Raw genomic sequence first — 57,671 nt, 5'->3', positions numbered from 1 at the left:
AATGTCCTGCCAGTGAGTAAGCCCTACGCTGATGTATCTTGTTAGGTGTTCACCAAGTTTATGTTTGATGGATGCTTTGACCTGAGCACTACCTGACATGTCGACCACAACAGTGCTTTTCAGTTGCAACATGTCCAGCTGTTCATAACCAATAACGGCGCTGTATACACCCAGTGCTTCTAGTGATGCAACACGCTTTTCAGAGGTTACACCTATTGCGTTAATACCGGCTTCTTTAAACGCAAAAGCAAGCCCTAAACTGGTTTTGCTTGAAGCACTTAATACTAATAACTGCTCTCTTAGTGCCCCAGGTGTAGCATCGACCACTTCTGATAAACAAAAGGACGTTGCGTAAAGCGGCCACAGCAACATCTGAAAGTTTTCTTGCTCGTGCTGCTTAGTGCTTATTTCAGCGTTAGCGTGGGCCGTTAGTGAAGGAAGTGGTCGGTAGACATTATACCCTTGGGGCAACTTCAAACGATGAGGGCTACAGTCTATTAAATTGTTGTTTGTCACCGTAGTGTTAGCCATAACCAAATATTCAGCGGGCGGGAAATAACCAAGGAAACGACTTCCTACTTCTACCGCATCGTTGTTTGAGCTAATTACTTGACCCACGCCCCATACCGGAATAACACCCCAGTTTTCGTTACTACTTGTATTAATGGGTGGAAAAAACTGCCAATAACCAAGCTTGTCACCCACCATATAATAGGTCAAGTTATTGGCAGTAAACGCGAACCTTTCAATTTTGATTACTACGTTTTTTGCCTTTCCAGCACCCTCTGTCTGCGCGTTATCAGGGCTATCAACTGTTTGCATTATCCGAAAGCGATTTGGGTTCGTTTTGTCTATTTGAAACTGTTTCATCGATATTTTTAACCTTTTAAAGTTGTCCGCTCGCTTTTAAGCCCTGTATGTAAGTCATCAGCTTTTGCATGGCCGGAGCCGCTGCTTCTTTCAATCGCCCTAACACCTGCATTTTTTGCATATCGTCTTTTGCCACGCCGTGTACTATTTTTGAAAAGCCATCTAGTCGACAATGGTAGATCCACGCTTTAAGCGCTGGGTCTTCACCCCAAATTTGCATGTTTCGTAACATTGCTGCAGTCATTGGTAACCAATCGATGTCGCGATTAGGCAGCGGGACCACTTGTGTCAGCATCTGCTTTTGTTGTTCATCGCTGTAGGCCGCCTCAACGTGAGCAATAAGCGCCGCACTAAAAACAGGTTGATAGGCACGCACTGTTTGAGGGGTGATGGTGTCGCCATCAAACACCGCTTTCATCTCAAAATTAGTAAGTGCAGAAGCTGAGCAGTCAATAACCAACGCGTTATCTGGCATACTCCAGGTTGTATCTTCAAATCTGAGCTTATCGCGGCTGATATGTTTAACCCGACCTTGTCTAACGACAGATGGTAGAGTTTGTAAGGCTTTAAGCTCTAATTCGCTCACCGTTGCGCCGTGAAACATACTGGGTCTTACTTTCTTATCAATACGCAGTAAAACGCCCCGCTCTTCTAGTTTGTCGAACATATCCTCGATGGAACTTGACGCAGCGATAGCTTCCATTTGGTTTGCTTGTGCTCCAATAGAGTCAAAGAAGAAGTCATTCAAGGGCTGCGTATTTTTCCGGTTTAGTAACCAAGCATCTCGCGATACTACCCAGTGGATATTATGCGGGGCGACGTGATTTTCAAGCAGCCATAGGCAGGTATCAATACCCGTTTTCCCCCCACCGACAACCACATAGTTGTCAAAGCCTTCGATATTTTCAACTACTGTATTAACCGGCGTAAATGCAACGTCGTCGTCGCGGGTAAAGCTAGGTTTATGAGTAAGCGGAATATTAGTGTTTAGATAAGTGGCATCAACAATTTTCTTGTTAACCGTAACGTTATAGTGCTTGCTATTTAACATAGAAACAAACTGGTTATTGCCCTTGTATTCGCAAAGCGGGTAATACTGCACTCGGTTTGAAGGCAATAAGGTTTCGTTCATTACCGCATCGAAATACGCACTCACTTCTTGGCCTGAAGCTAATCCCATTAGGCCTTCATTCAATCCTGTTTTATCAATAACGCCACGATTTAACTCTTTTGAACACACGCCGTAAAAAGCAGAAGGCTGGTGAAGAGTGACAAAGGGATAAGCATAGTTCCAATGCCCTCCGGGCTTCGCATTTTTATCTATAATCAAAATGTTAGCGTTAGTTTCGTGAAGTAGTACGTCAGCAAAAGCCATCCCTACCGCGCCAGCACCAACAATTAAATAATCGCAGGTTAATTGCTCAGTTTTCATATATAGTGTCCTTATGAACAACCTGCGGGCAGGCAGGTTAAGTGTTAAACCAAGAGATATAACGGCGTTATAAAACCACTTTACATAACGGTGTTATATTGCGCAACATGTAAATGATGTGTAAATGAAAAAAGATACGCGACAAAAGATCTTAGACGCTGCCTCAGCACTGTTTTTGAAAGGCGGAACGAATGCACTTAGCGTGCGTGCCATTGCTGACGGTGCGGGTATGTCAACGATTGGCATCTATAGCCATTTCAAAGGTAAGCAGGGTATTTTAGATGCGCTCTACATCGAAGGTTTCGAATTAGTTGAGCGTGAAATGTTGGCAGCCGATGGCAATACTGCGGCAGAAAAAGTGATTAATGGATGCGAGCGTATTTTAACGTTTTCAGAAACTCATGCGGCCCATTATCGACTAATTTTTGCTTCTAATTTGAAAGACTATACGCCATCAGATGAAGCTATCGAGGCAGGTGAAAAAGCCTTTATCACGCTAACTAAGCTTACCGCTGCGTTAATTAAAAAAGATCTGTCTGTTGAAGAAAAGCAAGATGTAGCTATGCAAGTATGGGCACTAAATCATGGTTATATTACGTTGAATCAGCACGAAATTAGCAACCGTATTACTTGGAACAATTGGAAAGAACGCGCACTTCAGGCCATTCGCTTGCACGTTTACGCCCTAGTCGCTACCCAGTAAAAAAGGGGTCAGAGTACATTTTAATAAAGTACTCTGACCCCATTTACTCTATTTGCTGGCTACCGCCTTTCTCACCCGTTCACCATAGTCGCTATCAGCTAGGTCGTATTGAACGAACATTGCCTCTTGAACGTCCTTAGTAGCTTGGCTTAGGCCGTCAGCAATATTATTCACCAGCTGCTGTTTTTGATCTTCACTCATAATGCGGTAAAGGTCACCGGCCTGTGAGTAGTTATCTTCGTCACGGTTATCGTAAATATCTAACCATGCGTCTTGCTCTAGCGGCATAGGCGGCTCTTGAACCTCTGGTGCTTCAGCCGGCTCACCAACTCGCGCGCGATTATTTGGATAGAAGTTGGCTCCACTTCCTGCAAGTGCTGGGTTAATTCCCGCAAAGGCTCCATCTCGTTGGTAATTGTGCACTGGACAACGCGGCGCGTTTACCGGTATTTGGTTGTAGTTTGCACCAATACGGTATCTGTGCGCATCTTGATATCCAATTAGTCGCGCTTGAAGCATTCTGTCTGGCGACGCACCAATACCCGGTACCAAATTGCTCGGCGCGAACGCGGCTTGCTCAGTTTCTGCAAAGTAGTTATCAACATTACGGTTTAACTCCAACTGCCCTACTTCAATTAATGGAAAGTCGCTGTGCGGCCACACCTTCGTTAGGTCAAACGGATTAATGTGGTAATTACGCGCTTCCTCTTCATTCATAATCTGCACATTTACGGTCCACGATGGAAATTCGCCGTTATCAATGCTTTCGACCAAGTCTTGCTGAGCGCCATAAGCAGGCATCTTTGCCGCTTCTTCGCTAGTTAGCGTTTTAATACCTTGGTTAGTTTTAAAGTGCCATTTCACCCAATAGCGTTCGCCTGCGTTATTCCAGAAACTCAACGTATGAGAGCTATAGCCATTCACATGGCGATATGAAAGTGGAATACCGCGATCAGACATCAAGATTGTCGATTGGTGTAATGACTGAGGGTTGTTCGCCCAAAACTCATACACGGCCTGCGGATCCGGCAAATTCGTACGCGGGTTTTTCTTTTGACTGTGAATGAAGTCAGGAAACTTGATGCCATCTCGTAAGAAGAATACCGGAGTATTATTTCCTACCATGTCCCAGTTTCCCTGTTCGGTATAAAACTTCACTGAGAAACCACGAGGATCACGGGCATAGTCACTTGAATCCTGACCACCACCTACGGTAGAAAAGCGCAAAAACACGTCGGTTTTTTGCCCCTCTTTTTGCAGAAAGTCTGCAATAGTGTAGTCAGATAAGCTCTTAGTTAGCGTAAAGGTGCCATATGCAGCACTGCCCCTTGCGTGAACTACACGCTCTGGAATTCGCTCGCGGTTGAAGTGCGCAAGCTTCTCAAACAAATAATGGTTGTCGAACGTAACCGGCCCGCGTGGCCCCGCTGTTCGGCTCTGATTATCATTGGCAACGGGCGCACCATTGCTAGACGTTAGCGTAGTAGGTTTTATAGCTGCACCTGAAAATGGACACTTACTCATTGCGAATTCCTTCTGTTTATTTCTCACCGATTTTTAGTCTTACTAAAATTGGGTGTCAGTGTGTGATTAAAGAAATGGTGTTAATCACGCTTTTCGTTTAAACAAATAATCACTGATTTAATAAAACAATTAAAACGAACAAAATAGATAGTTATAATCGTAATTACTGAATCATTGTCCAAAATTGGTTTCATGCTTAGAATGCATTGATGTGGTGTTATCGAGACAGCAAATACGCGAGGCTTTTTATGTCGCTGTATTTAATGTCAGGTAAGCGTTAAGCGGTGTCTCGCCTGTTATTAAGCCAGCACAAGGACGCTTTAAGGCCACAGCACATTTGTCTCTCTGCGTATTACTTTTTTGCAATGAAAGTCTAGCTTTGACCTTTGTCCGTAACTAAAGAGACAAACGTTTGTCTAATGCTAAGGGCTTGAGACATGGCAAAGCCACTCATCTTCATTACTGGTTTTTTAATGCTGTGCATTATCACTTTTGCGTCTTGGAAAACCTTTGAAACATTAAGCCATTTCAACGATAAAAATAACGAGCTTTCTTTTATGGGCAGCTCAGGATGGCAGTGGCACAACAAATCACAGGGGCTTCAAATAAAACGAGTCGATGGCTATTTGCCTGCGCTGAGAAAAGTATCTAAGAGCAAAGAATATGCATCGCTCATTACCATTACAGAAAACGGCAGCTATCGCGGCTTTGTGTTTTTCGACCAAGATTGTGAAGAAGGCGCTATTGTCTCCGAGAAAGTAACTTACGCCGATACCAAATCACCACAAATTGAAGTGTTGCACTGCCTTCATGGAAAGCTGGTGTATATGAAAAACTGGCCGGCAGTACCCACCGAACGCTGGAGAGGTCGTGTGGGCAATTTTGAATTTAATGAAGCTTTGAATGAGTGGGATTTCACACCACTTCAAAAAGCCTATTTGAAGAGTGTTGCAGAGCTCATCTGAAAATTGGGGTCAGAGTACTTTTTTAAGCTATCGGGCCAGAGTAGGTTCTGACCCCGTTTTATGTTGATGCCTTTCGTTAGCCATTCTGATGCTAAAAAGGCGATTAACCAAAGTAATGTACTCTGACCCCAAATTAAATGTACTCTGACCCCATTATTTAGGCTTTGGTGAGTGCGTCGTCGATATCTTTTGCGCTGTGGCGGTTTTCTAACTGACCATCGTCACCCCAGGTCTTATTGACAATACGGCCACGTTTAACGCCTTCTCGCTGCTCTAGTTGCTTAGCCCAGCGGACTAAATTGGTGTACTCGTGCACTTGAAGGAAAGTGGCTGCATCGTACAGATTTCCGAGCACTAAATTGCCGTACCACGGCCATATAGCCATGTCAGCGATACTGTACTCGCTACCTGCCATAAACTCATTGTTTGCTAAGTGCTTGTCTAGCACATCTAACTGACGCTTAGTTTCCATGGTAAAGCGGTTGATAGGATATTCCATTGGATATGGCGCATAGCTGTAGAAGTGCCCGAAACCACCGCCTAAGTAAGGCGCTGACCCCACCTGCCAGAACAGCCAGTTGAAACATTCCGCCTTTGCATGGGCGTCTTGCGGAATGAACTTACCGAATTTTTCCGCCAAGTAAACTAAGATTGACCCAGACTCGAATAGCTTGGTTTCTGGTGACGTTGTCGTGTCGACCATAGCAGGAATTTTACTATTCGGATTAACGTCAACAAACCCAGAAGAAAACTGATCGCCCTCACCAATGTTAATCAGCCAAGCGTCGTATTCTGCTTCGCTCACGCCAGCTGCCAACAACTCTTCAAGCATGATGGTAACTTTCTGACCATTAGGCGTAGCTAACGAGTATAGCTGCAAACCATGTTCACCATTAGGACGAGCCTTCTCATGGGTAGCGCCTGACACAGGACGATTAATGCTGGCCCACTTGTTGCCGTCATCCTCAGCCTGAGTCCAAACTTCTGGTGGTGTGTAGTTACTTTCTGTCGACATAGCAATTCCTTTAAATGACTTTATCGTTAAGGTTAGTGCAATACATAGCTACTAAGAACAGCTTTTAAAGACTTATAGCTCAACGGTGTCGACTAATTAACGGCGATATACGTTTATTGACATAAAAAAGCCGCGCTTTAGCTTTATCCAGAGCGCGGCTTTATGAATAAAAGGCGAGCAGTCCGTTGCCCGCAAACTGGAACTATTCGATGGTTACCGTTGTGGTGTCCCCAGCTACAACTGTTGCAACATCAATAGTTTGTAAAAAGAAACCGTCTTCGGCGTCCTCGTCCGTTTCAGGCTCGTCAAATAGTGCTGTGCATGAAAAGCTTAGTGAATACTCGCCCTGAGGCATGAAGCCCGCAGTAAAATTGAATGTTTCATCTGACTCGCTGTACGTTACAGGTACAACAGTGAAAGGGCGCAACTCGGTATCATCCACGCCTGCATCAGCGTCATCACCAAGGGCATCGAGAAGGTTTTGTTCACCTTCGTAGATATAAACTGCATTGCCAACAAACATGTCGGTTTTTACAGCGCATTTCTCGTCCATCACTAGCGTGCTATCTACTGTGCCGTTAAGCGTACCCACGTCGTCATTTAACACTAAGCGAACACCGCGAGGTTTTAGCATAATGACCTCTTGACCTACTGGATCGACTAAGCTTTTTCTTAAATCGAATTCAACGGTGTAGGCTGCGTCAAAGTTAGGTTGTGCAGTAAAACCATCAAGTTTCAGTTCGCCACTTGGCACGCGAATAGGGTAAGTTCCCTCATTAGTTACTATGTAAGAATCTTCCGTCACACTAAGGCGAAGTTGGTTGTAGTCACCTACTGGGATTTCAGTATCTTCTACGATAACTTCAAACTGCTCGCCCGGTAGCGACAACAAGTCGATGCTTCGAGGATCACCATTTTCATCTTCAACTGAGAACGTGATTGGTGATTCATTGCCAATTAATTCAACTTCATCGAAATACACCACTACTTCACTGGCGTCATCTACAGGGGCGTCAGAAACTGAAAGGGAAAAGGTACTCATGGTGGGCGTGGGCTGGTCTTCGATCTTATCATCTGAGCCTCCACACGCGCTAAGCGTGGCAAGCGCAGCCATAACCAATGATGTAGAAAACGAACGTTTAACGAACCTAGAACATAAAGAGTTTGAGTTGTTTTTCATTTTTTTCATCTCTAACACCTACCTTTCCTTTTTTGAGTATCAGGGAATGTGTTATCAATGATTGTGCCAATGAAATATTAACCTTATATAACAAAAGCTTATTTAAAACCATTAAGAGTAAGTTGTATATCAGAGCAAGGAAATGTTGCGCATAGGCAACACCATATTACATTTGGTTGGAGTTCGGCCGCGAAATGGATGAAGTTCGAGCAGTGAGACGGTGGCTTACTTCAGCTTTTGAGTTGTAAGTCATGGTGAAAGCGTTGTTCACAAGTACAAAAAAAGCAGGCTAAGCCTGCTTTTATATAACATTATAGGATACTAGATGCTTACCCGCTTGTAAGGGCGGTACTCTGCTTTCCAGAAGTTACGCTCAATGCTGGCGCGCAATGCGTCGTCAGACATTTCAAGAGCAAGCCCCTGCTCCATCGCTACTCTACCCACTTCAAAAGCAATCTCTCTGCTAATTTCTGCAATGGCAGAAAGGGGTGGCAATAGTGACCCCTGACCTGTGTTGACTAATGGCGACGCTGAAGCAAGTGCGTTACTTGCGGCCATCAGCATTTCGTCACTAATAAGCTTCGCTTTAGATGCAACAACACCAAGGCCAATGCCCGGGAAGATGTAAGAGTTGTTGCATTGAGCGATAGGAAATATTTTGCCATCGTACTCTACAGGCTTGAACGGACTACCTGTAGCAATAATCACTTCACCTTCTGTCCATTCAATCACTTGCTCAGGACGCGCTTCAACTTGTCGTGAGGGGTTACTTAACGGGAAGATGATTGGCAGCTCACAGCCTTGCTTCATGGCACGGATAACTTGTTCAGTGAACAAGCCTGGCTGACCTGAAACACCAATAAGTACGTCTGGCTGCGCGCAGTGCATAACATCAAGTAGTGACGCATAATCTCCACTGAACGTCCAATCAGCCAAGTCAGCATTTTTCTGCTGAAGCTTTTGTTGGAAGTCGCGTAGACCTTCCATGCCTTCGGTTACCAAACCAAAACGGTCAATCATGAACACTTGCTTACGTGCTTGTTCGTCAGTCAGGCCCTCAAATACCATTTGTTGAATGAGCATTTCAGCAATACCACAGCCTGCCGAACCCGCCCCCACGAACACCACCTTCATGTCGCGTAGCTTTTGCTGCTTGGTTTTACATGCCGCCAAAATAGTACCAAGGGTAACGGCAGCAGTGCCTTGTATATCGTCGTTAAAACAACACACGTCGTTGCGATAGCGGTTTAATAACGGCATAGCATTTGGCTGCGCAAAATCTTCAAACTGAATCATTACATCGGGCCAGCGTCGCTTCACAGCGTTAATGAACATATCAACAAATTCGTCGTATTCTTCCTGTCCAATACGCGGATGGCGCGCCCCCATATACATTGGGTCGGCTAGCAGCTTTTCGTTGTTAGTACCTACATCTAACATTACGGGCAATGTGTATGCTGGACTAATTCCACCACACGCTGTGTAAAGCGAAAGTTTACCGATAGGAATGCCCATTCCGCCAATACCTTGGTCTCCCAAGCCTAAGATGCGTTCACCGTCAGTCACAACAATCACTTTCACTTTACGCTTCGTTGCATTGCGAACAATGTCATCAAGCTGGTGACGTTCTTCATACGACACAAACAAGCCACGCGAACTGCGATAGATATCTGAAAACTGCTCACATGCATCACCTACAGTAGGGGTGTAAATGATGGGCATCATCTCATCGATGTGCTTTTGAATCAGGCGGTAAAACAAGGTTTCGTTATTGTCTTGAATTGCGCGCAGATAAATATGCTTGTTTAGTGCTTCGTCAAAGCTACTGTATTGCATGTAAGCACGTTCAACCTGCTCTTCGATGGTTTCATACCTTGGTGGCACTAGACCCGTCAGGTTAAACGCCGCACGTTCCCGTGCAGTGAAGGCACTGCCTTTATTCAGTAGGGGGGTTTCCAGCAATGAAGGGCCGGCATGAGGAATATAAAGATATCGCTGTGAATCTTCTGACATTGGTTTTCCGATAATGTGTTCAGGCAAATACATCACCTAAGCCTGAAGCGGCACGCGTGCAACGTGCCTCTTAGTAATTAGAATATTTCTTCTGGCTCAGGCGCAGTAGTCGTATCCTGCGTGGCCGGATCCAACACTTCGTCATCGCGAACATAAGTCGTTGGCTCGGTTCCCTGCAGGAAATATTCGAATAGTGTCGTATGGTCTGTTCGTCTGGTCAACTTTCCACTGGTACGATCAATGCGAACACGCACTATATTCTCTGGTACGGGCATTGGCGTATGTGGTTTATTTTCTAGAGCATGTTGCATAAATCTGATCCACGCTGGCTCAGCAGCTTTAGCTCCATCTTCAATGCCGATCATGGCGTTGCCTATCCAGTTGAATTTCTCAGCATTCTTATTAATAAGGTTTTGGTTTCGCGTAGCTCGCCCTAACTGACGCCCCATGTTGTCGAAGCCTACCCATGTGGTGGCCACCAAATCTTTGTGGAAACCACTGAACCACGTGTCTCGCGAGTCATTCGTTGTACCCGTTTTCCCAGCTATGTCAGTACGCTGAAGAATATTACGAGCACGCCAGCCGGTGCCTAACCAATAGGTTTTCTTGCTCCAATTTCCGTTTGCTCTCACAGCCGTTCGCATCATTTCTGCCACTAAGAAAGCGTTTTGAGCAGTAATAACCTGAGGCGCAATCACTTTTTCTGCAGCTTCGTCATCATCGACGTCGCCAAGTAAAATATCTTGATTTAGTTCAGCGGCAAGTAAGGCTTCAATATCGGCTTCTTCGTCTTCAGGTAGTATTTCTGGATCGCTTTGATTTTCACAACGATTGCACGCCCAAACTGGGTTTGCTTTCCAAAGCTCATCGCCGTTTTCATCAAGCACTTTGCTGATAAAATGAGGGTTTACTAAGTAGCCACCGTTCGCAATGACCGACATACCTCTTACTACTTCAAGCGGCGTATGTGAACTCGACCCAAGGGATACGGTTTCATCAAGTGGGATATCGTCTTTATTAAAACCGAAGCGCGTTAAGTAATCGGCCGTTTCTCTAAGACCAACACCACGCAATAGTCGAACCGATACCACGTTTTTCGATTTCCCAAGGGCTTTACGCATTCTAATTGGGCCGTCGTACTCAGCTGGCGAGTTTTGCGGTCGCCAAGCTACACCCGTCGCCGCATTCCATTGGTTAATGGGAGCGTCATTGATAATGGATGCAAGGGTATAGCCACTGTCTAATGCAGCAGAATAAACGAAAGGCTTGATGTTCGAGCCCACTTGGCGCTTGGCCTGTGTTGCTCGGTTAAACTGGCTTTGATAAAAGCTGTAGCCACCAACAACCGCTTCAACCGCACCGTTTTTCGGATTAAGTGCGATAAACGCTCCGCTCACCTCAGGGATTTGCGAAATGCGCCACTGCCCTTCTTGCTGTCTGATATAAATGACCGCCCCTTCTTGAGTCACATCTGAAGCGCTTTTGGGGTCACTACCCTGCCTAAAGTCTGTAATGTAGCGTCGGGCCCAATCTAGTCCATCCCACTCGACTGTTATTGATTTGCCATCTACAGACAACACTTCTATCGACTGCTCATTTACTTTCGTAACAACCGATGGCAAAAGAGGTTTAATGTGAGGAATCTCTTCAAGCACGCGCATGATTGATTCGTTATCCCACTCTTCTCGTGTTGTCTTATCACTTATGTCATAGCTCAATGAAAGTTGTGGAATCGCGTCATCCTTTCCTTCTGGCTTAGGAATATTCCATAAGTAGCCAAGGGCGCCTTTATAGCCATGACGCTCATCATAGTCATGAAGATTTCGAACCACCGCACGCTGAGCAGCTAATTGAAGATCTGACGTTGCAGTCGCAAAAACTTGGTATCCGCCGGTTTCTGCCTCTTCTTTTCCATAAATCTCTACCATTTCGTTATAAATGGTGTCGGCCAAATAAGGCGCATCCACTTCAATTTCAGCACCGTGCTTCTTCGCTGAAACTGGCGCATTCGCAGCTTCATCGAACTGCGCTTTAGTGATGTACTCTTCGTCAAGCATACGAAGTAAGACCACGCGTCTGCGTTCGACAGAACGTTGCGGCCCGCTGATAGGGTTAAGCACTGATGGCGCTTTTGGAAGACCGGCAATAGTAGCAATTTGAGCTAAAGAGAGTTCGTTAAGCGGTTTGCCATAGTACACTTGGGCGGCCGCCCCAAAACCAAACGCTCTATGGCCCAATTCGATTTTGTTGAGGTACAGCTCAAGAATTTCCTGCTTAGAAAGCTCTTGCTCCATGTGCAGTGCTATAAAGATCTCTTTGATCTTTCTGATATAGGTTTTCTCCCGACTAAGGAAAAACCCTCGTGCTAGCTGCATGGTTAACGTACTTGCTCCCTGACGCTTTTCGCCAGTAAGGACTAAACTTACTGCAGCACGCATTATACCAATGGGGTCAATACCGTGGTGTTCGTAGAAGCGACTGTCTTCGGTAGCGAGTATGGCGTTAATTAATTCTTGCGGGACTTCCTCAAGTTTTACGGGGATCCGCCGTTTAACTCCATACTGCGAAATAAGTTTTCCGTCTTTGGTGTATATCTGCATGGGTGTTTGCAGGCGTACATCCTTAAGTACAGTAACACTTGGTAGGTCAGGTTTGATATAAAAGTAAATACCTACCAGTGCTGCAAAACCAAGAAGGCCTGATAGAAAACTAAATAAAATAAGTGGTTTGATGTACTTCACTGTAACGGATACCAAGACATTTTGTTGAAATGACGTATATTTTATACGTATGTGTTATCTCTAGAACCATACGCATAAGACTATTAGAGTAACATTGTACTTTAGAGCAACTACCTTTGAAACTGGACACTTGCACATGAAATCGCTGTTTAAGAAAAAGCTGCCGCCCATTGTGGGCTTAGATATAGGCACGCGTCAAATAAAAGCGGTGTGGTTAGAGCAATCGAAAGACGGGTTCGTCCTTCAAGGGTATGCCTGTGAGCCAATTAACAAAATCGCTTTCTCTGAGCGTGATATTAAAGACTATGAGTCAGTAAGCATTGCTCTCAAGAAAATTCGAAAGTCGCTAAAAACAAAATTAAAGCTGGCAAATGTTGCGGTGGCTGGTACGTCAGTGATCAGTAAAATCGTCTATATGGACCCAGAGCAAAGCGATTACGATTTAGAAAATCAAATTGAGATCGAAGCCGACAGTCTCATTCCCTATCCGCTTGAAGAAGTATATTTGGATTTTGAAGAAATGGGGCCGAGCGCAACGCACACTGGAAAAGTAAATGTATTACTTACCGCTGCGCATAAAGATTTGGTAGACAGTCGCTTGCTGCTTGCAAGAGAAGCTAACTTTGAACCCAAAATTGTTGATATGGAAAATTATGCCATCGGCAATGCCATGGACTTTTTCCATACGCCTCATACCGAAGACATGCCACTTTGCTGTATTAATGTGGGCGCCTCGCTTCTTCAAATATGCGTAATAAAAAACGGCGACGTCATCTACACCAAAGAGCACGCCTTTGGCTTAAATCAGCTAATTAACGATATTAGCGCCATTCATATGGTTGAGCGTGAAACCGCAGAGCGTCAGCTACTTGATGGCACGCTGTCTGGAAATTGGGTGGAAGATACGCTTCCTATATTTGCCGCTAACCTACAGCAAAATATCAACCGTGCATTACAAATGTATATGAGCACGCTACATGCAGAGCGCCCCACCAAAATACTGTTTAGCGGCGGTGCCGCTACTATTGAACCGTTAGTCGACATTTTAAAACAAGACTTAGGCCTAGAGGTTGATTGCTTCAATCCGTTTAGCAACATGTCGATAAACCCTAAACTTGATGCCACGAGACTTAGCAAAATTGCACCACAGCTTGCGATTGCAGCGGGTCTAGCGAGCCGGAGCTTTACGCCATGGCACATGTAAATTTACTACCTTGGCGAGAGAAGCAGCGCCAACATCAAAAACAACAATACTTGGCAGGGCTACTTGCTGTTGCCGCCATTGTAGGATTGATTTTTTGGTTCATTGGTCAAGCTATCGACCAGCAAATAAGTAATCAAAACTCGCGTAATCAATACCTTGAACGGGAAATCGCGGTTTTAGATGCGCAAATTGCAGAGATAAAAAAGGTTAAAGACAGTAAAAATGCCATTGAGCAGCGCATGGCATTAATTGAGCAACTGCAAGCAAGTCGCAATGTGGCTCCTATAGTATTTGATGAACTTGCTAAACTCGTTCCTCCCGGTGTGGCCTTCGAGTTTATGACCAGAAGCAATAACCGTATTGAGATTGAAGGGACTAGTGATTCGAACAATCGTCTTTCCGACTTTATGCGCGCGCTGGACAACTCGAAAGTGTTCGTTGCCGCAGAGCTTTCTACCATTAAATCTGACAGCAGTGCAGCGAGAGCGATTAGCAACTTTACGCTTACGTTTTCGATAAACCCCAATGTTGCTCCGCTAGAAATAGAAAGTAGTGAGGCGCAATAACCATGAAGTTTGATGTTTCAAAACTAAAAGAACTCAACGAACTCGACTTTGAACAAATCGCTATTTGGCCAAACGAAGTTCGCATTGTTGTGGCGGCGTTTGTCGCAATATTGGTAGGTGCGTTGAGCTACTACATGCTAATAAGCCCCAAATTACCGATTAAAGATGCGGCTGAATTAAAAGAACAAGAACTAAAGTTACAGTTCGAAGCAAAGTACCGCATTGCGGCTAATTTAGAAGCTTACCAAGCCCAACTCGCGCAAATTAAAGAAGACTTCTCGTCTATGCTGAAAAGTCTTCCAACCAGCAACGAAACACCGGGTTTGCTTGACGATATCACTTACGTTGGTACCGCATCGGGCCTCACGTTTGAGTTGCTTAACTGGCAACAAGAAGTACCAAAAGAGTTTTACACCGAACTACCTATCGAAATGGAAGTAAGCGGTGGCTATCACAACTTTGGCGAATTCGTTTCCAAAGTCGCAGATTTACCTCGTATCGTTACACTTCACGATTTTGACATAAAGCGTGAAGCAAATGGTCTGTCGCTGAAGCTGCAGGCGAAAACTTATCGTTCGGAAAACTCGACAGACATTGAAGGAGATGAACAATGATTCGTTCGTTTTTATCTCTTTTAATCATATTGTTAGTAACAGGCTGTTCACCTAAACTCGACGATCTGCATGCCTATACACAGAGTGTTAAAGAGCGTGCTCAGCCACAAATTGAACCGTATCCAGAATTCAAGACTCACCCACCTTTTAGCTATTCGGCAAGCGCTTTAAGAAGCCCGTTCGATCGCCCTAAGAACAACGCAGCTCCAGTAGCAAAAGCGCGGGTAGAAAACTGTTTACAGCCAAACTTCCAGCGCCCTAAAGAAGCATTGGAAGCCTATGGCGTGGACGCCCTCGCACTGACTGGCAACTTTGCCGTTAAAGGAGTGCAGTGGGCATTATTGAAAAGTAACGATGGCGTATTACATAAAGCTAAAGTAGGGAGTCGTATCGGCTTGTTTTATGGCAAAATTACGCAAATTAGCACCGACTCAATTACTATTGAACAGTTATTACCTGATGGTGCGGGCTGCTGGCAAAGGAAAACAACAACAATGACTACAGCATCGAAGGCGGGAGAGTAAGCATGGCCGAACGATACATATTTAACAAATCTCTGAATCGTAGAGTGCCTAGATGGTATTGGCTGGCTTTCGCTGTGGCTGCAATATTTTCATTAACCGTATTTGTTTCGCCAGTAAAAGCCCAAGAGCCTTTGTTAGTCGACCCTGATACTAAACGAAATGCATCAACCGTTACCACCACGGTCACAAACATCGACTTTACTCAAGCAGCTAACAATACCGCTGTAACACTGGTGAGTTTTGAGGGCCAAGCGCCAAAGCTTCAGCTTATTGAGTCACAAGGAAAAGTATCCCTTACATTACCAAACACCAAGTTAGGCGAAGACCAATTGGTAGAACTTAATGTGGCTGATTTCGGCACGTTGGTTTCTACCATCGAGACATTCGAAGATAAAGATGGCGCGCGAATTGAGGTTAATTATTCGGGCCCAGTTACGGTTCAAAATACGGTAAAAGACGGCGTAATTCGTATGGCGATAACGCCAATGGACAGCGCGCAGCAAGACGCCTTGGAAGCGGAAAAGAAATACACAGGCGACCCCATTTCGCTCGATTTTCAAGATGTTCCTGTGAGACAAGTTTTACAAATTATTGCGCAGGTTAATGGGTTTAACTTAGTGACCACCGACACCGTAACAGGAAACGTAACGATAAGCTTGTCGGGCGTTCCGTGGGATCAAGCTCTCGACATGATTTTGCGTGTTAAAGGTCTGGATAAACGCTTAGAGGGCAACATTTTATTAATTGCACCGGCTGAAGAACTATCGGCTCGTGAAACCCAAGCCCTTCAATCTAAAAAGCAAGTTTCAGACTTAGCGCCTCTTCATACGGTTAATATTCCTGTTAACTATGCAAAAGCTGCTGCCTTGGCCACGATCTTAAAGTCGACAGAGGGCGGGATCTTATCTGAGCGAGGGGGTGTTACAGTAGATGAACGAACCAACACTTTACTTATTCGCGACACGTTAGCCTCTATTGATGAAGCAAGAAAAACCATCAATGCGTTAGATATTCCAGTAAAGCAAGTGCTGATTGAAAGCCGTATGGTTACTGTGCTTGACGATGTAGGCGAGCAGCTTGGCGTTCGTTGGGGTTTCAGCGACCGTCAAGACGATAATGGTGTGTCGGGAAGCCTTGAGGGCGCAGACACCATTGCCGGCGGCATAGTGCCTAGCATTGATAATCGCCTTAATGTGAACCTGCCTGTGACCAGCGCCGCGGGTAGCATTGGCTTTCAAATTGCGAGCTTGGTTGATGGCACCATATTAGACCTTGAGCTTTCCGCACTAGAATCTGAAAACAAAGGCGAAATTATTGCGAGTCCTCGTATTACGGTTGCTAACCAGCATGAAGCTTACATTGAACAAGGTACGGAAATACCTTACGTACAAGCAACGTCTAGCGGTGCGACTTCAGTAGAGTTCAAAAAAGCCGTTTTGTCACTGAAAGTTACGCCACATATTACGCCTGATAATCGCATTATTTTGGATTTAGTTGTTACGCAAGATACCCGTGGCGAAACCGTTTCTACGTCTACTGGTGAGGCCGTAGCCATCGATACCCAAGAAATTAAAACGCAGGTATTGGTAGAAAACGGCGAAACCATCGTATTAGGTGGCATATTCCAACAAACCAGTTCTGATGGCGTGTCGAAAGTGCCTTTGTTTGGTGATTTGCCTGTCGTTGGTGCCCTTTTCAGAAACTCGTCACAACTTCAGCAAAAACGAGAACTACTTATCTTTGTGACACCCAAGATAGTCACTGAAAGACCATAATCCTCATTTTTAGCCTTCAAAAAAGCGCATTTTTGTGCGCTTTTTTTGGTTTTCAGCCTTTTTTTGTAACTAAATTTACAGGTATACGCTATTTGTTAGTAACAAAACTTGCAACGCCTTGCATGAAACTGAGATAATCCCCGCCTCGAAATTTAAGCGAGGTTTAAGGAGTGGTGCTTATTGGACACTAAATAGGCACGAGTCAATGGGTAGGCTGGTAAGGCAACAGTGCACTGCCCCTAACATGATTAAGTTGTGATATAAGCAAATATGGCTGAAAAACGTAATATCTTTTTAGTTGGCCCAATGGGTGCTGGCAAAAGTACCATCGGTAGACATCTGGCAGACGAACTTCACCTAGACTTTTTTGATTCGGATCAGGAAATTGAGCGCCGCACGGGTGCAGACATTGCCTGGATCTTCGACCTTGAAGGCGAAGACGGTTTCCGTAAACGCGAAGAAAACGTCATTAACGATTTGACAGATAAGCAAGGTATTGTACTTGCTACTGGCGGCGGTTCTATTGTAACTAAAGCTGTGCGTAATCGTTTATCTGCCCGCGGCATCGTTGTTTACCTACAAACGACAATCGATAAGCAAGTTGCCCGTACACAACGTGACAAACGTCGTCCTTTGCTACAAAACGAAGATCCAGAACAAGTACTTCGCGATCTTGCAGAAATGCGCAACCCGCTTTACGAAGAAGTTGCTGATTACATTGTTGATACAGACGACCAAAGTGCGCGTGCTGTAGCGAATCAGATTATCAGTAAAATTGGTTTATAAATTAAATATGTAATAGGAGGTGCTACGCCAATGTCAACCTTAACTGTGGAACTTGGAGAACGTAGCTATCCTATACAGATAGAGGCTGGGCTGCTTTCGCAACCTGGCCTTTTTAGTGCCTATATAAAAGGCCCACTTGCCGTCATTGTTACCAACGAAACTGTTGCCCCACTATATTTAGAAACCACTAAAGCGGCGTGTGGCGATGTTCAGGTCGAAACCATTATTTTGCCGGATGGCGAGCAACACAAAAACCTTGCCCAATTCGAAGTGGTTATGACACGCCTTCTTGAGCTAAACGCTGCAAGAGATACGACACTTATCGCACTTGGCGGTGGTGTAATTGGTGATCTTACTGGCTTTGTTGCGGCAACTTACCAACGCGGTGTGCCCTTCATTCAAGTTCCTACGACTTTGCTTTCTCAAGTCGACTCATCAGTAGGTGGAAAAACCGCGGTAAATCATCCTCTCGGCAAAAACATGATTGGCGCTTTTTACCAACCGGTTTATGTGGCCATTGATACTGATACCCTCGCTACATTACCCGCGAGGGAGTTTGCTGCTGGCATGGCAGAGGTCATCAAATACGGTATCATTTACGACGCACCGTTTTTTGAATGGCTTGAAAGTAATGTAGATGCGCTTACGTCGCTTGATACTGAAATTCTTACCCAAGCTATTTCTCGCTGCTGCGAAATCAAAGCAGACGTGGTAGCAAAAGATGAACGTGAAGGTGGTTTACGCGCCATTCTTAACTTAGGCCACACGTTCGGTCACGCTATTGAAGCCGAGCAAGGCTACGGTAACTGGCTGCATGGCGAAGCGGTAGCCGCTGGTACTATAATTGCTTGTAAAGCTGCTGAAGCATTAACGTGGTTTGAAGCGTCAGAAACACGACGCGTATCGTCGCTATTTGAAGCATTTGCTTTACCGGTTGCAGGCCCAAATAGTATGACAAAGGATGACTACGTTAAGCATATGAAACGCGATAAAAAAGTGGAAGCTGGCAGTATTCGATTTGTACTTCCTCAAGGCATAGGCAAAGCGGTTGTTACCAAGGACGTCACGGACGCCATTCTTACTGACATCCTTTCTTAGTCATTAGCCCTCGCGACAACCTGGCAACGCGTCTATCTTGACTTCCCTACGTTAGTTGGAATCATGAAGAAATGCGTTGCAGGACAGTTTTTAAAGCAACGGTGAATAAGGGCAAACTCCCATGCAAAGTGAACTGCATGAACGTTTGGAATATTTGGTCAATTACTCTTCTCAGCTGATTTTTGTCAGTGGTGAGTCTATTGCTCAACAACAAAAGACCCTTGAAGCCTTTGTCTTTCAGCAGCACGATGATACCGAGATTGCGTATTTAACTGCGCAAGAAAATATGGAGCCCTCTGACTACCGTCGACAACTTTGTCGGCAGCTTCTTGGTCAAGTGGTGGGTAGCTTCGTTAGGCCTCTAAACGAACTACTTTCCGACCTAAATAGTCACGAAGGTCCAATTCTTATAGCCATCACCCAAGCCCACAATCTTCCTGATGCACTACTACAAGAACTATGGGACTTGGTGTTACAAAGTCGGTTTGCTGGTAACAAACAGCATTTAAATGTGCTTTTGTTCGCGAATAACGAATGGGCTGAGCGCGCCAAGCAGTGGCTTCCTGCAAAAAATACGGAAACCCCTCTAATAATTAGCAGCCAGTCAGTCATTAGCGAACAGCCTAGCTTCGAGTCAGAGCTCGACAAAATGATTGCTTCACGTCGCGAGGCTTTTCAGGCTCATTTAGAAAATAGACAGCGTGAAAATACGCAAACTTTTATCAACCCGTTAAAGTCTAAGTGGTTTTATATCGCTGTTATATGCGTGTTCCTTGCTACGTTTTCTGGCCTTATTTACTGGCAATACGGTGATAAATTAGCATCGATTTTTGCGCCTATTAGTCAACCTTCGCCAGAACCTGAAAGAACGCAGGTTGAGCCCGGCTCTGCTTATAACAAGCTTATAGGCAATGGTGAAACCGATGAAAGCGAAACAACAGCATCAAACTCAGCAACTCAAGCAACCAACCAAATAGGCAATGTAGAGCTTGTTTCCGCGCCCAATGATGATAGTGCAGACGTTGGTGGCTCGTTAATTGATGAATCGTCAGATAACGGTCCGTTGATTACCAATTGGGAAAATGCGGTTTCATCCTTACCTGAAGTTACGCCATCTTCAGAACAGGCAGACAGTAACCAGTTTGAGAATGCCCCGATTGGAGATAATACCACTGATTCCAATGGTTCAGAGGTGGTTAGCAACGGTGCGCTACGTGATCAACAACCTGCTCAAGGTGCCAAATCAAACTCGGACGGCGTTAACGATAATGTAGCGCCAACCACTGTGGCCAGTGAATCGAGTCAAGAAGGCTGGATTGGGGAAGATGACTACGCTATACAATTGTTAGCGATGAAAAGTGAGTCTGTTCTCAGTGAGTTCCTACGAGAAAACAATCTAACTGAGCAAACGCGAATTTATAAAACGACGCGCTATGGTGGCGACTGGTTTGTAGTAGTTAACAAGCAAATCTACATGTCGTTATCTCAAGCGCAACAAGCACGAACAGATCTACCCGAATATCCAGGTAAACAAAATGCGTTTATAAAGCGAGGAAACCAAATCCTCTCAGAGATGAGCAAAGCGCAAAATTAAGTCATTTCACAACCGGGTGGCCATAATATTTCCAGTAAATGAGCAAAATTCCGTTCTTGCGACACTTGTTGGTTGTCCGTTTTACTGATGAAAGTTACAATCTACCTTTAGTGTGGTGATATCTGATACTGATCAGCATAAAAGTATAAAGACGACCCTTTCCCTTGGAACGGCGGCGCACGGAAAAACCACCGTCTTCATTCCGTCTAGGTAGTAACGTTTAAGCATGATGCAGAAAAAAAACCGGGCTTTTTTAAAATGGGCCGGTGGCAAATACAGCTTGGTTGAGCATATTCAGGCCAGATTACCGCAAGCCAATAAACTCATTGAACCGTTTGTTGGTGCCGGATCTGTATTTCTGAATACGCAATACAAACGCTACCTGCTTAATGACATCAATCCTGATCTCATCAACTTATATAACTTCTTAAAAGCACAACCAGACGCTCTGATTAACGACGCGCGCGCGTTTTTTGATGGGAGTCGCAATGAAGAAAAGATGTACTATGACTTGCGCGAAGAGTTCAACGCAACGCAAGATGAATACTACCGAGCGATTCTTTTTCTTTATTTAAACCGACATGGGTACAACGGTTTATGCCGCTACAGCCTTCAAGGGCGTTTTAACGTACCTTTTGGCCGCTATAGGAAGCCTTACTTTCCAGAAGACGAGATGTTTGTGTTCTCGGAAAAGTCGCAAAAAGCGACGTTTACTTGTCTTCCTTTTGAAAAGGTTTTTTCTAGAGCTAGGCGTGGCAACGTTATTTATTGTGACCCACCGTATGCTCCTATCAGCAAAACTGCAGCGTTTACCAGCTATGCCGCGCGAAGCTTCGGACAAGAATCTCAAGAGAAGCTGGCTGAGCTCGCCACCCGCGCGTCAAAAAAGCGAGGCATACCCGTCCTCATCTCAAATCACGATTTACCGCTAACTCGGTCGCTTTATCACGGGGCAGATTTTAGTATGCTGTCAGTTAAGCGTTCGATAAGTCAAAACGGTGCAACGCGACAGCCTGTGGATGAAATTTTGGCTTATTTCCCTCCAGCTAACGTCGCACCAAAGCGAAAGACTCGAAAAAAGAAGACGTTTCACCGCCCTTCAGTTTAGTGTGTGGTGCCTAAAAAACGTCTTATAGGTAGCGCATCGACCGCCTTACCCGCATACGATTTTAATGTGTATTCACGCAATTGCTATGCGCTATAGCCCGTATACCATTTAACGAACATAAAAAGCGTAACAACAAACAGCACAACCAAGATTACGCCAATGACGGCGAAGCTGATAAAAGTGCCTTTAGTAAAGTCACGTTCGTAGTTTTTATGGCTCTGAACACCAAATAGACTAGCAACTACACTACCTAGAACTGACCAAAAACCAGTACCAGACTGCATAATTTTCCCCTAAGTGTCGTTAGCAGGTGAGGTGAAATCTCGATTACCTTCGTCGCTGTGCATCAACTCAAGTAGGTCTAAAAAGTGGAATTGAAAAGAGGATGATTTCCCCGCTATCCATGACAGCCAACTTACTTCCTCAACACCCTCTTGATGACGGGCACATTGGTTTTGAATATGGCTTGCGGGCAACTTGGGGTTGAACTCCGTAACGGGTTGGAATTCGCATACTGACGAGTGTGAATTTGGCGTACTTGTAACCGCAACGCTAACAAGCGCTACCGCTCCACAAATCGCAAAAAATGGAAGAACCTTCATCCTGAATACTCCTTACACTCGTTTAAAAATTAATCTCATTATAATCAAAAGCAGGTTACGAACAAGTTAAAAATGCGTTGCTTTTAAAAAATGAAAAGCCTAACGGAAACACATTAGGCTTTTAGTACTCAACGTTTTGATAAAGGCCATCCAATGGCCGCTACAAAGTAGTTTATAGCTCGAAGTCTACTGAATACGCTACGGTAAATTTAACGGCGTCGTTATCAAACTCGTCGTCACCGCCCATGTCGTCAAGGTCGGTACCGGTGATGGCGAAACTAAAGCCGTCTTTTGCTATTGAAATACCATAGTCCATATAACCTTCAACGCCATTAAACGCTTCAGCGAAGTCACCCTCGTGATAACCGACATGGAAACCAAGCTCAGTGCCATTAAGGATTTCTGTAGTGTAACCAAGAGACGTATAAGACGCTTGAGCAAAACCAAAGTCCTGATCTTCGCCTTCGTCAGCTTCAGTGTGCGCTAAAAGGTATACAGTAAGGCTTAATCCACCCATACCTACAGACCCATAAACTTCTGCAAAGTCGAAGTTCGCTTCGTCATCGTAGTTGTAGTAAAGGTAGCCAAAGTCATAGGCAATACCGTCAGACTCACCTGAGAAACCGAAGTACATATCGTGCTCATATGAATATACGTCACCGGCACCGTAGTTCACGTTAGACGCCCACGTACCCGCATAAAAACCACTTTCATGCGCGTAATCGATACCACCCTGTACTGCGGCTTCGTTAGTTGTTTGTGTTAGACCACGCCAGATGTAGTTACTGGTTGCACTAGCGTTAGCAGTGAATGAACCTTCTGCATAGCTAGGCATGGCTGTTAACAGACACGCTGAAGAAATAGCAGCGGCAAGTATTGTTCTTTTTGTAGATGTTTTCATGTGTGTTCTCCAGTCAAATTCAAACTTGTTGTAATTCGTTTTTTCTGTCTGTGTTTTCTTTTTTGGACTGGATAACGCAAAGTTGATGCCCATTTATGGTTCATCAAAAAAACTCGCAAAAAATAAGTTAACCAATTGAAATTTAGAAAATTATTTCACTCAAAAAATTCACCCGCTGTCACCGAAACAAAAAAACGCTGCATAAAAATGCACCAACATAACGCGCGTTCACCAAAATTGGGCAACGTTCTGACAAAGTCCTTTTATCTTAAATTTCCGTGAAATTAACGCTGATTAACCCTTTGCATAGTAAAGAAGCACGGATTTGGGTAAACTTTCGCAAAGGTGAAACGTAAGTGGCAACGCACCTTGTTGTTTTTAGAATGAAAGGACATGCAATGAAACCATTCCTAATTGCTCCATCAATACTATCGGCCGATTTCGCTCGACTTGGCGAAGACGTAGAAAAGGTATTAGAGGCTGGCGCTGATGTGGTGCATTTCGATGTAATGGATAACCACTATGTACCCAATCTTACGTTTGGGCCAATGATTTGCGAGGCGTTAAGAAACTACGGCATTACCGCTCCCATTGATGTGCACCTAATGGTGAAGCCCGTCGATGACTTAATTGAAAAATTCGCGAATGCAGGGGCCAGCTATATTAGTTTTCACCCAGAAGCGTCTGAGCACATAGACCGCTCTCTGCAGCTTATTATCGATGCAGGTTGCAAGCCGGGGCTCGTATTTAACCCAGCAACGCCACTACATTACCTTGACCACGTCATGGACAAACTGCACCACATTCTTATTATGTCGGTTAACCCTGGGTTTGGTGGTCAAAAGTTTATTCCTAGCACCTTAGATAAAGTACGCGCTGTGAAACAGCGTGTATTAGAAAGCGGCTACGATATTCGAATTGAAATTGACGGTGGCGTAAAAGTCGATAACATTCGCGAAATAGCGGAAGCGGGCGCGGATATGTTTGTGGCTGGTTCGGCTATTTTTTCTCAACCCGACTACAGCGATGTCATTGAGCAAATGCGCAATGAACTAGCGTCACTGTCTAAAGCATAATTTTTGAAGCTTTATTTTCCCAAGCTTTATTTTCACAGTATTTAACGTATTACAGGTAAAAAGAAATGAGTAATAAACCCGTTGTATTAAGTGGCTGTCAGCCTTCAGGACAACTTACCCTTGGCAATTACATGGGTGCACTTAAACAGTGGGTTTCCATGCAAGACGACCACGACTGCTTATATATGATAGTGGATTTGCATGCTATTACTGTACGACAAGACCCTAAGCAGCTTGCTGAAGCTTGTCTAGACGGCCTTTCTCTTTACCTTGCTTGCGGTATTGATCCACAAAAAAGTACTCTGTTTTTGCAATCCCATGTGCCTGAACATGCACAGCTATCTTGGGTATTGAATTGTTACGCCCAAATGGGTGAGCTTAATCGCATGACTCAATTCAAAGATAAGTCTGCGAAGAACGAAAATAACATTAATGTAGGCTTATACAGCTACCCTGTACTCCAAGCAGCAGATATTTTGCTATACCAAGCAGATAAAGTACCGGTAGGTGAAGATCAGAAGCAGCACCTTGAATTAACTCGTGATATTGCTACACGTGTTAACAATCTATACGGCGATGTATTTCGTCTACCTGACCCGTATATCCCAGACTTCGGCGCGCGCATCATGAGTCTTCAAGAGCCTGAAAAGAAGATGTCTAAGTCTGACAACAACCCGAATAACTTCATCGGCTTATTAGAAGATCCTAAGAAGTTGGCCAAGAAAATCAAACGTGCCGTGACCGACTCTGACGAGCAAGCTAATATCTACTTTAACCCAACTGAAAAACCAGGCGTGTCTAACTTACTGACTCTACTTTCGCTTGCGACGAGTAAATCAATTAAAGAGCTTGAGCCTGAATATACCGACAAAATGTATGGCCACCTTAAAGGCGATGTTGCAGACGCTGTGGTTGCTCTACTTGAACCAATTCAGGCCCGCTATGCTGAAATTCGCGCAGACAGAGCATATCTTGACGACGTAATGCGTCAGGGTGCTGAGAAAGCGTCAGCGCGAGCGGCTGATACTTTGGCTAAAGTATACAAAGCAGTCGGCTTTATTCCAAAGCCATAACAGCCGAATTCCAACATCTTGCTACAAGCCATGAAGGGTTCATTTAATCCTTCATGGCTAAAACCTTCGCAACTTAGAAATACCAAGGACTAGCACTGCTGTGTTGCTGTTAATTGATAACTTCGATTCGTTCACTCATAACCTCGCTCGGTATTTCACTGAGCTCAGCGTCGACGTTGAAGTGGTGCGAAATAACGCACTGACCTTAGACGACATATCTCGCTTAATGCCTTCACAGTTAGTTATTTCACCGGGACCATGCACGCCAAACGAAGCAGGCATCAGCTTATCTGCGATTGAACATTTTGCAGGCAAGATACCTATTTTAGGTGTATGCCTGGGTCATCAAGCTATAGGTCAAGTGTTTGGTGCCAAGGTAGTAGGTGCACAAGAGATTAAGCATGGAAAAGTTTCACCCCTAACACACCGCAACAGTGGCCTGTTCAAAGGCTTACCTAACCCGTTTAACGTGACGCGCTACCACTCATTGGTTTTAGATCCCGCATCGCTACCTGCCTCACTGAGTGTTGATGCATGGTGTGAAACCGCAAAGGGCACAAAGGAAATCATGGCAATTTCCCATAATCATCATCCTATTTGGGGCGTGCAATACCACCCCGAGTCACTGCTTACCGAACACGGCCATAGCGTACTGGATGCATTTCTTCAGTTTAAATCAATTTAAGTATACGAGTTTGATGCCGATACGCTTTTATAGCGTAAAAGGTTACGCTTGAAGGCCAGAATTACTCGCAATTCACTGATTTTTCGTTTAACTTTTCATAATTTGTTTTAGCCAATGCGCTGAATAAAGATTATACGAAGCATCGCACACGCAATATCAACAGTTGCAGGGTAAATAAGGCTTGCTTTCAAGCAGTAGCTACCATTTTCATCATTACCGTAGCGAAAGTAATAAAGGCCCCTGATGTACGATAATATTGCCGTTCACCAAAAAGTTATGAGCAGGAGTGCTTTTAATATGACAATGGGGGCAACCACACCGCCCACGATAGATGATCGTTTTGAAAATATGATCATATCGCCAGAGCGAGTGCTGGAAATGCTAGGAAGGCGCAAGGTGGGAGAGGTAAGCTTCGAGCAATCGGAGCAAGGAGATGCGCGCAGGCTGCTACTGCACGTTGAAAAAGTGGCGATTGAAAACAAGCGCCTTCAAGAGAAAACCGAAGCGTCATACCTTGAATCAGTGAGTCACCATCTTCACGAGATCCTTCTAGGTGAATTAACAGAGCAGCTAGGCTATACCGACGAGCTCGTTCAAAACGTACTTAACTTGCCCGAAAATATCGGCGAGCTTCTTGACGCTCTTTCCGTGAAGGCATGCTCTGTTTCGAAACTAGAGCCAATTGCCGCAACCATGCCATGGCTTTATGATGAACTGATCGTTGTGGTGAATACTCCACAATTTAGGCGCAAAGACTCCCGTGGGCGTATCATTGTGGTAGAAACACTGCGCACAGCATTGAGCTTTTTGGGTATTGAAAACCTACGCACATTGATACCGTCGCTCATCTTAAAGCGCGCTATGCCTCAGATTACCGACCCTTACCCGCTAATTAAACAAAAGCTTACGCCTTATACGACTGGCGTCGCCATAACGGCGAAACGCCTTGCAGCACTTACGGATTTAAACAAAAACCAGGCTTATACCCTTGCGATGCTCAGTAATTTGGGGCGTTGTGTCGTAACAAGACTTTACTTCAAACTGTTCGATAAAATTCAGCTACACCTGTTGCAAGAATGCCAGAAAGACAAAGAGCAAAAGCGACATGAAGCGCTACTCAAAGTGGCTCCTTCAGCCAACCACCTTATTGCTCTACAGCAAGAATTCGCAGATGCAATAAGCGCGGATATTCTGGAGTGGATGCATTTAATGCGCTTGCCTATTGCAGAACCTATGCGAGCGTGTGCCGATAAAGTACCCGCACAGCCTAAAACACTCAGTAAGGTACTTCATCAAGCCCGAACCTACACACAAATTCGGATGTTACATCAGTTAAAGCTTGTTGAAATGAAAGAAGTAAAGCCGCTTTTTATGGAGCAACGCTACCCTGCAGGTGCACTCGAAAAACTCAAAACCATTGATATTTTCACCCTTCCTTTGGTGAAAAACGAAGAAAATCATTAATTTTTTAGTGGATATTCATGCACTCGTTATGCACCTTTTTCATTTCATGTGCATGATGACCAAAATTATTGACGGTTGCTCAATGTCTTGCCCGTTTTTAGCTACATTAAACAGGTAAGGCTTCCAGTCCTATTCCCCCTTTCTTATTGCCTCACAGTGCATTAAAACCCGTATGCAGCCCTTTTCTCAGCGCAAAAATTGATTATTACTAATTGATATAGCCCAGTAGTTAATAGTTATTCACTTTTCCTGCAAATTAAGCCACAGTCCTTATAAATAAAGGGCTGCAGCCTTTTGCATAGAAGACAAATGTTAAAAAAAATGGCATACTGTTGAACAAATCCGATTAGTTTTTACGCGCCCAATTAACGCTTATCGACCAAAGTAGTACTAAAATGTGCTCGTAGATTCGATAAGCCAAATCACACAGTGTGATTGGCGCCCAACGCAGAGGTAACAAAGATGAACGTAACTCGCGCTACATTTGATGATGTAATGGTTCCTAACTATAACCCAGCAGGTATGGTACCTGTTCGAGGTGAAGGTTCACGCGTATGGGATCAAGATGGAGCTGAGTACATCGACTTTGCAGGCGGTATTGCAGTTAACGTTTTAGGTCACTGTCACCCAGAGCTTGTGAAAGCTCTTAATGAACAAGGCAGCAAGCTTTGGCACTTAAGCAACGTTTTCACTAACGAGCCAGCCCTTCGTTTAGCTAAAAAGCTAAATGACGCAACGTTTTCAGATAGAGTTTACTTCGCAAACTCAGGCGCAGAAGCGAACGAAGCAGCATTGAAGCTAGCTCGTCGCTGGGCGCTGGACAAGCACGGTGAAGACAAAAACCAAATCATCGCTTTCAACAAAGGTTTCCACGGCCGTACCTTCTTTACCGTAACAGTAGGTGGTCAAGCTGCTTACTCTGACGGTTTTGGTCCTAAGCCAGGCGCTGTTGACCACTGTGACTACAACGATTTAGCTGCCTTTGAAGCGCTAATTTCTGACAAAACCTGCGCGGTAATGATGGAACCGCTTCAGGGTGAAGGCGGTATTATTCCACCTGATGTAGATTTCGTAAAAGGCGTTCGCGAACTTTGTGACAAGCACAACGCATTACTTATTTTTGACGAAGTTCAGTCGGGTGTTGGTCGTACTGGTCACCTTTATGCCTACATGGGTCTTGGCGTAACACCTGATATTCTAACAACCGCAAAATCTCTTGGTGGCGGCTTCCCAATTGGTGCCATGCTTACCACAGCAGACATCGCTGCACACCTTAAGCCAGGTACCCACGGTAGTACTTACGGTGGTAACCCACTAGCCTGTGCTGTTGCGGAAAAAGCGTTAGATATCGTGAACCAACCAGAAGTGCTTGAAGGTGTACTTAAGAAAGAAGCCCTATTCCGTGAACTACTAGGTGCTATCAATGAAAAGTACAACGTATTTGAAGAAGTACGTGGTCAAGGCATGCTGTTAGGTTGTGCGTTAAATGAGAAATACCAAGGCCGTGCACGTGACTTCATGATGGCTGCAACGAAAGAGAACCTTATGTGTCTTGTTGCTGGCATGAACGTTATTCGTTTTGCGCCTTCACTGGTTATTCCTGATGAAGACATCAAAGAAGGTCTTGCACGTTTTGAACGCGCCGTTGCTGCCGTTGTAAACGCCGAATAATTACAACACGAGTAGCGAACATGAATATCATTCGCCCTATCACGAAGGCCGACTATAACGCGCTTAAAGAAATCGCCGTTGAATCAGGTATTGGCTTTACGTCTTTACCTGTCAACGACGAGTTGCTGCAGCGTAAAATTGATCGTGCAGAAACTGCGTTTAACAAACCAAACGTAACCGAACCTGGCGATGAGTCATACTTGTTTGTAATGGAAGATACCACTACCGGACAGGTAGTGGGAACAACAGGTATTGAAGCGGCTGTTGGTATAGACGATGCGTTCTATCATTACCACCTAAGCAAAGTAGTGCACGCCTCGCGCGAGCTTAACATTCACAACACGGTAGACATTCTAACGTTTTGTAATGACTACACCGGTGTTACTGAAATATGTACGCTGTTTCTTCGCGAACAAGCCCGTGGCGGCATAAACGGCCGCTTCCTTTCAAAGGTTCGATTCTTGTTCATGATGGAGCACCGTGAACGCTTCTCAGAGACAGTTATTGCTGAAATGCGCGGTGTGAGTGACGAAGAAGGACGCTCACCGTTTTGGGAGTGGTTGGAAACCCATTTCTTCTCTATGGATTTTCCTACTGCCGACTACTTAACTGGCATTGGTAATAAAGTGTTTATCGCTGAACTTATGCCGAAGTACCCGATATACGTAAATCTGCTTAGCAAAGAAGCGCAAGAAGTCATTGGCGAAGTCCATGACAAAACACGCCCTGCTCTTCAGCTTCTTGAAGAAGAAGGCTTTTCTTGCCGCGGCTACGTAGACATTTTCGACGCAGGCCCGACGGTAGAAGCAAACTTAAGCCACATCCGCACGGCTCAGTCGAGTTTAAAACTGCCTGTAGTGATTGACGATAGCGCTGCTGCCCAAGGGCAAACGCACTACATCATTAATACATCAGTATCTGATTTTCGTGCAGTTGCCACCGAGATGACGGTAAGCGAAGAAAAGCAAGTTGCTGTACTATCTCGCCAAGCCGCTGCTGCATTGAATGTCAAAGAGGGAGAGCACGTACGCTTCGCCCCCGTTACATTCAGAGATTAAAAGGACACCCACTATGCTACATACACATTTTATCAACGGTGAATGGGTTGCCGGACAAGGTCATGACTTAACGTCAATTGACCCTGCAAAAAACGAAGTGATTTGGGAAGGTAAGTCTGCGACAGCCTCTCAAATTGATGACGCAATTAACGCTGCTCGTGCTGCACTTCCAGCATGGAGCATAAAAACCGTTGAAGAGCGTCTTGAAATTATTAAGGTTTATGGCACTAAGCTAGAAGAAGCTAAAGCGCACCTTGCCAAAGTTATGGCTAAAGAAACGGGCAAGCCAGAGTGGGAAACTGCCACTGAAGTTGGCGCCATGATGGGCAAAATTGGTATTTCTGAAAAAGCCTACTTTGAACGCACGGGCAACGTTGAAAATCCAATGCCGGTAGGTAAAGCCTTCATTCGACACAAGCCTCACGGCGTTGTTGCTGTATTTGGCCCATACAACTTCCCTGGTCACCTGCCAAACGGACACATTGTTCCAGCCCTTATTGCAGGTAACACAGTTGTGTTTAAACCAAGCGATTTGACGCCTATGGTTGCACAAGAAATGGTGAAGCTATGGGATGCTGCTGGCCTACCAGCGGGCGTGCTTAACCTAGTACAAGGTGAAGTCGAAACAGGTAAGGCTTTGGCGTCGCATAACGATATCGATGGTCTTTTCTTTACGGGTAGCTCACGCACAGGAAAAATCTTGCACGAGCAGTTCGCAGGTCACCCAGGAAAAATCTTGGCTCTTGAAATGGGTGGTAACAACCCACTCATTGTTAAAGATGTGGCTGATGTTGATGCTGCCGTACATGACATCGTTCAATCTGCTTTCATTACGTCCGGTCAGCGCTGTACGTGTGCACGTCGCCTATTCTTACCAGCCGATGCACAGGGTGATGCAATCCTTGCTCGCTTAATCGAAGTGACCAAGAATATTAAGGTGGGTGACTATGACGCTGAAGATCAACCATTTATGGGCGCAATGATCTCAAGCAATGCCGCTGCACTGATGGTAAAAGCACAGCAAGAGCTTGAAAACCTTGGTGGTAAAGTACTAGTTCGCCTTGAACAAAAAGACGAGAACAAAGGTTTTGCTACTCCTGGCATCATTGATGTGACTGACATGCTTGCTTCACTGCCTGACGAAGAACACTTTGGTCCACTACTTAAAGTGATTCGTTACAGCGAATTCGACGCTGCGATTGAAGAAGCGAATAACACCAGCTTTGGCTTATCAGCAGGTCTTCTAGGCGACAACGAAGAAGATTATCGCTACTTCTTCGCTCGCATTCGCGCGGGCATCGTAAACTGGAATAGACCTATTACAGGTGCAAGCAGCGCAGCGCCATTTGGTGGCGTGGGCGACAGCGGTAACCACAGAGCAAGTGCGTTTTATGCAGCCGACTACTGTGCGTACCCAGTTGCTTCAGTTGAGCTTGATAAAGTTACTATGCCGGGCAAATTAAGCCCAGGCTTGTCGATGTAACCCAAGCTTTTCACGTTACAAAAAGGCCGACACGATTTTTGTGTCGGCCAGTTTAGTACCAACCCTATACGAACTATTCGTTTAAAAATAGTCAACGACAGAAAGGACCCTACCACCATGCATAGCAACATCGATACGTTGTTTAGCAACATGTGGGACGATTACGTTACCATCACTCCCTCAGCGCATAAAATTCATGCACTGTTGGCGGGTGAAGAAAACACGAACGACATCGTTAACGACCATGTAGCTTTTCGAACTTTTGCTCTTGATAAAACCCGCTTAGACAAGCTTGCTGCACACTTCTTAGCATTGGGTTATGAAGCTAAAGGCGACTATGACTTCGAAGCGAAAAAGCTTACTGCAAAGCATTTCGAGCACCCTGACGATACTAAGCCAAAAGTGTTTATTAGTGAGCTTCGTGTAAACGAGCTTTCTGAAACTGCTCAAGCAATTATCAAGAAGATGGTTGATCAAATGCCTGAGTCTGTAGTGGATGCAGATAACTTCTTGTACTCGGGTAAGCATTGGGACGTTACTAAAGCAGAATACGACACACTGCTTAGCGAATCAGAATACGCGGCGTGGATGGCGGCATGGGGCTTCCGTGCTAACCACTTTACGGTAAGTGTCAATCACTTAACCCGTACTGACGAGCTTACCGACGTAAACACATTGCTGAAAGAAGCGGGCTTCGTGCTAAACACCTCGGGCGGTGAGATTAAAGGTGGTCCAGACGTATTTTTAGCGCAATCCTCAACCATGGCGGACCGTGCTGACGTAGCATTTAGCGATGAGACTGTGGCCATTCCGAGCTGCTTTTACGAATTTGCACAGCGTTATGAGATGCCAGATGGCAAGCTTTACAAAGGCTTTGTTGCTGCATCGGCAGATAAAATCTTTGAAAGCACCAATGCTAAGTAACGAGCTTGCTTAGTCATTAAAAAAAAGCCCGACAGGGCTTTTTTTGTTTAAGCTTAGCTGAAGACATTACCGATTAGGCTCAGTAGTATGCCTTGCCAAGAACTGATCGTAAGGCATTGGTTTATCAAAGTAAAACCCCTGCATTAGCTGAATGTCGCCCTGCTCCATGAAAGGCAAATAAGACTCCAACTCTACTCCTTCAGCCACCACATCTATTTGCAAACTCTTTAACATGGCTATCAAACCATTAAATAGCGCATTGGCTTTGCTATCTTGGTGAATACCCTGAATTAAGCTTTTATCCACCTTAACCACTTCAAACTGGAAACTTCGCAAGTAGCTAAGAGATGAAAAACCACTGCCAAAATCATCCAGAGACAGTCTAAACCCATGATCTCTCAGCGTGTTTAACGCTCTAAGTGCTGATTTTTCATCGCGAATAAAGACCGACTCAGTGAGCTCTAGCTCAATAAATTCGGGAGACACATCATTATCCATACAGATAGACATTGCCTGATTTGGAAACTCTGGGTCAAGCATCTGATTAGCGCTTATATTCACAGACAAAGGAATGGCATCACCCTGCTGCGACTCCATTATTGAAATGTAATCACATGCCGCTTCGAGTGCTTGAAGGCCTATTGCACTGTCTAGCTTGTGCTCTTCTGCTATGGGAATAAACACTGCCGGCGATACAACACCGTGCAAGCCTGAAATCCAGCGACACAGTACTTCACCGCCCTTTAACTCGCCGTTTAAATCATATTTACCCTGAATATAGAAATCGAGAAGATGATTCTCTACCGTTCTGCGCAAGTCATTCACCATACTGACCTGCTGGGTCATGCTCTCATAGAGACCTGACTCGTAAATAAACGCCTGCCCTTTACCCAGCTCTTTTGCACGGTACATTGCGGCGTCGGCACACTGCACTAGGCTTTCGATGCTGCTACTATGCTCTGGAAATTGTGCAATACCTATACTGGCAGACAGCCTTAGCTCGGTCCTTTTAACGGTTATGGCGTCTTCTTCTATCTGGTTGATAAGCCGCTCAGAGCGTTCAGCAATTTCCTTAACATTCTGATTAGGCAATACGGCAATAAACTCATCACCACCCCACCTGCCGACTTCCCCTATCGGGCCGAATATGGCAGTAAGGAGCGCTCCTACGCGCTGAAGCTCAATATCCCCTCTTTCATGCCCTGCGTTATCGTTAATTGCTTTGAACCCGTCCAGATCAATAAAGACCAAAATAAAGTGCTGTTCTTTTTGTACTAACCCGGAGATGGACTCACGCAACGAATTGCGATTGGAAAGGCCGGTTAACTCATCGTGCAATGCCAGTTGACGCAGCTTGGCTTCGTTTCGTTTTCTATCGCTGATGTCACGCATTGTGGCAATCAAATAAGACGACGTCTGCTGGTAGGTCTCAAACAAAGCCACCGATATATCGACAACCTTAATTTCGCCGTTTTGCGCCTTCACTTTCGACTCGAAACGAACTTGTTTATCAAGCGCCAATTGCACTTTATCAACTTTCTCAGCAATAAAAATTTGGTTGAAATCCAAACCAATACATTGCTCCTTAACAGGTGCGGCAATTAGCTGAATATATGCATCGTTACACTCTGTGATAACAAGATCAGGTGATAGTACTAACATGGGCTCACGTGAGCTCGCAAAAGCAGAGGCCATCAAGTGAAACGATTGTTCGGCTTTTCGCTGTTGAGTAATGTCTTTTGTGGTGCCAACAATATGAAGCGCTTCACCCGCTTTTCCACGCTTCAGCACGCGCCCACGCAGCCGTACCCACTGGAAATCTCTGTAGAGCTTTAAGCGAAAGGAAAATTCTATCCGATCACGATTGCCGTGTAGCGCCATGCTCCAATGAAATTGTAAGCCATCTAAGTCATCTTCATGTACGCGCTGCAATAGTTGGATAAGTGTTCCAGACCATGTAGACGACTGCTCTGAGTTGAGTGAAAAAGAACGTATTTCCATTACATCACTCTGGGCCTCCCAGCTCCAAAACGATTCCTGAGAGGCCCAGAGTGCTAGTTCTAGATTCTTTTGAATAGTTTTACTTTGTTGTAATGCTTCGTACAGGCTTTGCGTTTTTTCACTAAGTAATTTTTCTGCTTGCTCTCTAGCATTTCGCTCTCGCCTCAAGCGCCTTTCTAGTAACCCCGAGTGTTCGCTGCCAGAAGGCGTGCTATGCGGTGTCCCATCTGACATAACATGCCTCCGTTAAACAAGAGATATACTAAATTCGTAGGTATGAGGCGTATCTATTTGATGGGTTTCCCTTTCCAGAGTGCAGTTATAGTGAGCTGCGGCTGCGTCCATCAAGCCTTCTGCTAAAGGATATAGTTCTCTTTCAGAATAATACTGTAAGCGCATGGTATTATCGGTTCTGGATATCACGGTAAATCGGGGTAGGTCGGCGTCTGGGTAGAGCTTCTTAACCTGAACATGAATGTCGCCGTCCAAGTGCTCCAGCATATCCAACATGCCTTCTGTATTGGCCAGCACGTCGCCATGCACTGCACCTAACTTACCAAATAAGTAATAGCCAAAATCGTAAAGTAGCTCGTTAGCTGACTTACCCGTTTTCTCCACCAGCACACCTAACAGGCGTTGCATTTGTTCAAACGGGTAATAGCCCACTGCGGTATAAGCACCGTCGTTTTCTAACCCAGCTTCCATGATGACATCGTCAGCAAACTCAGGAGAGACTTTCTCCTCGAGCATATCGATTAACGATGTAAAAACTATGCCTAGCATGTAAATTCCTCATCTAATCCCTTTTTGAGTGTAGTTCACCTAAGCATAAGAACAACTTAAACTTTATGACAAATCTTCAGATGTTTCGTCCTTGCTGGGTAAGACAACTTCAACCGTATCAACCCGCTGTAGTCCTCGCGGTAATTTATTCCCTCTTCGGCCTCTTTCTCCCTGATAGTGGGTAAGGTCGTCCGCCGTCAGTGTCATGTTGCGCTTACCGGCTCCCACTTTAATTGCGGCACCATCAGGTACAACAGCAAGCACCTTCACGTACTCTTCTCGAGATTGCGATTTTGCAGAAGGAATATTGATAAGCTTGTTCCCCTTCCCTTTACCTAAACTTGGTAAGTCGCGTAGTGGGAACATGAGCATGCGACCTTCATTAGAAATACTTAGGCACCAATCTGAGTCTGGATTTGTAACCGGTGTTGGTTTCATGACTTTCGCCGCAGTAGGCAATGATAAGTAGGCTTTACCCGCCTTGTTCTTACTCACCATATCTTTAAATGTGCCGACGAAGCCGTAACCTGCATCAGAACCTACTAAGAATTTGCTTTCGTCTTGCGCCATAATGACGTGTTGGAATGACTCGCCACCCACTATGCTGAAGCGGCCTGTTAGCGGTTCCCCCTGACTTCGTGCAGACGGCAACCCGTGAGCGTCACAAGAGAAAGTACGACCTGAACTGTCCATAAACACGGCAGGCTGATTGCTCTTGCCTTCGGCGCTGGATAAATAGGCATCACCAGCTTTGTAGCTTAAACCTTCCGCATCGATATCATGACCTTTTGCACAGCGTGCCCAGCCTTTTTCTGACAGTACAACAGTTACAGACTCAGCAGGTACCAGCTCTTTTTCAGACAGCGCTTTAGCTTCACCACGCTCAACAATAGGTGAGCGTCTGTCGTCACCGTACTTTTCAGCGTCTGCAAGGATTTCTTTCTTAATGAGGGTTTTAAGGCGGCGATCTGAGCCTAGAAGCTGCTGGAGCTTGTCGCGCTCTTCTGCAAGTTCATCTTGCTCGCCTTTAATCTTCATTTCTTCTAACTTGGCTAAGTGGCGAAGCTTCAATTCCAGAATTGCTTCCGCCTGTGTGTCACTTAAACCGAATCGCGCCATTAATTCTGGTTTTGGTTTGTCGTACGTGCGAATAATTTCGATAACTTCATCGATATTCAAAAACGCAATTAACAAACCTTCTAAAATATGCAAACGCGCTAACACTTTATCTAAACGGTACTGCAAGCGGCGCGTCACGGTATCTTTTCGGTACTGCAGCCATTCAGACAAAATCGTACGTAAGTCTTTCACCTGAGGGCGACCGTCTAGGCCAATCATGTTCAAGTTGACCCGGTAGTTTTTCTCTAGGTCGGTAGTTGCAAATAAATGCTGCATCAGCTGAGTTACATCAATGCGATTTGAGCGAGGCGTAATCACCAAACGGGTTGGATTTTCATGATCCGATTCGTCTCGGAGATCGCTTACCATAGGTAACTTTTTCGCCTGCATTTGCGCGGCAATTTGCTCTAGTATCTTGGCACCAGACGCTTGGTGAGGTAGAGCGGTAATAACAACATCACCGTTTTCTTCCATGTACACCGCGCGCATTTTTATAGAACCACGCCCAGTCTCGTACAGCTTTTGAATATCAGCCTTTGGCGTAATAATTTCGGCTTCGGTGGGGTAGTCAGGTCCATTAACGTGTTCTAGCACATCGCTAAGCTCGGCTTTGCTGTTGTCTAACAACATGGCACACGCGTTGGCCAACTCTCTCACGTTGTGAGGAGGAATATCCGTCGCCATGCCAACGGCAATCCCTGTCACGCCATTTAATAGGATATGTGGCAAGCGAGCTGGAAGCACGCTAGGCTCGTTTAGCGTACCGTCAAAATTAGGTACCCAATCTACCGTACCTTGTCCAAGTTCATTCAGCAGCACCTCAGAGAAGCGCGAGAGCTTAGCTTCCGTATAACGCATGGCAGCAAACGATTTCGGATCATCCGGCGCCCCCCAGTTACCTTGACCATCTACTAAAGGGTAGCGATAAGAGAAAGGCTGAGCCATGAGCACCATCGCCTCATAACAGGCAGAATCGCCGTGAGGGTGAAACTTACCCAGCACATCACCTACGGTTCTCGCCGATTTTTTATATTTGGCGTTTGCACTTAAGCCTAGGTCTGACATCGCATAAATGATGCGTCGCTGAACAGGCTTTAAGCCATCCGAAATATGTGGAAGTGCACGGTCCATGATGACGTACATGGAATAGTTTAGATAAGCGTCTTCGGTGAAACGTCGAAGAGGAAGTTGCTCTACCCCATCGCGATTAATGATGATCTCGTCACTCATGATAGTTTTTTCGTTTTGTTATTAATACCAATGCGCTCGTGCTAGTTAGGCTGTCGATTGTGGACAATTTAGCGCACCACTTAGTGAAAGCTCGCGAGCGTTAAAGGCTATTGTGGGGTAAACCGCATTTGTGTGCAATCCTTGAAACCAATTGTCGCGACTTTTGGGTCTTACTCATTGTATGAGGTGAGGGTTTGTTTTGTTATTCTTCAAAGAGAGTGGTTAAATAGCATTGGGTGAAATTTGCCGTTCAATTTTCACTCTTACGAATAAAACTAAAAAATAATAAAGCCCCTAATCAAACGGTAACGTAAGTACAGATAATCATGGCTATCTTTCGCGTGTTCTTTTTTTTATTTCTTGTTGTAGGCAGTTACCTGCCTTCGAATGCCAGCGCGCAGCATATCGAGCAGCTCTTCGATGAAGAAAGTACGCTAGATTTATCAGACTCTCTGTATTTTTTATTTGAAACCGATTATCAGCTTACTATCAGCGATGTATCACGAAGACGCAATGACTTCCTTATGCATCCCCATGACAACCCTAACTTTGGGTTTCGTAATAATGGCATGTGGCTACTCACTTCTGTTGCCAATGTTTCAAATGATAAACACTGGGTGTTTTCAATAAACTTCAGCCAACTCGACAGTGTTGATTTTTATTTGGTGCAAAACGGCAAGGTAATAAAGCAAAGCCATCAGGGGAAAGCTCAAAAAGAGCAGCGTTTTCGTGTTCCAACCTTTCGTGTTGAGCTGACTGATAGCGATCCTGTCGACCTTTACATACGCATTGAAAGTCGCTCATCTAGCCTAATTGCACCACTTCGAATTCAAGCCGAACCGCTACACAGCAGCTACTTCCAAATGGACAGCTTGCTCTGGGGCTTTTTCTACGGCGGATTGCTTATTCTCGCTATTTATAACCTTGCTCTATTTTTTGGCGTGCGGGAAAAAAGTCTGATTGCCTATGTTGGCTATATCGCTGCGGTTATTTTGTGGCAGTTTGTGTGGGGCGGCCATACGCACTTGCTGTTTAGTCAGGGGATCCCCTCTTGGCTGGTTGGGCATTCCGAGCTGATATTCGTAATTATTGGTATAAGCTCAGGCTTTTTTACCAAGACGTTTTTGGAAACGGAAAAGCACTCTCCCACGGCACATCCTGTCATTAACTTATTGTTGGTTTGCCAAGCGTTAACAGGGCTGGTGTGCTTCGTCGATCTGCTTCCTTCTATTTGGAAGAACAACCTAGTATACGGCGTGGGTCTTGTGGCGATACTAAGTTATATCTACGCTGGATTCGAAGCATTTTTCAATAAATTTAGGCCTGCTCGCTACTTCATTTTTGCATGGAGTATGCTCGCCACCGGTGCGATTATTGGCATGTTAAGCCTTATTGGTATTTTGCCTTCCAATGACTTCACCACGTATTGTTTTCAGGTGGGTGTTTTCTTAGAAGCAGGGCTCTTTTCCTTTGCATTAATGGAGAAAAGCAGAGGCCAGCTGGAAAGCGAAGTTGAGCAAGCAACAAATGATTTGCGCAACAATATGGAGCTCATTGAAGAGCAGAATGCCCGTTTAGATATCGCGCGCAAAGATGCGATAAAAGCCAGTAACGTTAAATCTCAATTTCTGGCCAACATGAGCCATGAAATTCGCACACCTCTTAATGCCATCTTGGGGTTCAGCAAAGAGTTGAACAATGCGTCGCTGCCCACTGACCAGCAAGAGCAAGTCAGAATTGTAAACACGGCCGCGGACAACCTGCTTACAATCGTTAACGATATCCTCGACTTTTCTAAGATTGAGGCCGGTAAACTGCAAATTAATAATCAGCCTTTCTCGCCCAATAAGCTGCTCGAAGAAATGGTCACTATCATGGCTAAATCTTCCCACAGCAAGCGCATCGAATTTGTATTTGATTTGCACCCGCTCCCTGAAAAGCTCATTGGCGATGTGTTTCGTATTAAGCAAGTGCTCAATAACTTGTTAAGTAATGCACTTAAATTCACGTCCAGCGGTACCATTACGTTTTCGGTGAGCGGACGCTCGCTTCCTCATGGTATTCACGAAGTAAATATTACCGTTGAAGACACAGGTATCGGAATAAGCCGACAGGACAGAAAAAAGCTATTTAACGCCTTCTCGCAAGTAGACGACGCCCTTAACCGTAATTACCAAGGCACTGGATTAGGTCTAGTGATCAGTCGAGAGCTGGTTCGCTTAATGAACGGTGATCTAACACTAAAAAGCGTATTAGGCCAAGGCTCTACGTTTAACGTCTCACTACGTATGAACCAGTTAAGCCAGAAATATGCGCTAACTAGTAGTGAAGACTGGAAAGGTAAGAACGTGGTTATTTTCGACCCGGTACCTGCAACACGTCGCTCAAGTGCAAGCATGTTATCGATTTTGGGTGCGCAGGTTACCTCTGTTGAATCGCTGGATTATTTGATGTCACTTAAAGGCCAGTACGACTTTTTCATGGCAACTGTGCCGGTAAGTAAGATGGGATTGCGGGATACCTATTTAAGTCGTTTTGTACAATTCCCTGCGCAAAAGCGCATCCTTTGGTATTCCGGCCCTGAACCTTTTGCGCAATACCCAAGCCTGTCGCAACATTTCCATTCACAAGCGCGTATGCCGATGACGCTTACCAAGTTAGATAGCCTGGTGCACCACCATACAACGCCAGCTAAAAATGCGATGCAAGAGAAAATAGGCACGCTACCAAAAGCTAAAATTCTTGCCGTTGATGACATGGAAATGAATCTTAAACTGCTGCATACGTGGCTCGATCATTCTCCTGTCGAGCTAACCACAACGATTAGTGGACAAGACGCCGTCAATCAATGCCAGACTCAAGAGTTTGACTTAATTCTCATGGACGTGCAGATGCCAGGCATGGACGGACTGCAGGCCACCCGAGAAATTCGTAAATCACCGTTGAATATGGGTACCCCAATAGTGGCCGTGACAGCCCACGCATTTAAAGAAGAGCAAGAAAGACTGCTTGCCTCTGGCATGGACGATTACTTACCTAAGCCTATTGAGGTTGAGCTACTTATTACGCTTATCAATTCGTGGTGCCACAATGTTGAGCCCGGTGAAATCGTCTTTCCCTCTATCGACTGGCAGCTAGCACTTAAACGAGCGAATCAAAATCAAGATACAGCAAAAGAAATGTTAGACAGTTTTATTGCGTTACTGCCCGAAACTATCGAGACACTTTCGGCGCTTTGGGACGATCAAGATTACAATGGGCTTAAGACCGAAGTTCACAAACTACACGGTGCGTGTTGCTATACAGGCCTGCCGCGCATGCAGCATTTAGCCAACGAAACAGAGAGCTCACTTAAACTTGGTCAGCACAAGCTAGTCGAGGAAAACTTACCAGCCCTTATTGCCGAAGCCAAGAAAGTGCTTAATGAGAGTAAATTGAAGGACAGCCGCAGCTAGGCGAATAAAGTCTAATTTTTACGGTGGGCTTAGCTGGCTTCAGAAGACTGCCTAGCTTTCTGGCACTGAGCGATTAGTCCCGCAAACTCGCTGGCATCCCTATCTAGCTCTGAGCTCGCGATAAAAATATCATACCCAAGGCGCTTTCTTAGCTCTACCATACGATGTGCCAGCATAGCCTTAATGCCTTTAATGATGGTCCCGTCTTCCATAACGTACTGCTTATCATCAAACATAGATTGCTCATAACAGCTTCCAGAGGCGCAATTCTCATCTGTGTTCTGCATCAGCAATGGCCGCTGCTCCATTAACAAGTGCGTTGCAAGCCGTGGGGAAATCGTATTGAGGAAATCTGTGTAACTTTTGATTTTGAAACCGATGGTTTCAAGGGGAATATGCTCCAGCCCATGGCGGACACGGGGGCAATCTGCGCGCAGCAGGTTGTCCCAGTGAATACGCCAACTGCCCAGACGGTGGCGATAAGTAATATAGTCTTTGGCAATTTCCAAACTATAGTCGGGCTCACGAATTTTGAAGTACCCTACGAGCAAGCACACTAACGCGGCACTGGTGATAAAAATCCCCGCTAAGAACAGCCAATCGGGAAGAAAGGCTATCCACAGTGCCGCAACACACAAACCGATACAGCCCAGCACTAGGCTAGTAATACCGTTACTTTTCGAGGCAGCTCGGATATAGATTGGTTCGACACTAGTACCAGACATAAAAATACACCACCAACATGATTACGGCCCAAACGATATAAAGTCTCATGCGTTTACACTTAACGCAGTCGGTTTGCCACCAACGCAAAAGAGGATTTGATTTTCGCATACGCTAAGTAAGCCAAATTTATACGTGGGTTAAAAAGGGATAGTTTAACCGTAAAATTATGCCAATGTGTGATTTCTATAACGGTATCGTTGAAAAGCAGCCACTATAGTTGGCGTAAAGACTAACGACAGGATTACCGAGAATCCTACTCCACCAGCCAGCACCACGGCCAACGGCGGCCAAAAGCTACCTTCACTGAACAATAGCAAAGGAATCAATCCACCTACCGTTGTGAAAGTAGTCGATAAAATATGGCGGCTACAGCTCATGGTTTCTTCAACAATGGCTTTCGTGTCTCCCTGCTTTGCTTTGGGGTTCGCGTTGATAGCGGCAATGACCACTATCGATCCGTTGATTGCTACGCCAATAAGGCCAGCACAACCTAGCAGCGGATTAAACCCAACCGGCAATCCAGATATCCAAAGACTGAACATACCCAGCCCTACAGAAAGTATTGCCACTAATCCGATTACACCCGCCATGCGCAAGCTGGTAAAAGTCAGAATGAGCGTTGTTACCATAAGAACCAACAGCACCGGCGCATAGGTCGCTAATTTACCTAATGCTTGCTGCTGTTCATCAGCGTCTCCCGCTAAATGAATACGATATCCTTCGGGAAGAATTAATCGACTTTCGAGCAGATCTCGCAAATGGTTACTTGCATCAATGGCCGGGACACCAGGAAGCAAAAACGCCTGAATACGATTTAGCCTTTCGCCATCAAGGCGCGTAATACTGCTGGTTGCAGGCTGAAGCGTTAAGTTTGTTACAGCAGCAAGTGGCGACCAAGAAATAGCATTGTCTCCTGCAACCGGAATTGGCATGGCGTCTACGCCCGTTACATTTTGTCTATACGCCTCGTCTAGCCTTACGCGTACAGGAATTTCTTCTGTGCTTTCCAAAACAGAACCACCGGTAATACCTGAAAAGTTTATCTGCATTTGATTGGCAAGCTCGGAAAGCGTAAGCCCCAAGTAAGACAGGTTATCGCTGTCCGCGTTTATTTTAAGCTCGGGTTCTCCCATTGAAACGCTGGTTATAGACTGAGAAATGCCGTCGACTTCAGACATTAACATGCGTACTTTGTCGCCTAGGTCGTTCAACACATTCAGATCAGGGCCGAAAATCTCTACCTCAACAGGCGCCGCAATAGGCGGACCCTGCCCAAAGGCTCGCACTACAATTTGTACTTCCGGATACGCGCTATCAAGCTCTTGTTGTAGTTTACCCACTAGCGCAACGGCGTCATCCACTGTATCTGTCGACACCACAGCATTTGCGAAATAAGGCATGTTGTCACGCGTCATCATCTGGTTGTAGTACACCGACGGCGCAGAGCCCCCGACTAACCAACTAACTTGTTTCACGCCTTGCTCACTGCGAATAGCACTATCTATTTTTTTAACATAGCTCGTTGTGTTGTCGATACTGCTCCCTTCTTTGGTCCACAGGTACACTTCGAACTGGTCTCTATCTGCACTAGGGAAAAACACATTGGCCAAGGTGCCCGACAATACAAAACCCGATAAACAAAGGATGGCAATAACCGGTAATACCAAAATTGGCTGTTTAACCCATCTACCCAATTGCTTTTTAAAAGCGAGACTGAGCTCTGGCGCTTGTAATCCCACTTTCCACCACGCCTTCGATGCTATTTCACGTTGCGAACTATTGTCGTGCTTTGGCAAAAATCGGGCAGCGAGGGCTGCAATGATAGTAAGAGAAATAAACAGCGAGCCAATAAGCGCCATCACCACGCTAATGGCAATCGGGCCAACAAAGTCACCGATGTTTCCGTCTAAAAGAAAGATGGGCATAAAGCCTAAAATGGTCGTAAGCGTTGAAGCCAAAAGCGGTACAAATAGATGTGAAACGCTTTTGGCCATAGCACCTACTCGCGTTAAATTAGGATCTTGTAAATTAATGCGAATTTCATCGGTAATAACAATAGCATTATCGATAAGTAAACCAATGGCGATGATCATGCCGAAGATAGACATTTGGTGAATTTGCTCGTCGTAAAAACTTAAAGAGAACAAGGCAAAAGCGGCGCATAAGGGAAGTGCCAAGCCCACAATCCACGCAGCACGAAACCCCATGAAAAGTAGAATAACCATCATGACCACGGCGCACCCCATAAGCAGGTTCATCGATAAGTCAGCAAGGCGAGTAGCGGTATATTCGTTTTGCTCAAATGCGACGGTAGCGGTTAAGGTTCCGCTGAAGTCTTTATTGAACTGCTCCACTACTGCTAATGCATTTTCTGTCCATACATCAGAACGCAGTGACGGCTGCATACGCGCTGCCACAAAGATAGACTCTTCACCATTTAGAAATGCCACTTCGTTGCGAGGGGTAGTAAAACTGCGCTCCACTGTAGCGACGTCTTCTACCCGTAAGTAGCGACCTTGCTCGTTAACTAAGGGAATTGAAGCAATCATGTTCACGCCATTTAAGCCCTCTCCCACTGTAAAGCGCAAATTACTTTGCTGGGAGTTAAGCATACCCGCAGGCAATTTGGGGTCGGCGCGGCTTATTAAATTGCTTACTTGCTGTAAAGTAAGACCCGTTGCGGCAAGCTTAATAGGGTCGATATTGACGCTAATTTCTTCCTGCGGTACGCCGTATACACGCACTAGCTCAGTGCCGTTAACGTTTCGAAGCCTGTCTGTAAGTTCTTGGGCAAGACGCGCGGTGAGTGTAATAGGGGTATTTTCAAAGTGGTCTGCTCGCACAGATAGCAATAATGTGAACGCTGTCGCACCGCGCTTTTCATCGAAAACTGGCGCCATTGCACCTTCAGGGAATGACTCTGCGGCAGCGCCAATGGCATCGCGAATTTCGCTGAATAATTGTTCGTTACTTGAATTATTTATCCAGTCTTGCGTTTCTATAAGGATAATGGAGATACCAGCACGCGACGTGGACTTCACTTCCTTTATTTCAAATATTTCTCTAAGCCTGTCTTCAAGCACATCACTAACCAAAGCCTCTACCCGTTCCGCCGATGCGCCTGGGTATTGAGTGATGATTAATGCGTTTCGCGTATCTATTCGCGGGTCCTCAATACGCGGCAGAGAGCCTAATGCTGACAACCCTGCTGTGACTAGCACCAGAAGACTCAGTATGAGTAAATGCCCTCGTCGGTAAAATAAGGTATACCATGGATAAGATTTATCTGAGCCGAAGTTAAATGACTTCATTAGCGTGCCCCAGCTTGATGTTGACTGGGGATTGATACCATTTGGCCAGGTGCGAGTTTGTGTGTACCTTCGCTTACGTAAACCTCTCCATCTTTAAGCGCTCCGCGCACAAACGCGTTGTTTCCGTCGGTATATACAACTTCGACTACACGGGCTTCAAGGGTGGCGTTTTGCTCGTTTGATAAAACAAATACGCGCCACAAACCGCGCAAGCCGTTGCTTAGCGCGTTAACCGGCAGCCAACTTCCGGTCTCAGAGTGAGAACGAAAGCCAGACAAAATGGCCATGTCACCGGGGCGTACCCGCTCATTACTATTTAATGTCACTAAAATATCAATGGTTCGCGTTTGCACGTTGCGAACAGGTAAGCGTTGCGTAACAGTACCCGCCACATCAATATCCCCGACGCTAACCAGCACCGGCTCATTAAGGTCAAACTGATCCACAACATCGGCAGGTACCGCGAAACGAGCCTGATAATTCTCTATGCCCGTAATTCCAAACACGGGGGTTCCAGCGCTAACTACACTGCCTTCATCAAAAAAGCGTCGATTGACTACGCCATCGAAGGGAGAAATAAGGGTCGTTTTTTCTATTTCTACATTCAGTGATTCAAGGGCGGCCTGCATTTCACTAACTTGCGCCTTAGCGACATTGAGACTTGCCCTGGTTTCGTCTAGTCGCTGTGCTGATTCTAGCTTTTTCTCAACCAACGACGTGGTTCTTTCGCTGTTTACTCTAGCAAGCTCAAGGTCGGCGTTTGCACGCTCAAGTGAGGCTTGAAGCTCACGTTTTCTGGCATTGAGACGCTGAGTATCTTGACGGGCTAGAACATCTCCCTTGCTTACTACATCGCCCTCTTCAACAAGTAATGTATTGACTTGCCCTGCCATATCGAATGAAAGCGAAGTGGCCCGTGGGGATTCGATAAGCCCAAAAACATTGATTGGAGTTTCAAAGCCCGATTGAATTTTGACTGTTCCAGTGGACACTGCAACGGGAACTCTTGCCTCTGGCGTTTGTGTCGCATTGCCAAGACCTGCTGTCATCAAAAGAATGACCAGCGCTGCAGTAAAAACGGCAATAGCGATAATAAGTGAGAGTTTGCCACTTTTAGAAGGCGTCGTTGCAGCAGTCATAACATTTCCTTTAACCAGTTTAGCGTTTGCTCTGGGCTATATTTGCATACTTATTGTGCTATGCTAGTATATAAATACTAGACCGTCCAGTTTGATATTTAAATATTCGTCAATACAGTGAGAACGAACGTGGCTACCACTCGAAAGCAAGGCCGACCTAAGAGCGAAGAGAAATACCATCTTATATTGCATGCAGCGTCCTGCCTGTTCTTAAAAGAGGGATTTGCCAACACATCTATGGACACTGTTGCTAAGGCCTCTGGTGTGTCTAAACAAACGGTCTATTCTCATTTCGAAGGAAAAGATGCTCTTTTTAAAGCGGCAATCTCATCGAAATGCAGATCATACCAACTCGACACCCAGCAACTTATCGACGCCACTTCAGGCTCACTCTCACTATTAGAATGTTTACGAAAAGTTGGCTGTCAGTTTGTGCGACTATTACAAGATCCTGAAGCCATTGCTATCTTTCGAGTAATTATAGCTGAAGCGGTAAATAGCCCTCATGTGGCAACACTTTTTTATCAGGCTGGCCCCGAAGCTTCCCTATCTACATTGAGTGATGTCATAGAGAAGTTCGGAGAAGGTAGCTTAAGCCGTGATATCGCCCAACAGCTGGCCGTTGACTATTGCGCCCTGCTTAAGGGGGAATATCACACCATGATGCTGTGCGGCATACAGTCTCCGCTTCAAGACGAAGCGATCACAGCCCACGTAAATAGCGCGGCTGAAAAGATCCTTTTACTCTTTACCCACTATACTCAGCAACACAATTAGCCGACATCTGTGCAAATGCACACTGGCATTTTGATTTGTGGAAAGCCTTTTTCAATAAAACGCCAAACTGAGAAAAACGTAAGGCAAGATTAACGTTGCGCTAATGACTTAACCCCAGCGGTATTATAAACTAGCGCCGTTTTCGTTGATGATTGAGAAGCGCATGTCTGACTTTACCGGTAACCACATTCTTTCGGTTAATCAATTCGATCGCGAGGCCATTGAGAAAGTGTTCTCAGTTGCCAATTCCATGCAACCCTATGCCAAACGACAAAAGCGCACAACCGTGCTAGATGGCGCCATTCTCGGTAACCTTTTCTTTGAGCCAAGTACCCGTACGCGAGTTAGCTTTGGTACTGCATTCAACCTTTTAGGTGGTGAAGTTAGAGAAACCACCGGCATGTCGAGCTCTGCGCTGGCTAAAGGTGAATCATTGTACGACACAGCCCGTGTGCTGAGCGGCTATTCCGACATTATTGCAATGCGACATCCTGCGGCGGGTTCAGTGGCAGAATTTGCCGAAGGTAGTCGTGTACCTGTAATCAACGGTGGTGATGGTGCAAACGAACACCCAACCCAAGCACTGTTGGACTTGTTCACGATTAAACGTGAACTGGAATACAATGGCCACGGCATTGACGGCTTACACATCGCCATGATTGGTGATTTGCGCTACGGCCGAACAGTACACTCTTTATCTCGCTTGTTATGTTTGTTTAAAAACATTCGCTTTACGCTCATTTCGCCAAAAGAGCTGGCCATGCCTCAGCCCATCATAGACGCCATCGAAAATGCGGGGCACCAGCTTACGATTACCGATACCCTTGAAGGGAATATGGATGCGGACATATGCTATCAAACACGCATTCAGGAAGAGCGCTTTCCTTCTCAAGAAGAAGCCAACAAATACCGAGGTAAGTTCCGCCTTAATCAGTCGATTTACACGAAGCACTTTCAGTCGAAGACCGTTATCATGCATCCACTTCCACGAGATTCACGTATGGAAGCCAACGAATTAGATAACGATCTAAACCTCAATCCAAACCTCGCCATTTTTAGACAAACCGACAATGGTGTACTTGTCAGAATGGCATTGTTTGCGCTTACTCTGGGTGTAGAAAACCTTCTCACTAAGTACGAGCGTGACGTTGTTTGGTACAGCAATAAGAGTAAGTAATTACATGCAAAAATCTGAAGCCCTATTTACCCGCGCCCAAAAAACCATTCCTGGTGGCGTAAATTCACCCGTTCGCGCTTTTAAAGCGGTAGGCGGTACACCTCGCTTCATCACGAAAGCTGATGGCGCTTACATGTGGGATGCGGATGGTAAGCAATATATTGACTATATCCAGTCTTGGGGCCCTATGGTTCTAGGTCACAATAACGCCCAAATTCGCGAAGCGGTTATTGAAGCGTCATATAACGGCCTGTCTTTCGGTGCACCTACCGAAGCTGAAGTGATCATGGCTGAGTTGGTTAGCGAACTGGTCCCATCTATGGAAATGGTACGCATGGTGAACTCTGGTACAGAGGCCACCATGTCAGCTATTCGCCTGGCTCGCGGCTACACGAGCAGAAACAAAATTGTTAAGTTTGAAGGCTGCTACCACGGGCACGCCGACTCTCTGCTAGTGAAAGCGGGCTCAGGGGCGCTAACCTTAGGTGTACCAAGTTCACCAGGTGTTCCAGCAAATGTTGCTGAGCATACGCTTACCGTTGAATACAACAATCTAGATAGCGTAAAAGAAATCTTCGAAGCCCATGGCGATGATATTGCGTGCATTATCGTTGAACCTGTCGCAGGTAACATGAACTGCATCCCTCCTGTGGAAGGCTTCCTTGAAGGACTTCGCGCTATTTGTGACCAATATGGCAGCGTATTGATTTTTGATGAAGTAATGACAGGCTTCCGCGTATCTCGCGGCGGGGCGCAAGAGCGTTATAACATCAAACCAGACTTGACTTGCTTGGGTAAAGTCATTGGCGGCGGCATGCCAGTGGGCTGTTTTGGTGGCCGTCGTGACATTATTACTCACATAGCACCGACAGGGCCAATTTACCAAGCGGGTACGCTTTCTGGTAACCCAGTAGCAATGGCTGCAGGTCTTGCTGCTTTAACGCAAATAAAGCAGCCTGGACTTTACGATTCAATTTTCGAAAATACGCAAACGCTAGTGGATGGTTTCCAAGCCCTTGCTGACAAACACAATATTAGTCTAACTACTAATATTGCCGGCAGTATGTTTGGGATATTCTTTACTGACGTAGAGAAAGTCACGAACTACAAGCAAGCAATTAACTGTAATACCGAGCAATTCAACAAATTCTATCACGGTATGCTAGAGCAAGGCGTTTACTTAGCACCTGCATCTTATGAAGCGGGCTTTGTTTCTAAAGCGCATGACGCTGCAGTCATTGAGCAAACCCTTGCTGCAGCAGATAAAGTGTTCTCAACGCTTTAAGTTAATTCCTTTCTGGTAATTTTTGCACTAATACGCCCACCGTGGCGTGTTAGTGCCTCTTCTTCATTGCTTCTCTTATACGTAACGCTTGAATTCCTCGCGGGCTAGATTATTAGCCTTCATTTAAAAGCAGTTTATAGGTGTGGTGTTATCAATGGATTGGCAGTTTGGCGCTATTTGCGCGCTTTTTCTCTACAGTGTCGCTATCACAATTTTGCACGTAAGGCGCAGCCGTCGGTTTGCATACAAAGCTAGCCAATTTAAACGTCGGCGTCATGTCTCCACCACTGTCGCAAAAAACGACGATGAAACGCACTTTCACACAGCTGCCGATGAGGCCCTAAGGCTTACACAAACCTTTCAAAAATTCATTCCAAAGCAGTTTGTGGAGCACATGTCGAATTCTGACGTAGACGCGCTGGGTCTTGGCTATGCGGCTGAAAACGACGTTGCGATTATGTTTTGCGATATCAGAGGCTTTACCGGTTTTTCTGAACGTATTACGCCACAAGAGTTGATGAACTTTCTTAATTCTTATTTCACCAGAATGAACGATCCTATTCATCAAAACCACGGTTTTATTGATAAGTTCATGGGCGACGCCATTATGGCGCTGTTCGATCATCGCGAAGGTTCTTCACAACAAAAAGCTATGGATGCGGTTAATGCTGCGCTCGACTTACGCAAAGCGCTGACAATATATAACGGCCATAGAAAGAACAGTAACTACGAACCAATTAATATGGGAATAGGTATCCACTTTGGCCCTGTTATTATGGGTACGGTGGGTTCAGAAGATAGGATGGATACCACCGTCATTGGCGATAGCGTAAACATTGCTTCTCGCTTAGAAGCTTTAACCCCCAAATACGAGGCGGATATTATCGTCAGTGCCCAAGTTCTTCAGACCATAGGGTCTGGCTTCCCAATTAAAACCCGCTTGCTTGACTGGGTAAGAGTGAAAGGACGAAAAGCGCCAATTGAAATATACGAGGTGTTAAGCCACCTTTCAGAGAGTGAGCAGGAAAAGAAGTTGGCGGTTCAGACCAAGATTGCCGCAGGTATCGCATGCCGTATAAATAAGCAGTGGGACGAGGCCATTTCTTTTTTTGAGACCGCTGTCGCTATGAGCCCAAACGACTCGCTAGCGCATCATCACATAGATGTTTGTCGAATTTACAGAAGCGTCGATTTTAAGGAGGATTGGGATGGTGCGCTAGTTTACTAATCCCAATGGCCATAAGCGACGGTTAAATTTAGGACTCAGATAACTTAGCCTGCTGGCGAATAAAATTAATGGATGGCGCGAAAAACGCAGCACCTGTTTCAGCACTGGTAAAGTCCAGCCATCTGTCATAATCGCCTTCACCGTTGCCGTATATTTGGCTGTGGAGCATCTGTTTAAATGGCCGCGCACTGGCACTACAGCTTACAAAGAATAAGCCTTGAGAGGCCATATCACCGTATGGCATGCCTTGCTTAATTAGCCTTGGTTCGTCTCCATCGGGCGCAACAGTGCTTGCCCTAACACAATGCGAAGATTCAGACTGTTCGCTACTTACCAAATTGTGTTCTTGCGTGGTGCCCATCACCTGTTCTTGCTGACGGCTTGAAAGACTATTCCAGCGCCTTAAATCATGGCGATAGCGTTGTATGTGAACATAGCTGCCACCGCTAAAATCAGGGTCATCTTCGCCAATAATGCCGACTTGTCTCCGTTTCATGCCACGTGGATTATCGGCGCCATAGAGAAAACCATTGAGGTCACGGCCATCTAAGTACCTAAACCCTCTTATTTGCTCTACCAGTTCTACATGAATACGCAACAAATCCATCACTTCAATGCCAACAGCATGGCAAATATCCAGCCTATCAGCGCGAATTTGAATGAAGAGATCGCAAGGCATGGTGGGGGCACTTCTATCATCACACTGCATATCAGGAAAAGGGGCAAGCTCAACAGGTATCAAACCGGGGTATACCTCAGCCCAGTAACCGGTGCCAATAGCGACAACGCCGGTTACCATGGCTTCGTAGTGCTCATTCTCAAAATGCTCGAATATATCCAGCACGCGAGATAGTTTGGCGCGTACGGCTTGGCTATCGTCATCAATGACGTTCAGTAATAAATACTGTGCATGTAAATTTGGCTCAGCGCAGAGGCCTTTTTGTGGTTGTGTCATTGCCGCTCTTGTTGTTATTAACGCCTTGTTCTGACGTCTCGCTGCTGGCGAACATTCGCCGCGCTTTGTTGTGCGAACCTTATCGTAAAGTGTAGCGGCTGCTTCAAACTTTGAAACCCTTTAAAGCGAAGCAGCAAACGGGGGAACAAATTAACTCCGCCGCCTATTATTTACACTAGTGTGCTTAATAGCCCGCGGCTTGTCCATCTTTTCGCGTTTCTGAAGCGCCAAAATAGACACCTTTCTGCTCGTCCCAAGCGATGGCCTGATAGCCACCGAACGCGCCTACCACGCGTTGAAGCTTATGCCCCCGCTCCATGAGCTCTCGCTGAACGGTTTCACTGAACCCTGATTCTAAGCTCACATAGCCACCATCAGTCATCAACGCGCCCGTTGGGCTACTCGACCCACTGTGCAGTATGCGTGGAGCATCACCCGCTTCCTGCAAATTCATTCCAAAGTCGAGAATGTTTACAATAATTTGTGCATGCATTTGAGGCTGAGTTCCACCTCCCATCACGCCAAAGCTCATTACTGGCTTACCGTTTCTTGTTACAAAAGCCGGGATAATGGTGTGAAATGGACGCTTTCCCGGGCGATATTCATTAAAGTGCCCTTCTTCAAGCGTGAACATCTCACCTCTATTTTGAAGAATAAAACCTAGCCCTGGAGGTGTCATGCCTGAGCCCATTCCGCGGTAGTTACTTTGAATTAAGGAGACCATATTGCCCTCTTTATCAGCAACGGTCAGATAAATGGTATCTCCTTCATAAATACCCGCATCAACGCGATTCGCTGCGCGTTCATTATCTATTAGCTTCTGGCGCTTAGCGGCATACTCTTTCGAAATTAGCCAGTCGACTGGAATATCGTTGAAGTCTGGATCCGCATAGAACTTAGCGCGATCTTCAAAGGCGAGCTTCTTGGCTTCCACAAAGGTATGGATGTAGTCTGCTGAGTTAAACCCCATTCCATCGATATCATAGTGCTCAAGCACATTGAGAATCTGTAGTGCCGCTATGCCTTGTCCGTTGGGCGGAAGTTCCCACACATCATACCCGCGATAGTTAGCAGAGACGGGCTCTACCCACTCCGAGGTATGTGATGACAAATCCTGGTATGACAAAAAGCCGCCTTGAGACTTCATGTAAGCATCGATAGTGCGTGCGATATCGCCCTTATAAAAAGCATCTCGCCCGCCTGTTGCAATCTTTTCATAGGTCACGGCTAAGCCAGGGTTTTTAAAAACATCGCCTTTTAGCGGAACTTTCCCGTCGATAAGAAAAGTCTCTGCAAAGCCTTCATAGTGACCAATTCGCTCTTGATTCATCTCCCAGTAATAGGCAATGACTTCTGAAACAGGAAACCCCTCACGGGCATATTTGATAGATGGCGTAAGCAGCGCAGACATGGGCAGCTTGCCAAATTTTTCGTGTAGTGCAAACCAGCCATCTACAGCGCCAGGGACGGAAACGGGTAGCGGACCAAATTTTGGAATTTGATGCAAACCACGCTCGGCAAACACCGCTTTGGTTAACTGTCTGGGCGAACGGCCAGAAGCGTTTAAACCGACTAGCTTCTCTTCTTTTGCATCCCACACAATGGCAAATAGGTCGCCGCCAATACCGCTGCCTGTAGGCTCAACTAAGCCTAGCATGGCATTGGCTGCAATAGCTGCATCAACTGCACTGCCGCCTTGTTTTAAAATATCCAACGCCACTTGCGTAGCTAATGGTTGGCTTGTTGCTGCCATGCCGTTCTTTGCAATAACTTCTGAGCGACTTGCAAAGGGATGCCCCGTTATTCTGTCGTAGCCCAAACAGCTGATACTAAAGAAAGCCAGTATCAAAGGTAGAAGTCGCACACTTGCAATCATAACCGTCCTTTTACTAAAACGTTGCCGATAATAAATCTAGCGTTAGTCTATCGATTCATAGTGTAGCGTTATTGTCACATTACGCCTAGGCTCTTTTCCTAAGCCCAGTAATGGTCATAAAACACATTGCATGAAACGAAAAAAGCCCCGCATTAGCGGGGCTTAAACGAAGTAATAAGGCATTATTGTTATTGTTGTTTCGTTTGCCTAATCGAGACTCTCTTACGAACGGCTGCTTGTGAAGTCTGGGTATGCTTCCAGACCACATTCGCTCATGTCTACGCCGTCGAATTCTTCTTCTTCGCTCACACGTACACCCATAACCGCTTTAATTACTAGCCATACCACTAGGCTCACTACGAATACCCATACAAAGATAGTCGCTGCACCAATTAGCTGACCAGAGATGCTTGAACCATCGTTAGTGAAAGGTACAAGGATAAGACCTAGAAGACCAACCACGCCGTGAACTGAAATTGCGCCCACTGGATCGTCAATCTTAAGCTTGTCTAGTGCAACAATGCTAAGCACTACTAAAATACCACCAAGGCCGCCGAACAGCGTAGCTTGTAGTGGTGTAGGTGTTGAAGGCTCTGCTGTAATAGCTACAAGACCGGCTAGCGCACCGTTAAGTACCATAGTTAGGTCAGCCTTACCGAATAGAATGCGTGCTACGATAAGTGCAGCAATTGCACCACCAGCAGCTGCAGCATTTGTGTTCATAAATACAATCGCTACTGAGTTTGCACTTTCAACAGTTGCAGTAGCCAGTACTGAACCGCCGTTGAAGCCAAACCAACCCATCCACAGGATAAATGTACCTAAAGTTGCAAGCGGTAAGTTTGCACCTGGAATCGCGTTTACTTTACCGTCAGCGGTGTATTTACCCTTACGAGCACCAAGCACAAGAACACCAGCAAGAGCAGCAGCTGCACCAGCCATGTGAACAATACCTGAGCCTGCAAAGTCAGAGAAACCAAGGTCGCCAAGCGTATACATACCGAATACTGCTTCGCCGCCCCATGTCCAAGCACCTTCCATTGGATAGATGAAGCCCGTCATAACAACTGCGAACGCTAGGAATGCCCAAAGCTTCATACGCTCAGCTACCGCACCAGATACGATAGACATTGCTGTTGCAACAAATACTACTTGGAAGAAGAAGTCAGCAGAAGGTGCATATGTTGCTGGCTCTTCAGCGACACCTGTTGCGCCATCAGCCATGATACCGCTTAGGAATGGACCCCAGTCGCCGCCACCGTACATAATGCCGTAACCGCAAATCATGTACATAGTGCAAGCGATAGCGAATAGCGCCACGTTTTTAGTTAGAATTTCTGTGGTGTTTTTCGCTCGAACAAGACCAGCTTCAAGCATCGCAAAACCTGCAGCCATCCACATAACTAGTGCACCGCAGATTAGAAAATAAAAGGTATCTAGCGCATACCCAAGTTCAAAAGTGATTTCCATTATGGTTTTCTCCGCAAATATATCGTTGTGGCTTACAGCGCGTCGCTATCCGACTCACCAGTTCGAATACGAACGGCGTGTTCAAGGTCGTAAACAAACACCTTGCCGTCTCCAATTTTGCCTGTTTTAGCAGCGCCAACGATGGCTTCTACCAGGCGCTCTACTTGATCATCCTGAACAGCAATTTCCAGTTTGACTTTAGGTAGAAAATCCACCTGATATTCCGCTCCGCGGTAAAGTTCAGTGTGTCCTTTTTGACGTCCAAAGCCCTTCACTTCGGTCACGGTCAAACCGTCGATACCGATTTCTGAAATGGCTTCACGAACATCATCTAGCTTGAACGGCTTGATGATCGCTGTGACTAGTTTCATGAGTTGCTCCCAGTTTGTTTTGGTTATTCTGTGATTTATGGTCGTGTTTCCAATTATGGGAAGATAAACCAAGAGCCATGCCACAAATGATTAACCAAATAAATCAAACACATACAAGCAAACGCTTCATGAACGCACAAAAATAATGCACACTAATGGTGCACTGTTAAAAATTTGCCCAATTTTGAAGCGGCAAGAGGTTGCGGTAAGGTGAGAGGACTAAAAAGTGCGATGAAATTAGGATGGAACTATTCGATAGGGCCCATGGTCTGTTGTTTACTATGACGACTATCACCCCATCTTTCTTTGCGCCTGAGCGCAGCATTGAACACCATTCCGTTGCAAAGAAAACGGCGTGGCGCCCACTATTAATTTCGGGCTGTGCACATGTGTTTGGGGTCATCGTAGTGGTCATACTTTCTCAAATGGGCATCAACAACCAAAAAGCACGAGTAAATGTTTTGGAGCGAACGCCGGAGATAAGCGCCAGACTGTACTATCCCCCCGTTCCACGCCCTCCTGCCCAAGCTAAACCACAAGAAACTAAACCAATCGATGTTTCCCCTAAAAGGCAAGAAATTGAGTTGAAGCCTGACGCAACCAAAGCGACTGAAGCACTTGATAGTAAGAATGAAATTGTAGAAAGCCCTGCGTCCAAGCAGCAGAAAAATGCTGATCCCGATAAACAGCAGGTACCCGTTGAAAGTAAGCCGACTAATACACTGCCGTCGCCCACTTTATCAAAAGACGCAAATCGGCGCGCAGGCTCGTTGAATCTGTCGGTAAAAGATGGCGCAGCCCTCTATTTTGAAAAGTATCACAGTGACAAAGTCGCTGAAGACGCAGAACAAGCAGCAAAAGCATTTCAAGAGCGTAAAAATAGTCCTGTACTTAGCGGGCCAAGCACACAGCAAATACAAGCTAATGAAAATCGACGCCCTTCAAAACGCGTAAACTGTAGCAGTACGACCAATAAAACTTTGGCGATATTGAGTGGGATTGCTGGTGGAACCTTAGAATGCACCAAAATGGACGACCACAAACGTTTTATAGAAGCCAGAGTCAATAAACTTCCTAAAGACGAAGAGATTAACTAGTTGTCTCTATCAACGATTTACCGTCATGTGAGGTAAGCCCTTATTACAGTCACTTTCTTTTGAAAAACTTAGGGGGTCGCCCGAAATACGCTTTGAACCGCCGACTGAATGCTGCAACATCTTCATACCCTGTTAGCTGAGCTATACCCAACATTGGTGTATCGGTGTTTCTAAGTAGTGCTTTGGCCTTTTCCATTCTCACTTTTACAAGGTAATCTCGTAAACTATGCCCGGTGGCTTCTTTAAAGCGTGTTTTGAATTGCGTTGTTCCCATGCAGGCTATCCGTGCTAACTCCACCTGTGTAAAGCCTCGGGCAAGGTCGCGATGAATATGGCTTAATACAGGAGTCATTCGCTTATCCATACCACATCCTTTCAAGGATGTTTCTAGCAAGGTTAAAAATAGCGCCAGTATTTCTTCATGGCCTTGGTCAGCAAACTGGCTAATTTGAATCTCTACAAACGATAAAAACGCCTGTAATGCTGACGTTACCTGAAATATCGGGTGCAACCTGTCATTTAAATTAACTGGCACATACTCCAAGTCCGCCACAATAAATTTTGACAGTTCGTTAGCGCTAAAATAATGGACCTCATTCGGCGCTATGCATACGCCTTCGCCTACGCCTACTCGCCCGCTAAAATTATCGATTTCTATCAAGATATGTCCGTTGATGGGCAGCACTAACTGAAAGTAGTTGTGTTTATGGCGGCACGTTTGCTTCGTATATGAGCGTACGGATAGCGATGGAATTGGGCTGTCAGTCATTTTATTGCTCCCAACAGTCCATAATAGGTAGTACTGATCTTTTGCCTAACTCACCGTTTATTTGCATCTATTTCCTTGCTGTTAACTCAGTACTCTCTGCCGTTAGATTAAGCACTTTTATTCATTTTGTCACAAATACGTGCAATATTTGATACGCCTAGGAAGGCGTCGAACACTACGTTTAAGGAATAAATATACATTTAAAATAAAGACAAAAACGGAAAATAAATGAATATAAACTTTCGTCAAATAG

Annotated in this window: 46 protein-coding genes (1 of these 46 running past the window's edge); 25 read left to right on the top strand and 21 right to left on the bottom strand. The window is 45.5% G+C overall.

The window, feature by feature from the left end:
• Both F0261_RS11835 and F0261_RS11830 read right to left on the bottom strand, forming a co-directional pair.
• Positions 1 to 870 carry the 5' portion of a DUF2855 family protein gene (locus F0261_RS11835; protein ID WP_101563368.1) on the bottom strand. 243 nt of this gene lie to the left of the window's left edge, so 870 of the gene's 1,113 nt are visible here — the first part of the coding sequence; its start codon is at positions 868 to 870; its stop codon lies beyond the left edge, outside the window.
• Positions 871 to 886: 16 nt separating this feature from the next.
• Positions 887 to 2,302, bottom strand: coding sequence for an FAD/NAD(P)-binding protein (locus F0261_RS11830; RefSeq protein WP_171338045.1), 1,416 nt, complete (start codon positions 2,300 to 2,302; stop codon positions 887 to 889).
• Between the two features lie 124 nt (positions 2,303 to 2,426).
• Between F0261_RS11830 and F0261_RS11825 the strand changes: the two genes are divergently transcribed.
• On the top strand, positions 2,427 to 3,005 hold the full coding sequence (locus F0261_RS11825; RefSeq protein ID WP_039219244.1) for a TetR/AcrR family transcriptional regulator: 579 nt from the start codon (positions 2,427 to 2,429) through the stop codon (positions 3,003 to 3,005).
• A 48-nt stretch (positions 3,006 to 3,053) separates the two neighbouring features.
• On the opposite strand, the gene F0261_RS11820 is transcribed toward F0261_RS11825, so the two are convergent.
• Positions 3,054 to 4,529, bottom strand: a complete 1,476-nt coding sequence (locus F0261_RS11820) for a catalase (protein ID WP_014975484.1) — start codon at positions 4,527 to 4,529, stop codon at positions 3,054 to 3,056.
• A 437-nt stretch (positions 4,530 to 4,966) separates the two neighbouring features.
• Here F0261_RS11820 and F0261_RS11815 point away from each other — a divergent pair, with 437 nt between their 5' ends.
• Positions 4,967 to 5,494, top strand: a complete 528-nt coding sequence (locus F0261_RS11815; protein WP_171338044.1) for a hypothetical protein — start codon at positions 4,967 to 4,969, stop codon at positions 5,492 to 5,494.
• Between the two features lie 157 nt (positions 5,495 to 5,651).
• Here F0261_RS11815 and yghU read toward each other — a convergent pair whose 3' ends face one another.
• From yghU to F0261_RS11795, 4 genes are all read right to left on the bottom strand, one after another.
• Positions 5,652 to 6,509, bottom strand: coding sequence for a glutathione-dependent disulfide-bond oxidoreductase (yghU, locus tag F0261_RS11810; protein WP_014975482.1), 858 nt, complete (start codon positions 6,507 to 6,509; stop codon positions 5,652 to 5,654).
• A 202-nt stretch (positions 6,510 to 6,711) separates the two neighbouring features.
• Entirely contained in the window at positions 6,712 to 7,698 is a 987-nt protein-coding gene (locus F0261_RS11805) for a DUF4382 domain-containing protein (RefSeq protein ID WP_171338043.1), read from the bottom strand.
• Between the two features lie 312 nt (positions 7,699 to 8,010).
• Entirely contained in the window at positions 8,011 to 9,702 is a 1,692-nt protein-coding gene (locus F0261_RS11800) for an NAD-dependent malic enzyme (protein WP_171338042.1), read from the bottom strand.
• A 77-nt stretch (positions 9,703 to 9,779) separates the two neighbouring features.
• Positions 9,780 to 12,443: a penicillin-binding protein 1A gene (locus tag F0261_RS11795; RefSeq protein WP_061439230.1), complete on the bottom strand. Its 2,664-nt coding sequence runs from the start codon at positions 12,441 to 12,443 to the stop codon at positions 9,780 to 9,782.
• 136 nt (positions 12,444 to 12,579) lie between these two features.
• On the opposite strand from F0261_RS11795, the gene pilM reads away from it, so the two are divergent.
• The 9 genes from pilM (at position 12,580) to F0261_RS11750 (ending at position 21,712) form a co-directional block, all read left to right on the top strand.
• Positions 12,580 to 13,647 carry a type IV pilus assembly protein PilM gene (pilM, locus tag F0261_RS11790; RefSeq protein ID WP_049588773.1) on the top strand — a complete coding sequence of 356 codons (1,068 nt, stop codon included), beginning with the start codon at positions 12,580 to 12,582 and terminating at the stop codon, positions 13,645 to 13,647.
• The gene (locus F0261_RS11785; RefSeq protein WP_061094070.1) at positions 13,635 to 14,213 is read left to right on the top strand and encodes a PilN domain-containing protein; all 579 of its coding nucleotides are present in this window, start codon (positions 13,635 to 13,637) and stop codon (positions 14,211 to 14,213) included. Before pilM ends, F0261_RS11785 begins: the two co-directional genes overlap by 13 nt.
• A gap of 2 nt (positions 14,214 to 14,215) precedes the next feature.
• Positions 14,216 to 14,827, top strand: a complete 612-nt coding sequence (locus F0261_RS11780; RefSeq protein ID WP_014948035.1) for a type 4a pilus biogenesis protein PilO — start codon at positions 14,216 to 14,218, stop codon at positions 14,825 to 14,827.
• Positions 14,824 to 15,351, top strand: coding sequence for a pilus assembly protein PilP (locus F0261_RS11775; protein WP_014948034.1), 528 nt, complete (start codon positions 14,824 to 14,826; stop codon positions 15,349 to 15,351). The genes F0261_RS11780 and F0261_RS11775 overlap by 4 nt, the downstream gene beginning before the upstream one ends.
• 2 nt (positions 15,352 to 15,353) lie before the next feature.
• A complete protein-coding gene (locus F0261_RS11770) occupies positions 15,354 to 17,126 on the top strand; it encodes a type IV pilus secretin PilQ (protein WP_061094069.1) in 1,773 nt (590 codons plus the stop codon).
• Positions 17,127 to 17,396: 270 nt separating this feature from the next.
• Positions 17,397 to 17,912: a shikimate kinase AroK gene (gene aroK, locus F0261_RS11765; RefSeq protein ID WP_014948032.1), complete on the top strand. Its 516-nt coding sequence runs from the start codon at positions 17,397 to 17,399 to the stop codon at positions 17,910 to 17,912.
• Positions 17,913 to 17,942: 30 nt separating this feature from the next.
• Positions 17,943 to 19,010 carry a 3-dehydroquinate synthase gene (gene aroB / locus F0261_RS11760; RefSeq protein ID WP_049588776.1) on the top strand — a complete coding sequence of 356 codons (1,068 nt, stop codon included), beginning with the start codon at positions 17,943 to 17,945 and terminating at the stop codon, positions 19,008 to 19,010.
• Between the two features lie 121 nt (positions 19,011 to 19,131).
• Positions 19,132 to 20,604 carry an SPOR domain-containing protein gene (locus F0261_RS11755; RefSeq protein ID WP_171338041.1) on the top strand — a complete coding sequence of 491 codons (1,473 nt, stop codon included), beginning with the start codon at positions 19,132 to 19,134 and terminating at the stop codon, positions 20,602 to 20,604.
• A gap of 226 nt (positions 20,605 to 20,830) precedes the next feature.
• A complete protein-coding gene (locus F0261_RS11750) occupies positions 20,831 to 21,712 on the top strand; it encodes a Dam family site-specific DNA-(adenine-N6)-methyltransferase (protein WP_171338040.1) in 882 nt (293 codons plus the stop codon).
• Between the two features lie 83 nt (positions 21,713 to 21,795).
• On the opposite strand, the gene F0261_RS11745 is transcribed toward F0261_RS11750, so the two are convergent.
• The 3 genes from F0261_RS11745 to F0261_RS11735 all read right to left on the bottom strand — a co-directional run bounded on the left by F0261_RS11745 (position 21,796) and on the right by F0261_RS11735 (position 23,308).
• On the bottom strand, positions 21,796 to 21,996 hold the full coding sequence (locus tag F0261_RS11745) for a DUF2970 domain-containing protein (protein WP_014948028.1): 201 nt from the start codon (positions 21,994 to 21,996) through the stop codon (positions 21,796 to 21,798).
• A 9-nt stretch (positions 21,997 to 22,005) separates the two neighbouring features.
• A complete protein-coding gene (locus F0261_RS11740) occupies positions 22,006 to 22,314 on the bottom strand; it encodes a hypothetical protein (RefSeq protein WP_014948027.1) in 309 nt (102 codons plus the stop codon).
• 172 nt (positions 22,315 to 22,486) lie between these two features.
• Complete coding sequence (locus F0261_RS11735; protein ID WP_014978118.1) at positions 22,487 to 23,308, bottom strand: TorF family putative porin; 822 nt, start codon at positions 23,306 to 23,308, stop codon at positions 22,487 to 22,489.
• Positions 23,309 to 23,613: 305 nt separating this feature from the next.
• Here F0261_RS11735 and rpe point away from each other — a divergent pair, with 305 nt between their 5' ends.
• From rpe to F0261_RS11695, 8 genes are all read left to right on the top strand, one after another.
• Positions 23,614 to 24,291: a ribulose-phosphate 3-epimerase gene (gene rpe, locus F0261_RS11730; RefSeq protein WP_014978117.1), complete on the top strand. Its 678-nt coding sequence runs from the start codon at positions 23,614 to 23,616 to the stop codon at positions 24,289 to 24,291.
• Positions 24,292 to 24,356: 65 nt separating this feature from the next.
• Positions 24,357 to 25,364, top strand: a complete 1,008-nt coding sequence (gene trpS, locus F0261_RS11725; RefSeq protein ID WP_014978116.1) for a tryptophan--tRNA ligase — start codon at positions 24,357 to 24,359, stop codon at positions 25,362 to 25,364.
• Positions 25,365 to 25,464: 100 nt separating this feature from the next.
• Positions 25,465 to 26,049, top strand: coding sequence for an aminodeoxychorismate/anthranilate synthase component II (locus F0261_RS11720; RefSeq protein ID WP_014978115.1), 585 nt, complete (start codon positions 25,465 to 25,467; stop codon positions 26,047 to 26,049).
• 297 nt (positions 26,050 to 26,346) lie between these two features.
• Entirely contained in the window at positions 26,347 to 27,513 is a 1,167-nt protein-coding gene (locus tag F0261_RS11715) for an HDOD domain-containing protein (RefSeq protein ID WP_014978114.1), read from the top strand.
• A gap of 462 nt (positions 27,514 to 27,975) precedes the next feature.
• On the top strand, positions 27,976 to 29,184 hold the full coding sequence (locus F0261_RS11710; protein ID WP_014978113.1) for an aspartate aminotransferase family protein: 1,209 nt from the start codon (positions 27,976 to 27,978) through the stop codon (positions 29,182 to 29,184).
• A gap of 20 nt (positions 29,185 to 29,204) precedes the next feature.
• Positions 29,205 to 30,242 (top strand): arginine N-succinyltransferase, encoded by a 1,038-nt coding sequence (gene astA, locus F0261_RS11705; RefSeq protein ID WP_014948020.1) that lies wholly within the window; start codon positions 29,205 to 29,207, stop codon positions 30,240 to 30,242.
• Between the two features lie 13 nt (positions 30,243 to 30,255).
• Complete coding sequence (gene astD, locus F0261_RS11700) at positions 30,256 to 31,725, top strand: succinylglutamate-semialdehyde dehydrogenase (protein WP_014978111.1); 1,470 nt, start codon at positions 30,256 to 30,258, stop codon at positions 31,723 to 31,725.
• Positions 31,726 to 31,842: 117 nt separating this feature from the next.
• A complete protein-coding gene (locus tag F0261_RS11695; protein WP_014948018.1) occupies positions 31,843 to 32,649 on the top strand; it encodes a DUF1338 domain-containing protein in 807 nt (268 codons plus the stop codon).
• Between the two features lie 66 nt (positions 32,650 to 32,715).
• Here the strand turns inward: F0261_RS11695 and F0261_RS11690 are convergent, their stop codons facing one another.
• From F0261_RS11690 to parC, 3 genes are all read right to left on the bottom strand, one after another.
• Complete coding sequence (locus F0261_RS11690; RefSeq protein WP_171338039.1) at positions 32,716 to 34,884, bottom strand: bifunctional diguanylate cyclase/phosphodiesterase; 2,169 nt, start codon at positions 34,882 to 34,884, stop codon at positions 32,716 to 32,718.
• A 12-nt stretch (positions 34,885 to 34,896) separates the two neighbouring features.
• Positions 34,897 to 35,433: a heme NO-binding domain-containing protein gene (locus F0261_RS11685; protein ID WP_014978109.1), complete on the bottom strand. Its 537-nt coding sequence runs from the start codon at positions 35,431 to 35,433 to the stop codon at positions 34,897 to 34,899.
• Between the two features lie 63 nt (positions 35,434 to 35,496).
• On the bottom strand, positions 35,497 to 37,782 hold the full coding sequence (gene parC / locus F0261_RS11680; RefSeq protein WP_014978108.1) for a DNA topoisomerase IV subunit A: 2,286 nt from the start codon (positions 37,780 to 37,782) through the stop codon (positions 35,497 to 35,499).
• A gap of 326 nt (positions 37,783 to 38,108) precedes the next feature.
• Between parC and F0261_RS11675 the strand changes: the two genes are divergently transcribed.
• Positions 38,109 to 41,237, top strand: coding sequence for a hybrid sensor histidine kinase/response regulator (locus F0261_RS11675; RefSeq protein ID WP_171338038.1), 3,129 nt, complete (start codon positions 38,109 to 38,111; stop codon positions 41,235 to 41,237).
• Between the two features lie 29 nt (positions 41,238 to 41,266).
• Here the strand turns inward: F0261_RS11675 and F0261_RS11670 are convergent, their stop codons facing one another.
• The 3 genes from F0261_RS11670 to F0261_RS11660 form a co-directional block, all read right to left on the bottom strand.
• Positions 41,267 to 41,962 carry a DUF2982 domain-containing protein gene (locus F0261_RS11670; protein WP_171338037.1) on the bottom strand — a complete coding sequence of 232 codons (696 nt, stop codon included), beginning with the start codon at positions 41,960 to 41,962 and terminating at the stop codon, positions 41,267 to 41,269.
• 165 nt (positions 41,963 to 42,127) lie between these two features.
• Positions 42,128 to 45,274, bottom strand: a complete 3,147-nt coding sequence (locus tag F0261_RS11665) for an efflux RND transporter permease subunit (RefSeq protein WP_014978106.1) — start codon at positions 45,272 to 45,274, stop codon at positions 42,128 to 42,130.
• A complete protein-coding gene (locus F0261_RS11660; protein WP_014978105.1) occupies positions 45,274 to 46,413 on the bottom strand; it encodes an efflux RND transporter periplasmic adaptor subunit in 1,140 nt (379 codons plus the stop codon). Before F0261_RS11660 ends, F0261_RS11665 begins: the two co-directional genes overlap by 1 nt.
• Before the next feature lie 129 nt (positions 46,414 to 46,542).
• Between F0261_RS11660 and F0261_RS11655 the strand changes: the two genes are divergently transcribed.
• The 4 genes from F0261_RS11655 to F0261_RS11640 all read left to right on the top strand — a co-directional run bounded on the left by F0261_RS11655 (position 46,543) and on the right by F0261_RS11640 (position 50,880).
• On the top strand, positions 46,543 to 47,190 hold the full coding sequence (locus tag F0261_RS11655; RefSeq protein ID WP_014975467.1) for a TetR/AcrR family transcriptional regulator: 648 nt from the start codon (positions 46,543 to 46,545) through the stop codon (positions 47,188 to 47,190).
• A 163-nt stretch (positions 47,191 to 47,353) separates the two neighbouring features.
• Entirely contained in the window at positions 47,354 to 48,367 is a 1,014-nt protein-coding gene (locus tag F0261_RS11650; RefSeq protein WP_014948009.1) for an aspartate carbamoyltransferase, read from the top strand.
• Positions 48,368 to 48,371: 4 nt separating this feature from the next.
• Positions 48,372 to 49,652, top strand: coding sequence for a glutamate-1-semialdehyde 2,1-aminomutase (hemL, locus tag F0261_RS11645; protein ID WP_014948008.1), 1,281 nt, complete (start codon positions 48,372 to 48,374; stop codon positions 49,650 to 49,652).
• Between the two features lie 154 nt (positions 49,653 to 49,806).
• Complete coding sequence (locus tag F0261_RS11640; RefSeq protein ID WP_171338036.1) at positions 49,807 to 50,880, top strand: adenylate/guanylate cyclase domain-containing protein; 1,074 nt, start codon at positions 49,807 to 49,809, stop codon at positions 50,878 to 50,880.
• Between the two features lie 28 nt (positions 50,881 to 50,908).
• Here F0261_RS11640 and F0261_RS11635 read toward each other — a convergent pair whose 3' ends face one another.
• The 4 genes from F0261_RS11635 to glnK form a co-directional block, all read right to left on the bottom strand.
• Positions 50,909 to 51,835 (bottom strand): Dyp-type peroxidase, encoded by a 927-nt coding sequence (locus F0261_RS11635; protein ID WP_014948006.1) that lies wholly within the window; start codon positions 51,833 to 51,835, stop codon positions 50,909 to 50,911.
• A 184-nt stretch (positions 51,836 to 52,019) separates the two neighbouring features.
• Complete coding sequence (gene ggt, locus F0261_RS11630; RefSeq protein WP_014978102.1) at positions 52,020 to 53,711, bottom strand: gamma-glutamyltransferase; 1,692 nt, start codon at positions 53,709 to 53,711, stop codon at positions 52,020 to 52,022.
• Positions 53,712 to 53,933: 222 nt separating this feature from the next.
• Positions 53,934 to 55,181, bottom strand: a complete 1,248-nt coding sequence (locus F0261_RS11625) for an ammonium transporter (RefSeq protein WP_014948004.1) — start codon at positions 55,179 to 55,181, stop codon at positions 53,934 to 53,936.
• A 32-nt stretch (positions 55,182 to 55,213) separates the two neighbouring features.
• Complete coding sequence (gene glnK / locus F0261_RS11620) at positions 55,214 to 55,552, bottom strand: P-II family nitrogen regulator (RefSeq protein WP_012516988.1); 339 nt, start codon at positions 55,550 to 55,552, stop codon at positions 55,214 to 55,216.
• Positions 55,553 to 55,794: 242 nt separating this feature from the next.
• Here glnK and F0261_RS11615 point away from each other — a divergent pair, with 242 nt between their 5' ends.
• Complete coding sequence (locus tag F0261_RS11615) at positions 55,795 to 56,649, top strand: hypothetical protein (protein ID WP_014978101.1); 855 nt, start codon at positions 55,795 to 55,797, stop codon at positions 56,647 to 56,649.
• Positions 56,650 to 56,698: 49 nt separating this feature from the next.
• On the opposite strand, the gene F0261_RS11610 is transcribed toward F0261_RS11615, so the two are convergent.
• Positions 56,699 to 57,418 (bottom strand): AraC family transcriptional regulator, encoded by a 720-nt coding sequence (locus F0261_RS11610; RefSeq protein ID WP_014978100.1) that lies wholly within the window; start codon positions 57,416 to 57,418, stop codon positions 56,699 to 56,701.
• Between the last annotated feature and the right edge of the window lie 253 nt (positions 57,419 to 57,671).

Source organism: Alteromonas sp. 07-89-2, from assembly GCF_013113925.1.
Lineage (GTDB): Bacteria > Pseudomonadota > Gammaproteobacteria > Enterobacterales > Alteromonadaceae > Alteromonas > Alteromonas macleodii.
Note: the sequence above shows the minus strand (reverse complement) of the source record. Positions and strands in the feature narration are given on the sequence as shown.

Bases quoted from the DNA above. Each gene is read 5' to 3' on its own strand.
- F0261_RS11750 (WP_171338040.1), top strand. From the start codon at position 20,831: ATGATGCAGAAAAAAAACCGGGCTTTTTTAAAATGGGCCGGTGGCAAA.
- F0261_RS11695 (WP_014948018.1), top strand. From the start codon at position 31,843: ATGCATAGCAACATCGATACGTTGTTTAGCAACATGTGGGACGATTAC.
- astD (WP_014978111.1), top strand. From the start codon at position 30,256: ATGCTACATACACATTTTATCAACGGTGAATGGGTTGCCGGACAAGGT.
- F0261_RS11745 (WP_014948028.1), bottom strand. From the start codon at position 21,996: ATGCAGTCTGGTACTGGTTTTTGGTCAGTTCTAGGTAGTGTAGTTGCT.
- aroK (WP_014948032.1), top strand. From the start codon at position 17,397: ATGGCTGAAAAACGTAATATCTTTTTAGTTGGCCCAATGGGTGCTGGC.
- F0261_RS11690 (WP_171338039.1), bottom strand. From the start codon at position 34,884: ATGTCAGATGGGACACCGCATAGCACGCCTTCTGGCAGCGAACACTCG.
- F0261_RS11785 (WP_061094070.1), top strand. From the start codon at position 13,635: ATGGCACATGTAAATTTACTACCTTGGCGAGAGAAGCAGCGCCAACAT.
- ggt (WP_014978102.1), bottom strand. From the start codon at position 53,711: ATGATTGCAAGTGTGCGACTTCTACCTTTGATACTGGCTTTCTTTAGT.
- F0261_RS11625 (WP_014948004.1), bottom strand. From the start codon at position 55,181: ATGGAAATCACTTTTGAACTTGGGTATGCGCTAGATACCTTTTATTTT.
- F0261_RS11710 (WP_014978113.1), top strand. From the start codon at position 27,976: ATGAACGTAACTCGCGCTACATTTGATGATGTAATGGTTCCTAACTAT.
- F0261_RS11735 (WP_014978118.1), bottom strand. From the start codon at position 23,308: ATGGGCATCAACTTTGCGTTATCCAGTCCAAAAAAGAAAACACAGACA.
- hemL (WP_014948008.1), top strand. From the start codon at position 48,372: ATGCAAAAATCTGAAGCCCTATTTACCCGCGCCCAAAAAACCATTCCT.
- F0261_RS11685 (WP_014978109.1), bottom strand. From the start codon at position 35,433: ATGCTAGGCATAGTTTTTACATCGTTAATCGATATGCTCGAGGAGAAA.
- F0261_RS11675 (WP_171338038.1), top strand. From the start codon at position 38,109: ATGGCTATCTTTCGCGTGTTCTTTTTTTTATTTCTTGTTGTAGGCAGT.
- parC (WP_014978108.1), bottom strand. From the start codon at position 37,782: ATGAGTGACGAGATCATCATTAATCGCGATGGGGTAGAGCAACTTCCT.
- F0261_RS11635 (WP_014948006.1), bottom strand. From the start codon at position 51,835: ATGACACAACCACAAAAAGGCCTCTGCGCTGAGCCAAATTTACATGCA.
- F0261_RS11800 (WP_171338042.1), bottom strand. From the start codon at position 9,702: ATGTCAGAAGATTCACAGCGATATCTTTATATTCCTCATGCCGGCCCT.
- F0261_RS11740 (WP_014948027.1), bottom strand. From the start codon at position 22,314: ATGAAGGTTCTTCCATTTTTTGCGATTTGTGGAGCGGTAGCGCTTGTT.
- F0261_RS11660 (WP_014978105.1), bottom strand. From the start codon at position 46,413: ATGACTGCTGCAACGACGCCTTCTAAAAGTGGCAAACTCTCACTTATT.
- pilM (WP_049588773.1), top strand. From the start codon at position 12,580: ATGAAATCGCTGTTTAAGAAAAAGCTGCCGCCCATTGTGGGCTTAGAT.
- trpS (WP_014978116.1), top strand. From the start codon at position 24,357: ATGAGTAATAAACCCGTTGTATTAAGTGGCTGTCAGCCTTCAGGACAA.
- F0261_RS11770 (WP_061094069.1), top strand. From the start codon at position 15,354: ATGGCCGAACGATACATATTTAACAAATCTCTGAATCGTAGAGTGCCT.
- aroB (WP_049588776.1), top strand. From the start codon at position 17,943: ATGTCAACCTTAACTGTGGAACTTGGAGAACGTAGCTATCCTATACAG.
- F0261_RS11640 (WP_171338036.1), top strand. From the start codon at position 49,807: ATGGATTGGCAGTTTGGCGCTATTTGCGCGCTTTTTCTCTACAGTGTC.
- F0261_RS11780 (WP_014948035.1), top strand. From the start codon at position 14,216: ATGAAGTTTGATGTTTCAAAACTAAAAGAACTCAACGAACTCGACTTT.
- F0261_RS11820 (WP_014975484.1), bottom strand. From the start codon at position 4,529: ATGAGTAAGTGTCCATTTTCAGGTGCAGCTATAAAACCTACTACGCTA.
- F0261_RS11805 (WP_171338043.1), bottom strand. From the start codon at position 7,698: ATGAAAAAAATGAAAAACAACTCAAACTCTTTATGTTCTAGGTTCGTT.
- F0261_RS11610 (WP_014978100.1), bottom strand. From the start codon at position 57,418: ATGACTGACAGCCCAATTCCATCGCTATCCGTACGCTCATATACGAAG.
- F0261_RS11755 (WP_171338041.1), top strand. From the start codon at position 19,132: ATGCAAAGTGAACTGCATGAACGTTTGGAATATTTGGTCAATTACTCT.
- F0261_RS11670 (WP_171338037.1), bottom strand. From the start codon at position 41,962: ATGTCTGGTACTAGTGTCGAACCAATCTATATCCGAGCTGCCTCGAAA.
- glnK (WP_012516988.1), bottom strand. From the start codon at position 55,552: ATGAAACTAGTCACAGCGATCATCAAGCCGTTCAAGCTAGATGATGTT.
- yghU (WP_014975482.1), bottom strand. From the start codon at position 6,509: ATGTCGACAGAAAGTAACTACACACCACCAGAAGTTTGGACTCAGGCT.
- F0261_RS11715 (WP_014978114.1), top strand. From the start codon at position 26,347: ATGACAATGGGGGCAACCACACCGCCCACGATAGATGATCGTTTTGAA.
- rpe (WP_014978117.1), top strand. From the start codon at position 23,614: ATGAAACCATTCCTAATTGCTCCATCAATACTATCGGCCGATTTCGCT.
- F0261_RS11825 (WP_039219244.1), top strand. From the start codon at position 2,427: ATGAAAAAAGATACGCGACAAAAGATCTTAGACGCTGCCTCAGCACTG.
- astA (WP_014948020.1), top strand. From the start codon at position 29,205: ATGAATATCATTCGCCCTATCACGAAGGCCGACTATAACGCGCTTAAA.
- F0261_RS11650 (WP_014948009.1), top strand. From the start codon at position 47,354: ATGTCTGACTTTACCGGTAACCACATTCTTTCGGTTAATCAATTCGAT.
- F0261_RS11665 (WP_014978106.1), bottom strand. From the start codon at position 45,274: ATGAAGTCATTTAACTTCGGCTCAGATAAATCTTATCCATGGTATACC.
- F0261_RS11815 (WP_171338044.1), top strand. From the start codon at position 4,967: ATGGCAAAGCCACTCATCTTCATTACTGGTTTTTTAATGCTGTGCATT.
- F0261_RS11830 (WP_171338045.1), bottom strand. From the start codon at position 2,302: ATGAAAACTGAGCAATTAACCTGCGATTATTTAATTGTTGGTGCTGGC.
- F0261_RS11775 (WP_014948034.1), top strand. From the start codon at position 14,824: ATGATTCGTTCGTTTTTATCTCTTTTAATCATATTGTTAGTAACAGGC.
- F0261_RS11615 (WP_014978101.1), top strand. From the start codon at position 55,795: ATGGAACTATTCGATAGGGCCCATGGTCTGTTGTTTACTATGACGACT.